The following is a 54,933-nucleotide window of genomic DNA, read 5'->3' as shown; positions in this document are numbered from 1 at the left end:
GGCCAGACCATGCAGCTGATCGTGCTGCCGCAGGCCTTCCGCAACATGCTGCCGGTGCTGATGACGCAGACCATCATCCTGTTCCAGGACACCTCGCTGGTCTACGCCATCGGCGCCTACGACCTGCTCAAGGGTTTTGAAGTGGCGGGCAAGAACTTCAACCGCCCGGTCGAGACCTACCTGGTCGCCGCCGTCGTCTATTTCGTCATCTGCTTCTCGCTGTCGATGCTGGTGCGTCGCCTGCAGAAGAAGATCGCCATCATCCGCTGAAGCCCGGGAGAACCCCACATGATCAACATCCAGAACGTTTCCAAGTGGTACGGCAGCTTCCAGGTGCTGACCGACTGCAGCACCACCATCCAGAAGGGCGAGGTGGTGGTGGTCTGCGGGCCCTCGGGCTCGGGCAAGTCCACCCTCATCAAGACCGTCAACGCGCTCGAACCCTTCCAGAAGGGCGACATCACCGTCGACGGCGTCAGCATCGCCAACACCAAGACCAACCTGCCCAGGCTGCGCAGCCGCGTGGGCATGGTGTTCCAGCACTTCGAGCTGTTCCCCCACCTGTCGGTGACCGAGAACCTGACGATCGCGCAGATCAAGGTGCTGGGGCGCAACCCCGAAGAGGCGAAGACGCGCGGCCTGAAAATGCTCGACCGCGTGGGCCTGATGGCGCACAAAGACAAGTTCCCCGGTCAGCTCTCGGGCGGCCAGCAGCAGCGCGTGGCGATTGCGCGCGCGCTGTCGATGGACCCGATCGTGATGCTGTTCGACGAGCCGACCTCGGCGCTGGACCCCGAGATGGTGGGCGAGGTGCTGGACGTGATGGTGCAGCTGGCCAACGAAGGCATGACCATGATGTGCGTGACGCACGAGATGGGCTTTGCCAAGAAGGTCTCGAACCGGGTGATCTTCATGGACGCCGGCAAGATCGTCGAAGATTGCAAGAAGGACGAGTTCTTCGGCAACCCCGACGCCCGTTCGCCCCGCGCCAAGGACTTCCTCTCCAAAATCCTCCAGCATTGAGCCTGCCCACCGACGCACCCGCCCCGATCACCGGTCCGTCCGGCATCGCGCCCGGCCACGGACCCCTGTCCGGCCGGGCGGGCTGGCTGGTGCGCCGGTTCCTGCTGGTGCTGCTGGGGCTGGCCCTGGTGGCGGGGGCGGGGGCGCTGGTCTACCAGCGCAGCTTTGCCCAGGGGGAACACAGCCTCAAGGCCGCCACCAACGGCCGGCTGGACCTGTTCGCCTCGGTGGTCGAGGCGCGCGTGCGCCGGCTGGAGCCGGTGCCCGCCACCATCCAGCTCAACCCGGCGGTGCTGTCGCTGCTGCGCGCCCCCGACCCGGTGCGCGAGCGCGCCGCCAACGACTACCTCGCGCGCCTGAACGCCCACCTGGGCAGCGTGGCGGTCTACGTGCTCGACGTGCGCGGCATCGTGCTGGCGTCGAGCAACGTGGCCGAACGCGACGACAGCCTGCTGGGCGAGGACGTCTCCTACCGGCCCTACTATCTGGAGGCGCTGGCCGGGCGCTCGACCCGGCACTTCGCCATCGGCAGCGGCGGGCAGGCCGGTTACTTCGCCTCGCACCCGATCTACGACGGCCCCCGCGTGCTGGGCGTGGCGGCGATCAAGATCGGGCTGGACGCGCTGGAACAGACTTGGCCCATGCTGGCGGCCCCGGCCCTGGTGGCCGACGCCAACCAGGTGGTCATCCTCTCGTCGCAGCCGGCCTGGCGCTACACCTCGCTGGAGCCGCTGCCGGCCGAGCGGCGGGTCGACCTGCAGCTGGCGCAGACCTACGGCGCGCTGCGGCTGCCGCTGTTTCCGGTGAAGGTGCTGCTGTCGGTCGACGACGACACGCAGGAGGTGCAGGGCTTCGTCTCGGGCGACGAGGCACGGCACCGCGAGGCGCTCGGGGCCGGCGGCAACCGGGCCGGCCACCTGGTGCTGGGCCGTTCGCTGGACGGCATGGACTGGCGCGTGCTGATCTTCACCAGCCTGTCGGCGGTGCGCCAGCAGGCGCTGATCGACGGCGTGGGCGGCGCGGTGTCGGCGGCCTTCCTGATCCTGCTGGCGCTGTACTGGAGCCAGCGCCGCCGCATCGAGCGCCAGAAGCAGGCGGCCAAGCGGCTGCTGGAACAGGCCAACGCCGATCTGGAACACCAGGTGGGCCTGCGCACGCAGGAACTGACCGACACCAACGAACAGCTGCGCCGCGAGGTGGCCGAACGCCAGCAGACCGAGCAGACGCTGCGCGCCGCGCAGGATGAGCTGGTGCACGCCGGCAAGATGGCCGTGCTGGGCCAGCTGGCCGCCAGCATCACGCACGAGCTGACCCAGCCCCTGGGCGGCATCCGCACGCTGGCGGGCAACGCGGCCGAGTTCATGCGCCGCGGCAACCACGCCGCCGCGCAGGACAACCTGTCCATCGTCGCGCGGCTGGTCGAGCAGATGGCGCGCATCATCGACCCGCTCAAGAGCTTCTCGCGCAAGTCCAGCGCTTCGCCGGGGGCCACCGATGTCGGGCGCGTGGTCGAGCAGGCGCTGTTCCTCTACCAGCTGCGCGTGCGGCACGACCAGGTGCGGGTGGACAACCGCTGTGCACCGGGCCAGTGGACCGGCTGGTGCGACGCCAACCGCCTGGAACAGGTGCTGGTCAACCTGATCGGCAACGCGCTGGACGCGATGCGCGAGGCGGACCCGCGCGTGCTGACCCTGAGCGCCGAGCGCTGCGAGGTGTCGGGCGTGCCCATGGTGGCGCTGACGGTGCACGACAGCGGCAAGGGCCTGAGCGAGACCGACCAGCAGCGCCTGTTCGAACCCTTCTACACCACCAAGCCCAGCGGCGTGGGGCTGGGCCTGGCGATCTGCCGCGACCTTGCCGCAGAATTCGGCGGTGACCTGCAGGCGCACAACCACCCGGACGGCGGGGCCTGCTTCGTCCTGACCGTGCCCGCCGAGCCGCCCGCCGACACCCCGATCCCGAGCCGATGAACCCCTCCCTGACCGTTTTCCTGGTCGAAGACGACGCCGATCTGCAGCTGGGCTGCGTGCAGGCCCTGCAACTGGCCGACATCGCCGTGCGCGCCTTCGACTCGGTCGAAGCCGTGCTGCCGCACCTGAGCCCCGGCATGGCCGGCGTGGTCGTGACCGACATGCGCCTGCCCGGCGCCGATGGCCTGTCGCTGATCGCCGAGGCGCAGGACCTCGACCCCGACCTGCCGGTGATCATGGTCACCGGCCACGGCGACGTGAACCTGGCCGTGCAGGCCATGCGCAGCGGCGCCTACGACTTCATCCCCAAACCGTTTTCACCCGAGCAGCTGGTCGAGGTGGTGCAGCGCGCGCTGGACAAACGCCGCCTGACGCTGGAGGTGGCGAACCTGCGCCGCGCGCTCACGCTCAGCGAGGGGCTGGAGGGCAAGCTGGTCGGTCACGCGCCCGCCATCGCCCGCGTGCGGCAGCTGATCACCGAGATCGCCGACTCACCGGTGGACGTGCTGATCCGCGGCGAGACCGGCACCGGCAAGGAGGTGGTGGCGCGCGCGCTGCACGACCACTCGCGTCGCCGCAACGCACCGTATGTGGCGCTCAACTGCGGCGGCCTGCCCGACAGCCTGCTCGACAGCGAACTCTTCGGCCACGAGCCGGGCGCCTTCACCGGCGCGCAGAAGCGCCGCATCGGCCGCATCGAACACGCCAACGGCGGCACGCTGTTTCTGGACGAACTCGAAAGCATGCCGATGGGCGTGCAGGTCAAGCTGCTGCGCGTGCTGCAGGAACGTTGCATCGAACGCCTGGGCTCGAACCAGAGCATCCCGGTGGACGTGCGCGTGGTCGCCGCCACCAAGGACGACCTGCTGGCGCGCGCGCAGCAGGGGAGCTTTCGCGCCGACCTGGTGTACCGGCTGAACGTGGTCAACATCGAGCTGCCCGCGCTGCGCGAGCGGCGCGAGGACATTCCCATGCTGCTGGAGCACTTCATGCTGCTGGCCGCCAGCCGCTACGGCCGGCCGGCGCCGCGGCTGCCGCCCGCGCAGCTGCGCCAGCTGATGGCGCGCGACTGGCCAGGCAATGTGCGCGAGCTGCGCAACGTGGCCGACGCGCTGGTGCTGGGCGTGGGCCCGCAATGGGTGTCGCCGCACGCGGCGCCGTCCGAGACCGCGGCGGCGGGCGAACCCGGCCTGGCCGAGACGGTCGACCAGTTCGAGCGCAGCCTGATCGCCGACGCGCTGGAACGCCACGCCGGCAACGTGGGTCAGACCGCCAAGGCCCTGAGCCTGCCCAAGACCACCCTGGTCGACAAGATCAAGAAGCACGGTCTGCGCTAGGCGCGGGCTCGGCGGCACTGATGACGTCGGACCAGGAGGCGGACGGCCGTTTCACCGAGACCTTCGACGGGTATGCGCTCGTGGGGCGCTACCGCCATGCGGCTTCTGCCGCGCCCTGCGGTCTGCTGGCCCTGCACGGCGCGCGCTCCGATCACCGGCGGCTGGACCCCTTGCTGCGGCCGCTGCAGGCGGCGGACGTCGCCAGCCTCGGATGCGACCTGTCGGGGCATGGGGACGGTTCGCCCCTGCCCAGCGCGCAGACCTCGCTCGCCCGCAACCTGCAGGAGGCCCTGCGGTTCGCGCAGCGCCTCGGTGCCGGGCCGGACACGGTGTTCGGCCACAGCCTGGGCGGCGCGCTGGCGATGAAGGTGGCCGAGCACTTCGGGCAGACCGTGAGGACGCTGATCCTCAGTGGCCCGGCGCTCTACCCGGAGGCCGCTTTTTCGGTGCCGCACTACGGCCCGGATTTCACCCGGGCGATCTCGACGCCGTTCGGCTTCATGGATTCCCCCTCGCTGCCGTTTCTCAGGCGCTTCCCGGGGCGGGTGATCCTGATCACCGGGCAGCACGACGGCTTGCCCGCCGACCGGCACGGCGGCGTGTGCGGCCGCTCGGCCGGCCTGGTCGAGGTCGCGGACGGCGCCGGGGCGCGCCGCACCGTCTACAGCCCGATTCCGGCGGAGGTGTTCGATGCGATAAGGGATGCTGCCGCTGACCGGCTCAGCGAGATCGTGCTGGACGGCTGCGATCACAAGGTGCTGGCGCACCTCGCCGACCACCCCGAGGTCGCGCATGCACTGACGCAGCGGCTGCTGCACCTGATGGGACGTGGTCCGCAGGCGCCGGGCTGTCGCATCGCCACCGACGGCACCTTGCGGGCCCTGTAGCGGCGGCGTGGTGGTGCCTCAGGCCGTCAGGCAGCGCAGCACCTCTTCGGCCGTGGCCGGCGCGTTCATCGCTTCGGGCCGCCCGCCCGCCTGCGCCACCGCATCGCGCAGCGCCTCGAACACGCTGATCGCCAGCATGAACGGCGGTTCGCCCACGGCCTTGCTGCCGTGCACGTTGTCCTCGCGGTTGGCTTCGGGCCAGAGATCCACCTTGAAATGCGCCGGCACGTCGCCGGTGGTCGGGATCTTGTAGGTGCTGGGCGCGTGGGTCTGCAGCAGTCCCTTGCCATTCCAGACCAATTGCTCGGTCGTGAGCCAGCCCATGCCCTGCACGAAGCCGCCCTCGATCTGGCCGATGTCGATGGCCGGGTTGATGCTGCGGCCCACGTCGTGCAGGATGTCCACCTTCAGCACCCGGCTCTCGCCGGTCAGCGTGTCGATGGCGACCTCGCTCACCGCCGCGCCGTAGGCGAAGTAGTAGAACGGCCGGCCCAGCATGGTGGTCTTGTCGTAATGGATCTTGGGCGTGCGGTAGAAGCCGTCGCTCCAGAGCTGGATGCGGTTGGCGTAGGCCGCGCCGACCACGGCTTCCCAGCGCCGGGTGGTCTTGTCGGTGATGACCTGGCCCGCTTCAAAACGCACCGCTCCCGCGCCCACGCCGTCCAGCCCCGCGACGAAGGCCGCGAGGTTCTGGCGCACCTGGCGCGCGGCGAACTGGGCCGCGCGGCCGTTCAGGTCGGTGCCGCTGCTGGCCGCGGTCGCGCTGGCGTTGGGCACCTTGCTGGTGTCGCTGGCGGTGCTGAGCACTTTGTCAAAGGGCACGCCCAGTTCGTCGGCCACGATGGCCGCGACCTTGGTGTTCAGGCCCTGGCCCATCTCGGTGCCGCCGTGGTTCACCTGCACGCTGCCGTCGGTGTAGACGTGCACCAGCGCGCCGGCCTGGTTGAACAGCGTGGCCGTGAAGCTGATGCCGAACTTGACCGGCGTCAGTGCCAAGCCTTTCTTGATGATGGGGCTCTGCGCGTTGAACGATGCGATCTGCTCGCGCCGTTCGCGGTAGCCGCTGGTGAGCGCCAGCTGCGTCATCAGCGGTTCGAGGATGTTGTCCTCCACCGGCATCTGGTAGTGGGTGACGTTGCGGTCTTCCACGCCGTACAGGTTGCGCAGGCGCACGTCCAGCGGGTCTTTTCCAAGGGCGCGAGCGATGTCGTCCAGGATGCGTTCGATCACGATCACGCCCTGCGGCCCGCCGAAGCCGCGGAAGGCGGTGTGGCTCTGCGTGTGGGTCTTGCAGCGGTAGGAGTGGACCGCGACGTCTTCGAGGAAGTAGGCGTTGTCGGCGTGGAAGATGGCGCGGTCGGCCACCGGGCCCGAGAGGTCGGCGCTGAAACCGCAGTTCGCCAGCATCTCCAGGTCCAGCCCGCACAGCAGGCCCGAGTCGTCGAAGCCGACGCGGTAGTGGTAAGCGAAGGGGTGGCGCTTGCCGGTGAGCATGAAGTCGTCGTCGCGGTCCAGCCGCAGCTTGACGGGGCAGCGCAGCTTGTTGGCCGCGACCGCGGCCCACACCGCCAGGTGACCGGCCTGCGTCTCCTTGCCGCCGAAACCGCCGCCCATGCGCCGGCACTCGACCGTGACCGCGTGGTTGGCCAGGCCCAGCGCGTGTGAGACCCAGTGCTGGACCTCGCCCGGGTGCTGGGTGCTGCTGTGGACCCACCACTGCTGCTGCTCCAGCGGCAGCACGTAGGCGATCTGGCCTTCAAGGTAGAAGTGTTCCTGGCCACCGACCTCGAAAGCGCCTTCCAGCTGGTGCGGCGCGCGTTTCAACGCCGCTTGCGCATCACCGCGGGTCACGTGCACCGGCGGCAGCACATAGCTTTCCAGCGCATGGGCTTCGTGCACCGTCAGCACCGGGTCCAGCGCCTCGATGGCCCACGTCACCAGCCGCGCGGCGCGGCGCGCGGTCAGGGCGTCGTCGGCCACGATCAGGCCGCCGACCTGGCCGAGGAACTGCACCGTGTCCATTGCGAACACCGGCTCGTCGTGCGCGAAGGCCGCCAGCGTGGTGTCACCCGGGATGTCGGTAACACCGATGAAGGCGCGCACACCGGGCAGGGCCAGCGCGGCCGTGGCGTCGATGCCCTTGAGCCGGCCATGCGCCACGGGCGAACACACCGGCGCGGCGTGCAGCGTGCCGCGCACCTCGGGGATGTCGTCGATGTAGGTGGCGGCGCCGGCCACCTGGGCGCGGGCGCTTTCATGGAATCGGGACTGGCCAGCCGCGGCAGCCCCGCCCGTTCGGGCTGAGCCCTTCGACAGGCGCAGGACAGGCACTGCCGAAGCCGTCGTGAGCCCTTCGACAGGCTCAGGGTGAACGGATGTGGTCGGTTGGAGAAGGTCGGGTGCGTTCATGTCAGGGCCTCCACGGTCTTGAGGCTGTCGAGGTTGATGCCCTGCAGGCCCTGGCTTTCGAGCCAGTAGCGCTGCAGCAGGTTGCCCAGCACGGTCTGCCGGTAGGCGGCGCTGGCGCGCATGTCGCTGATGGGTTGAAACTCGGCGCGCAGCGCGGCAGCGCCGGCCATCACCGTGTCGGCGTTCCAGGGCTGGCCGAGCAGGGCGGCTTCGGTCCGGCGGGCGCGGGCCGGGGTGGCGGCCACGCCGCCGGCGCCGATGGAGACCTGTTGCACCACGCCGGCCTTGACCGTCATCTGGATGGCGAGGCAGACGGCGGAGATGTCGTCGTCGAAACGTTTGCTGATCTTGTAGATTTTTTCCAGCGCATGCCCGTTCGGCCGCGGCACCTTGATCCAGCACAGCAGTTCGTCGGGCCGCATCACGTTCGTGCGGTAGCCGGTGTAGAGGTCTTCCAGCCGCAGCTCGCGGTGGGCGATCCCGCCGCCGGCCTTGGTCTTCTTCCATCGCATCAGCACCACGCTGGCGCCCAGGGCGATCAGCAGCGGCATGGAGTCGCCAATGGGCGAGCCGTTGGCCACGTTGCCGCCCAGCGTGCCGGAATTGCGCACCGGCAGGCCGGCAAAGCGCTGGCCGAAGGTCTGCAACTGCGGCCGCTCCTTCACGAGCGCGGCGAAGGCATCGGTCAGCGTGACCGCGGCGCCGATGGCGATGTGCTGCGGGTAGGTCTCGACGCGCTGCAGTTCGCGCGCCGCCGTCACGTCCAGCACCTGCGCAAAGCGCTTGTGCTGCTTGGTGACCCAGAGGCCGACGTCGGTGGTGCCGGCCACCACCTGGGCCTGGGGGTGGGCGGCGCGGGCTTGCAGCAGGGCGTTCAGGCTGCGGGGCCGCAGGTAGGGCGCATCCGCGTCGGCCTTGGGTTTCAGCGCCTTGAGCGCCGCCACCGTGGCCGCTTCGTCCACCGCGCAGCCGGCGGGCAGGGGCAGGGCGCCCATCTGTTGCGCCGCGTCGAGGATGGGCCGGTAGCCGGTGCAGCGGCACAGGTTGCCCGACAGGTCCACCTGGGCCTGTTCTCGGGTGACGCCCTGGCCGCCGCTCGTGTTCTGGTACAGGCCGAACAGGCTCATGACAAAGCCGGGCGTGCAGAAGCCGCATTGCGAACCGTGGCACCGGACCATGGCTTCCTGGCTGGGATGCAGCTCGCCCGAGGGCGCCGCGATGTCCTCGGCGGTGAACACCGCCATGCCGTCCACCGAATGGGCCAGCCGGATGCAGCTGTTGATGGCTTTGTATTGCAGTTTCCCGTCGACCACCTCGCCCAGCACGACGGTGCAGGCGCCACAGTCGCCCTCGCCGCAGCCTTCCTTGGTGGCACTCAGGTGCAGGTCGTCGCGCAGCAGCTCCAGCAGGGTGCGGTCGGGTGCTACATTGCCGACCGCCACGGTCTGGCCTCGGCGCAGGAATCTCAGGGTTTGTCCGGGTATTTCAGGCTTCATGCGCGGCAGCTTAGCGCCAGCCGGCATGGCACGGCATATGCTCTGACGTATGGTCAGAATGCTTCAGGTGCCATTTCCACGCGTCCCCACCGGGTATGAAATACATGTCCATGTTCGACAAGATTGACTTGCACCTGATTCGCGTCCTGCACACGGTCCTGACCGAGCGCAGCGTGTCGCGTGCGGCACTGAAGTTGGGCATGTACCAGCCGGCGGTCAGCGCCGCCCTCAAACGCTTGCGCGAACTGGCCGGCGATCCGCTGCTGGTGCGTTCGGGCTCGGGCATGATGCCCACCGCCGCCGGCCTGCGCATGGTGGAGCCGGCGGCCGAAATCCTGCGCAGTGCAGAAGTGCTCTTTTCCGACGCCCGCAGCTTCGACCCCACCACCGCCCGCCACACCTTCAGCGTCGCCGCCAGCGACTACCTGGACCCGCAGTTCCTGCCGCAGCTGGTGATCCAGCTCAAGGCGCAGGCGCCGAACTGCCCGATCGAGATCCACCCCCTTTCGGCCGACGGCGATTACCGCACCCACCTGGCGCAGGGGCATGTGGACGTGGTGATCGGCAACTGGCCCAAGCCGCCGGGCGACCTGCACCTGGGCCGGCTGTTCGGCGACCAGATCGTCAGCCTGGTCTCGATCCAGCACCCGGCGGTGCGCCGCGGCTGGGACGAAGCCGCCTGGCTGGCGGCCGAACACATCGCCCCCACGCCCATGCACCCCGGCGCGCGCGGCGCGATCGACGACTTCCTCTCCAGCCGCGGCATCTCGCGCAACATCGTGGCGCGCTGTCCGCATTTCGGCCTGATCCCGGCCATGGTGGCCGGCAGCCTGCTGGTGCTGACCACCGGCCGCCATTACGCCGAGCGGTTCGTGGACCAGCTGCCGGTCAAGGTGCTGCCCTGTCCGATCGAGTTTCCGCGGCTGCTGTATTACCAGCTCTGGCACGAGCGCACCCATGCCTCGCTGGCCGGCCGCTGGCTGCGCGAGCAGATCAAGTCGGTGGCGGCCTCGCTGCGCCCGGCCGAAGCCCAGGACGCGGTGGCCTGAATAACCCGACCAGCAGGAGACCGACTTGACGACCCCCCGATTGCAACTGAACGGCATCACCAAACGCTACCCCGGCGTGGTGGCCAACAGCAACGTGTCCCTGTCCGTTGCGCCCGGTGAAATCCACGCCGTGCTGGGCGAAAACGGCGCCGGCAAGTCCACGCTGATGAAGATCATCTACGGCTCGGTCAAGCCCGACGAGGGTTCGGTCATGTTCAACGGCCGGCCGGTCCACATCCGCAACCCGCAGGAGGCGCGGGCGCTGGGCATCAGCATGGTGTTCCAGCACTTCAGCCTGTTCGACACCATCACCGTGGCCGAGAACGTCTGGCTCGGTCTGGACAAGGCGCTCACGCTGGCCGAGGTGATGGCCAGCATCGACGCCACCGCCGCCGAATACGGGCTGGACATCGACCCCAAGCGCCCGGTGCACACGCTGAGCGTGGGCGAGATGCAGCGGGTGGAAATCATCCGCGCGCTGCTGACCAGCCCGCAGCTGCTGATCCTGGACGAGCCGACCTCGGTGTTGACGCCGCAGGCGGTGGAAAAACTCTTCGTGGTGCTCAAGAAGCTGGCGTCCGAGGGCTGCTCCATCCTCTACATCAGCCACAAGCTGCACGAGATCCGCGAACTCTGCACCGCCTGCACCGTGCTGCGCGGTGGCCAGGTCACGGGCGTGTGCGACCCGCGCCAGGAGAGCAACGCGTCCCTGTCGCGCCTGATGATCGGCGCCGAGCCGCCGGCGCTGCAGGCGCGCGCGCTCAACGCCGGCGCCGATGTGCTGCAGGTGCGCGACCTGACGCTGGCCAGCGACGACCCCTTCGGCACGAACCTCGCCCACATCGCGCTGACCGTGCGCGCGGGCGAGGTGGTCGGCATCGCGGGCGTGTCGGGCAACGGCCAGGCCGAGCTCCTGTTTGCGCTCTCGGGCGAGGACACCCACGCGCCCGCCGGCAGCATCCGCGTGGCCGGGCAGGACGCCTCGCGCCTGTCCCCGGGCCGCCGCCGTGCGCTGGGCCTGCACTTCGTGCCCGAAGAGCGGCTGGGCCGTGGCGCGGTGCCCACGCTGTCGCTGGCGCACAACCTGCTGCTCTCGCGCCGCGACGCGGTGGGCGCCGGCGGCTGGCTGCGCCTGGGCGCGCTCAAGGCGCAGGCCGAGGGCATCATCGCCCGCTACAAGGTCAAGGCCAACGGCCCCGACGCGGCCGCCAAGTCGCTCTCGGGCGGCAACCTGCAGAAATTCATCGTCGGCCGCGAGATCGAAGCGAAGCCCAAGCTGCTGATCGTGAGCCAACCGACCTGGGGCGTGGACGTGGGCGCTTCGGCGCAGATCCGCGGCGAAATTCTGGCGCTGCGCGATGCCGGCTGTGCGGTGCTGGTGGTCAGCGAAGAGCTGGACGAACTGTTCGAGATCAGCGACCGCCTGCACGTGATCGCCAAGGGCCGCCTCTCGCCGGCCATCGACCGCGCCGACGCGACGGTGGAGCGCATCGGTGAATGGATGTCGGGCCTGTGGGACGACGCCGCACACCACAACAACAAGAACCAGGAGCACGCCCATGCTGCGGCTTGAAGTCCGTCCCCAGCCCTCGGCGCGCTGGGGCTACGCCTCGCCGCTGCTGGCGCTGGCCATCACCGTGGTGATCGGTGTGATCCTGTTTGCGGTGCTCGGCAAAGACCCGGTGCGCGGCCTGCAGGTGTTCTTCTGGGAACCGATCAAGAGCAGCTACGCGCTGTCGGAACTCATGGTCAAGGCCACGCCGCTGCTGATCATCGCGCTGGGGCTGGCGGTCTGCTTCCGCTCCAACGTCTGGAACATCGGCGCCGAAGGGCAGTACCTGATCGGGGCCGTCTTTGCCGCCGGGGTGGCGCTGATGGCGGACAAGACCACCGGCGGCTGGATCATCCCCGCCATCATCGTGGCCGGGGTGCTGGGCGGCATGCTCTGGGCCGGCATCACGGCGCTGCTGCGCGACCGCTTCAACGCCAACGAGATCCTGGTCAGCCTGATGCTGGTCTATGTGGCGGTGCAGGTGCTCAACTACCTGGTCTACGGCCCGTGGAAAGACCCCCAGGGCTACAACTTCCCGCAGACCAAGACCTTCGAGTCGGTCACGCAGATCCCCAAACTGTTGCAGGGCTCGCGGCTGAACATCGGCCTGCTGCTGGCGCTGGCCGGCGCGGCGGCGGTCTGGGTGTTCCTGTTCCGCACCTATTCGGGCTTCGCCCAGCAGGTGGGCGGTCTGGCGCCGGCGGCGGCGCGCTACGCGGGTTTCTCGTCGCGCAAGGCGCTGTGGATCGCGCTGCTGACCTCGGGCGGCGCCGCCGGCCTGGCCGGCGCGCTGGAGGTGGCTGGCCCCATCGGCCAGCTCACGCCCTATGTGCCGGCGGGCTACGGCTTCGCGGCCATCATCGTGGCCTTCGTCGGCCGGCTGCACCCGGTGGGCATCGTGTTCTCGGCCATCCTCATGAGCATGTTCTACATCGGTGGCGAGCTGGCGCAGTCGCGCCTGGGCCTGCCCAAGTCCATCACCGGCGTGTTCCAGGGCCTGCTGCTGTTTGCGCTGCTGGCCTGCGACACGCTGATCGCCTACCGCGTCGTCTGGAAGAAATGATGACCACCCCCGTCGCTTGCTCGCTGCGCGTAGCCGCATCCCCCCTCAAGGGGGCAACGCTTGTGGCCTGGCCAAGCCAGTTCCACGGCGTTCCCCGGTCAGACACCGTTGCCCACATCCGTTGCTGGAGTCGTTGACATGGAATCCACCGCACTCCTCATCGCCGCCTCGCTCAACGCAGGCACCGTGCTGGCCATCGCCTCGCTGGGCCTGCTCATCAACGAGAAGGCCGGCATCGTCAACCTGGGGGCCGAGGGCATGATGCTTTGCGCCGCCCTGGCCGGCTTTGCCACCGTGGTGCACACCGGCAGCACCGTGGCCGGCTTTGCCGCCGGCATGGCCGTGGGCGCCTTGCTCGCCGCCCTCTTCGGCGGGCTGGTGATCTGGCTCAACACCAACCAGTACGCCACAGGGCTGGCGCTGTCGCTGTTCGGTGGGGGCTTCTCGGCCTTTGCCGGCACGGCCTACGTGCAGGAGAAGCTGCCCGAGCAGAGCCAGTTCGCGATCCCGCTGCTGTCCGACATCCCGTTCCTGGGCAGCGCACTGTTCAAACAGCACCCCATGGTGTACGCCTGCGTGGGGCTGATGGCCGGGCTGGTCTGGTTCCTCTTTCGCACCCGTGCGGGGCTGGTGCTGCGCAGCGTGGGCGAGAGCCCCGAATCGGCCCACGCGCTGGGTTACCCGGTGCGCCGCATCCGCCTGCTGGCGGTGATGGCCGGCGGCGCCCTGTGCGGCCTGGCCGGCGCCTACGTGTCCACCGTCTACACCCCGCTGTGGGTGGAAGGCATGATCGCCGGCAAGGGCTGGATCGCGCTGGCGCTGACGACGTTTGCCACCTGGCGCCCGGCACGTGTCTTGCTGGGGGCCTACCTGTTCGGTGGCGTGACCATGCTGCAGTTTCACCTGCAGGGCATGGGCGTCGACGTGCCCAGCCAGTTCCTGACCATGATGCCCTACCTCGCCACCATCGCCGTGCTGGTCCTGATCTCGCGCAACCCGACCTGGATCCGCATCAACCTGCCCGCCTCGCTCGGCAAGCCGTTCTATCCGGGTTCATGAAGATGGCCCCCTTGCGTCCCATCGCCTGCGGCGCTGTCTCGCGGCTCCACCGCTGCGCGGGTCGCTGCCCCCCAGGGGGGCTGAACCGCCTTGGGGCGGCCCGGCGGCGGTTCGCGGGTTCATAATCTTTTGTTGTTCCGTTTTCTCCACTCCCAACCCACCAAGAGGTTTCCATGACCGACCTGAACAAGCGTTCCCTGATCAAGCTGGCGGCCCTGACGGCCGTGGCCAGCGCGGCCCTGATCGGCTGCGGCAAGAAGGAAGAGCCGGCGCCCGCGCCCGCTCCGGCAGCCGCCCCGGCCGAAGCCCCCAAGGCCGAGCCGCTGAAGGTGGCGTTCGCCTACGTCGGCCCGGTGGGTGACGGCGGCTGGACCTTCGCCCACGACAACGGCCGCAAGGCGCTGGAAGCCGAGTTCGGCGACAAGATCGTCACCAGCTTCGTCGAGAACGTGCCCGAGAGCGCCGACGCCGAGCGCGTGCTGCGCGACCTGGCCGGCCAGGGCAACAAGATCATCTTCGGCACCACCTTCGGCTACATGGAACCCATGCTCAAGGTCGCGCCCGACTTCAAGGACGTGAAGTTCGAGCACGCCACCGGCTACAAGACGGCCGAGAACATGCGCACCTACGACAGCCGCACCTACGAAGGCGCCTACATGGCCGGCGTGATCGCCGGCGCCATGACCAAGACCAATACCCTGGGTGTGGTGGCTTCGATCCCAATCCCCGAAGTGATCCGCAACATCAACAGCTTCACGCTGGGCGCGCAGTCGGTGAACCCCAAGGCCAAGACCAAGGTGGTCTGGGTCAACGGCTGGTTCGACCCACCGAAGGAAACCGAAGCCGCGACCTCGCTGATCAACGGCGGCGCCGACGTGCTGATGCAGAACACCGATTCGTCGGCCGTGCTGCAGACCGCCGAGAAGATGGGCAAGCGCGCCTTCGGCTGGGACAGCGACATGACCGCCTACGGTCCCAAGGCCCACCTGGGTTCGGCCGTCATCAACTGGGGTCCGTACTACAAGAAGGCCGTCAAGGACGCGCTGGAAGGCACCTGGAGCACGGGCGGCGTGTGGTGGGGCCACAAGGAAGGCGCGATCGACATGGTCTCCATCGCCGAAGACGTGCCGGCCGAAACCAAGGCCAAGATCGACACCGTCAAGGCCGGTCTGAAGGACGGTTCCTTCTCGATCTGGACGGGCCCGATCCTGGGTCAGGACGGCAAGGAAGTGCTGGCCAAGGACGCCGTGGCGGACGACAAGTTCCTGGGCGGCATCAAGTTCTTCGTCAAGGGCGTGGAAGGCAAAGTGCCAAACTGATGGACTCCCCCCTGCGCCGCTTCGCTCGCCTTGCAGGCCGCAGCATGGGGCAGAGCCCATGCTTCTTCGGGCTGTCCAAACCTGCGCAGGCAGGTTCGGAGCCGCGGCCCTCAGCCCCCCGGTGGGGGGACCACACCAGTGGCCCGGCAAAGCCGGTTCCACGGTGTGTGCTGGCCTGAAGACACGCACGCCGGACCGACCCGCCGCTGCCTTGTGCAGCGGCGTTTTTCTTTGGAGAGCACATGATCGAATCACAACTCTGGCACCCGGTCATCGCGGGCATGCACCTGCGGGAGGCACCGGTTTCGATGTCGCTGCTGGGGCAGAACGTCGTCCTGTGGCGCGAGCATGGGCATGAGGGGCTGCCCGGTGCCGTGCACGCCTGGGCCGACCGCTGCCCGCACCGGGGCGCGAAGCTGTCGCTGGGGCGGGTGCTCACGCACCTGCACGGTGCGCGGCTGGAGTGCCCTTACCACGGCTGGCAGTTCGCGGGCGACGGCGCGGCGGCGCAGGGCCACCACGGCGCTCCGGTGGCCGTGGGGCGCTGCGTGCACGTGCCGGCGGCCCCCACCTTCGAGCCGCCCGCCGCGCATTGCGCCCAGGTGTTCGAGGCGCAAGAACGCCACGGCCTGGTCTGGGTGCGGCTGGAGCGGCCGGACCTCTCGCGTGTGCCGGCCGCGCTGGCGCAGCCACCGGCCTTCGAGCCCTGGGACGATCCGCTCTGGCGCCAGGTCGTTTGCGGCCCCTACACCGTGGAGACCAGCGCGCCGCGGCTGGTGGAGAACTTCCTGGACCTGAGCCACTTTGGCTTTGTGCACGAAGGCTGGCTGGGCGCGCGCAGCCACGCGCAGGTCGACACCGGCCGGGTGGAAGAGGGCGCCGACGGCGTGCACGCGCGCGAGTGCAAGGCCTGGCAACCCCAGGGTTATGCCGGCGCCGAGGCCGGCGGCTGGGTGGCCTACCGCTACGAAGTGCCGCACCCCTTCGCCGCCGTCCTGCGCAAGGACGCGGCCGATGCCGACCCGGTCAGCAACGCGATCGCGCTGTTCATCCGCCCCGACGGCCCCGAGGCCTGCACCGCCTGGTTCGCCATGGCCACGCTGGGCGACCTGAGCGACGACGAAGAACTGCGCGCCTTCCAGGACACGGTCTTCGGCCAGGACAAGCCCATCGTCGAATCACAAAGCCCCAAACGCCTGCCCATCGGGCGGGATGGCGCCATCCCGGAGGTGCACGGCCCGGCCGACCGCATGTCCAGCGCCTACCGCCGCTACCTGGCCCGCACCGGCATTGCTCTCGGTGTCTGCTGAAAGGAAAACCATGAACGCCATCGAACTCGCCCGCGCCATCCCCAAGGCCGAGCTGCACATCCACATCGAAGGTTCGCTCGAACCCGAACTGATCTTCCAGCTCGCGCAGCGCAACGGCGTGGCACTGGCCTACCCGAGTGTCGAGGCGCTGCGCGCGGCCTACGCCTTCACCGACCTGCAGAGCTTCCTGGACATCTACTACGCCGGTGCCAGCGTGCTGCTGCAGCCGCAGGACTTCCACGACATGGCCTGGGCCTACTTCCTGCGCGCCCAGGCCGACAACGTGATCCACACCGAGCTGTTTTTCGACCCCCAGACCCACACCGCGCGCGGCGTGCCCGTGGCCACGGTGATCGAAGGCCTGTCGGGCGCCTGCCAGCAGGCCGAAGCCGAGCTGGGCATCAGCTCGGCGCTGATCCTGTGCTTCCTGCGCCACCTGAGCGAAGAAGACGCCTTCGCCACGCTCGAAGCCGCGTTGCCGTACCGCGAACACTTCATCGGCGTGGGGCTTGATTCGAGCGAGCTGGGCCACCCGCCCGAGAAGTTCGAACGCGTGTTCGCGCGCTGCCGCGAACTGGGCCTGAAGCTGGTCGCCCACGCGGGCGAGGAAGGGCCGGCCGAGTACATGTGGCAGGCCATCGACCTGCTCAAGGTTCAGCGCATCGACCACGGCGTGGCCGCGCTGCAGGACCCGCTGCTCATGGCCGAGCTGGCCCACACCCGGCTGCCGCTGACGGTGTGCCCGCTGTCCAACCTCAAGCTCTGCGTGGTCAAAGACCTGCGCGACCATGGCCTGAAAACCCTGCTCGACGCCGGCCTGTGCGTGACCATCAACTCCGACGACCCGGCCTATTTCGGTGGCTACCTGAACACCAACTTCGAGCAGACCGTGGCGGCATTGAACCTCAGCCGCGACGACGTGGTCCAGCTCGCGCGCAACAGCTTCGAAGCCAGCTTCATCGGCGCCGAACGGCTCGCGGACTGCCTGGCCCAGGTGCGGGCGGTGGCCAGCGCCTGAGGTCTCCCCCGCCGCGCAGGCGACTGCGGGGGCCGCGTCGATGCCGGACAATCCGGGGTCGGATATCCGCTCCACGATCACGTTCCGAGGTCCTGTTTTGCCATTGCCCGCGCCCCAGCCCCGCCAGCCCATGCACACCCGCCGCGTCGAGTACCGCGGCTTCCAGCGCGACGACGGTCTGTGGGACATCGAAGGCGAGCTGCACGACAGCAAGCCGCACGCCTTCGAGATCGAAGGCGAAGGCGAATGGGCGCCGCACGAGGCCATCCACCACATGAGCATCCGCGTCACGGTGGACGAGGCCATGGTCATCCGCGAGGTGCAGGTGGCCATGGACGCGCACCCGCACGACCCCTGCCCGCAGGCCATGCCGCCCATGCAGGGCCTGGTGGGCGAGACCCTGGGCAAGGGCTGGCGCAAGACCATCGAACGCCACCTGGGCGGTACCGTGGGCTGCACCCACCTGCGCGAACTGCTGTTCAACCTGGCCACGGCCGCGTTCCAGACCCGTTCGGCCTCGTTCGCCCCGCCGCCCGACGGCCGCCCGCCCATGCACCTGGGCCAGTGCAAGGCCTGGGCCTTTGACGGCCCGGTGGTCGAGAAGGTCTACCCCATGTTCTTCCGCTGGCAACCGCCGGCGAAGGCCTGACCTCGGGCGCGCACCACCATGGCCATCGACATCAACAACGAGGTGGTGCTCACGGCGCCCGTGCCCTCGGCCACGGTCATCCTGCTGCGCGACGCGCCCGAGGGCCTGCAGGTGCTGCTGATGCGGCGCCACGTGGCGTCGGGCGTGCTGGGCGGTGTGCACGTGTTCCCTGGCGGCAAGCTGGACCCGGTCGACCGCGACCACCCATCGACCGGGGTGAGCCAGGCGCACGTGGCGGCCCTGGCCGAGCCGGCGCTGGACGCTGCCACCGCCGCCGCCCTCTACCTGGCCGCCGTGCGCGAAACCTGGGAAGAGTGCGGCCTGCGCCTGGACGTGGCCAGCCTCTGGCCCTGGTCGCGCTGGATCACGCCGCGCCAGCCCTCGGTGACCAACAAGCGCTTTGACACACGCTTCTTCGTCGCCGCCGCGCCCGCGGGGCAGGAGGCCCGGCACGACAACCACGAAGCGACCGAGGCCGTGTGGCTGACCCCGCGCGAGGGCCTGCAGCGCTACTGGGACGGCGCCATCGACCTGGCGCCGCCGCAGATCATGAGCCTGGCCCAGCTGGCGAAACTGAACGGCGTGGCGCAGGCGCTGGCGATGGCCCGCAACCGCCCGCCCGCGCTGATCGAGCCCGAACCCTTCGACGAAGACGGCCGCCGCGTCATCTGCTACCCCGGCGACCCGCGCCACAGCATCGCCCAGCCGGTGTGGGACGGCCCCACGCGCCTGACACACCGCAACCGCCGCTTCGAGCCCGAGGGCGGGCTGCTGGCGCTGCTGGGCTGACGCCCGGCGGGGCACCCATGAATGAAAAAAACGCGCCGGTCTGGCGCGTTTTTTTGTGGGGTGCAGGGTCGGCCGTCAGACCCGTTTCAGCACCCCGCGATCGGCCCTGTCATTGACAGACGAAGCTGCTCGCCACTTCCAGGCTGCCGCTGCCCTTGTAGCGCGCGACCTGGGGGTACGGGCACAGTGGGCGGGTGCGGTTGGCGGCCCAGGTGGCGGGCACATCGCTGTTCGCACCGCCCGCATTGCCGGCGCCGCGCGCGGTGGCCACCACCTCGGCCGGTGCCACGCCTCGCTCCACCCAGGCGACCAGCGAGGTCAGCAGGTCGAACTGGTCGGTGGCCGGGCCGCCCGAGCAGTGGCCCATGCCGGGCACGCGGTAGAAGCGTGCAAAGTCGGTGCCCGTGTCTTGCTCCACGCCCTTGTACCAGGCCTCGCTGTCGTTGACCGAGAAGATGGCGTCGCTGACACCGTGGTAGACCATGATCTTGCCGCCGCGCTCGCGCAGGCCTTGCATCCGGGTGGGCGTGGGTGGGGTCATGAAGGACATGGCCGACTCGGTGTAGGTCGCGTTGGTGGCGGTGATGCCGGCGTACAACGCGTCCAGATCGGTGGTGAGGGCAAAGTTCAAGGCGTCGAACGTGGCAGGGTCTTCCGGTGGGACCTTGAAGATGATCCCGGTGGCGCCCGCATCGAGGTTGAGCGAGGCAAAGAATTCCCAGAACGCAATACCCGATCCCACTGGGCTGCCGCCGCTGGCCACGCCCGCCTTGCCGGCGCCGAAGCCAGCGTCAAACGGAAAGCTGGAATAGATCAGGCTGCCGTTGCTGGTGGTGGTGCCGCTGAAGATCTTGGCGAGCACGGTTTTCTGATCTGCACTCAGGCAGGTACTGCCGTCGCGCGCGCCACTGCAGGTGGGAATGTCGGTGGCGGCATCGAAGGCGGTCTGGCAGGCCGCCACATCCTGCACGATGCCGTCGCTGGCGAGGTCCAGCGCATCGCACTTGGCCAGCACCTTGGTGGCCACCAGCTGGCGCTCGCTGTCGGTGAAGGCGGTGGCGAGGTCGATCTGGTTGGCGACAGGCGTTGTGGTGGCCAGCGTCTCGTACAGGCGCGCGCCGGCGAGGTTGGCGACTGCGGCCTTGGGTAGGTTGTAGCCGGGGGCTCCGGCCAGGATGCCGTCGTAGTCTGCAAAGTAGCGCGCGGCGGCCACCATGGCGTGGCGTCCGCCGTTGGAACAACCGGCAAAGTACGAGCGGTCCGGCGCTTTGCCGTAGGTGAGTGCAATGGCCTGTTTGGCCATGGGCGTGAGTTTGCCCACCGCCTGGTAGCCGTAGTCCAGACGGGCCTGTGGGTCGACACCGAAATTGGGGCCCAGGGCGCCGGCGTGACCGGCGTCAGAGCTCAGCACCGCAAAACCCTGCTGCAGTGCGTGGGTCAGCGGGCCACCACCGGTGGATCCAGTGGCCGTGAGCACCGAACCGTCGATCCCGCCATTGCCCTGGTGCAGGAAACGACCGTTCCAGTTCTTCGGCAGGCGGATCTCAAAACCGATGGCGTAGGTGTTGTTGTCCACCGCGCTGACGCGCTCGTGCATCTTGCCGGTCACGCGGCAGTGCTCGGCCACGGGCTGACCACCCACGGTCAGGGCGCCGGCCGCCACAGTTTCCGCCGCCGTGATCTGGGTGCTGGCCAGTCCGGCGAAGGTGGTGGTCAGGCTGGCGCAGTCGCCGCTGAACGGCGCGGCGGTTGCTGCGGCCAGCTGGGGGATGGGCTTGGCGGCGGCGGGCGTGTTCTCGCCGCCTCCGCAGGCCACCAACAGGGTGGCGACCGCCATGGCGGCGCTGCTGTGCGCCGGGTGTCGGGAACGTCGGGGCATGGTGTCTCCTCGGGAGGACAGGGGTTTCGTGGCCGCTGTTGGGCGGTGCTCTGATGGCAAAAGTAGTTTATTAAATTAACTAAATTGTGCGATCAGGGTAAATCCGAATGCTCTGCGGACCGCCCGCGCTCCAGAACTGGTGGTGGCACCGGTTTCATAATGGCCCGATGAAACACGTTGAGCCGACCACCACCAGCAAAGACAGCCAGACGCCCAGAGCACGACTGGACGAAGGAGCGCTGCGCCAGTTGCTGGGCTACCAGCTGGCGCAGGCCAGCATCGTGACGAACAGTGCGTTCAGCCACGAAACGGGCAAGCCGCTGGCTTTGGGGCAGGTGGAGTTCACTTTGCTTTATCTGATTAAGCAAAACACGTCGGTGACCGCGTCCCGTCTGGCGCGCGCCCTGGCGGTCAGCATGCCGGCGATCACGGTGTGGATGGCCAAGCTGGAACAGCGTGGCCTGGTGTCCCGTCAACGCAGTGCGACGGACAAACGCTCACAGCACTTCGGGGTCACCGACGAGGGGGCGGCACTGGTCACGCGCGCGATGACGGCGCTGCTGGAGGCCGATGCCCGCTTGCTGGCCCACCTGTCCCAGGCGGAGCGCGCCATGCTGCTGGAGTTGCTGCACAAGGTGGCCTTGCACCGTCCCTGAGCAGGGGCGAACCAACGGATGCTGCAAACCCGTTCGTGGCGCGCGGGGCTCAAGGGGTGCCCGGTTCCCCACAGGCAAACCGGTATTCGGTGCGCGCCCGGTACGGCTGCCCGACCGCGACCCGGTTGAGCGCAAACGCCGGGCAGTGCATCGCGTTGGGGTACTGCTGCGGTTCTAGGCACAGGCCGGCGCGCGGGCGGTGCTCCACGCCGCCCTTGCCGATGTCCGGCGTGGCGCCCGTGCCCAACGCGCCGGCGGTGTAGACCTGCAACACCGGTTCGGTGGTCCAGACGGCCAGCGTTCGGCCGCTGCCCGGGCTGTGGGTCTGGGCCACGTGGCGCAGGGCGCCGGCACTGTCGCTGCCGGGTTCGTAGGCGTGGTCGATGTCGAGCAGATCGCCCAGCCGGCGGCCCTGGCGCAGGTCCAGCGCATGGCCGTCCAGCGCCGTGCGTTCGCCGGTGGCCACGTTGTCGTCGTCGGCGGCGAGCAGTTGGTCGGCGAACACCTGCAGGTGGTGGTCGTCGATGGGGATGTGGCCCGGTCCGTCGAGGTTGAAGAAGATGTGCGGCGTGAAGCTGGCGGGCGAGGGCGGGCTGACGTTGCAGACCGCGACGGCTTCGTGCTCAACCACCAGGGTGTGGCCGTCGGTGAGGCGGTAGCTGAGGGTCAGGTCGATGGTGCCGGGGTGACCGTCCACCGAAGGCTCGAAACGCAGGCGCAGCGTGAGCGCATCGGGTGTGCTCTGGTGGGCCGAGAACACGCGGTGGCGCGAACCGTTCGGGCCGCCGTGGATGGTGTGAGGCCCCGCGTTCGCGTCGAGCAGGTAGTCCGTGCCGTCCAGCGTGTAGCGCGCCTGCCCGATGCGCCCGGCGTAGCGTCCGATGAAGGCGCCCATGGACGGCGCGCCGGCCTGCAGCGCGGCCAGGCTGTGATAGCCCAGGGCCACATCGCCCAGGGCGCCGTCGCGGTCGGGCACCAGGATCTGCAGGACTTTTGCGCCGAGGTTGCAGACGGCCACCTCCATGCCGCAGGCGTGGCGCAGGCGGAACAGGGCGACGGGTTCGCCGCCGACTTCGCCGAAGAAGCGCGCGGGGTCGAGGCGCGTGACCATCGCTGCTCGAACCTCAGACCCGCTGGCCGACTTCAGTGCGCGCGCGCGTCCACGCCCGCGCCTGCTCGCTCAGCGACAGGCCCAGGCCCGGTCGCGTGGGCACCTGCATGCGGCCGTTGGCGATTGCTATGCGCTCGTTGAACAGCGGCTCCAGCCACTCGAAGTGTTCGACCCAGGGCTCGGTCGGGTAGGCCGCGGCCAGGTGCACGTGCAGTTCCATCGCGAAGTGCGGCGCCAGCATCAGGCCGGCGTGGTGCGCCAGGCCCGTGATCTTGAGGAAGGGCGTGATGCCGCCCACGCGCGGGCCGTCGGGCATCAGGTAGTCGGCCGCGCGGTGGCGGATCAGGTCCCCGTGTTCACCCGCGCTGGTCAACATCTCGCCGGTGGCGATCGGGGTGTCGAACTGCAGCGCCAGCGCCGCGTGGCCTTCGTGGTCGTAGGCGTCCAGCGGTTCCTCGATCCACACCAGGTTGAAGCCTTCGAGCGCGCGGCACATGCGCTGCGCGGTGGGGCGGTCCCACTGCTGGTTGGCGTCCACCATCAGCGGCACGCCGTCGCCCAGGTGCTCGCGCACCGCCTGCACGCGCTGCATGTCGATGCGGCCGTCGGGCTGGCCCACCTTGAGCTTGATGCCGCCGATGCCGCGCGCCACCGAGGCCGCGGCGTTCACCTTGAGCTGGTCGATCGGCGTATGCAGGAAACCCCCCGAGGTGTTGTAGCAGCGCACCGACTCGCGGTGCGCGCCCAGCAGCTTGGCCAGCGACAGGTTGGCGCGCCGCGCCTTCACATCCCACAGCGCCACGTCAAACGCGCCGATGGCCTGGGTGGCCAGGCCACTGCGCCCGGCCGAGGCGCCGGCCCAGCACAGCTTGTCCCACAGGCGCGCAATGTCGTTCGGGTCTTCGCCGATCAGGGCAGGCGCGATCTCCTGCGCGTGCGCGAACTGGCCCGGCCCGCCGGCGCGCTTGCTGTAGCTCAGGCCCAGACCCTCATGGCCTTGTTCGGTCTGCAGTTCGACGAACAGCATCGCGATTTCGGTCATGGGCTTCTGGCGCCCGGTCAGCACCTTGGCGTCGCTGATGGGGGTGGCCAGCGGCAGGGTGCACGAAGAGATGCGCATCCAGGCGATGCGGTCGGCGGGCGTGCTCATGTGCGGCGGTGCTCCGGGCTCACTGGGGCTTGATGCCGGCGGTCTTGATCACCTTGACCCATCGCTGCAGTTCGCTGGCCACGAAGTCCGTATAGGGCTTGTAGCCCTGCACCGGCACCACGAAACCGTTGCCCTCCATCTTCTGCTTGATGGCGGGCGAGGACATCACTTCTTTGAACGCCGCTTCGAGCTTGGCCACGATGGGCGCTGGCGTGCCCTTGGGCACCGACATGCCCGACCAGCTCAGCGCCTCAAAACCCGGGTAGCCGGACTCGGCGACGGTGGGTACGTCGGGGTAGAGGCTGTTGCGCTGCAGGCTGGAGACCGCCAGCGGGCGCAGCTTGCCGGCCTTGATGTGGGGCAGGGCCACGTCCTGGTTGATGAACATCATCGGGATCTCGTTGCCCAGCAACGCGGTCATCATGGGGCCGCCGCCGCGGTAGGGGATGCCGGTCATGAAGATGCCGGCGGTCTGTTTGAACAGCTCCATCGCCATGTGGCCCGAGGCCGCGTGGGTGTAGCCGTAGTCGAGCTTGCCCGGGTTGGCCTTGGCGGCCTTCACCAGATCGGCCAGGGTCTTGTAGGGCTGGCTGGCGTTGACCACCAGCACGTTGGGGCCGCTGTGCACGTGGCTGATGTGGATGAAGTCCTTGATCGAGTCGTACTTGAGGTTGGGGTCCAGGCCGTGGGCCACAGCGTTCTGGCCCACACCGGTCTGGATGATGGTGTAGCCGTCGGGCGCGGCCTTGGACCCGCGCTCGGTGCCGATCACGCCACCGGCGCCGCCCACGTTCTCGATCACCACCGGCTGGCCCAGGATCTTGGCCAGCGGATCGGCCACCATGCGGCCCATCACGTCGGAGGTGCCACCGGGCGGGAAGGCCACGATGATCTTGATCGGCTTGCTGGGGTAGTCGCTCTGCGCGAAGGCGCCCAACGGCAGGGCAGCGAGGGCGGACGAGGCGATCAGGTGTCGGCGTTGGATCATGGTGATGTCTCCGGGGTGGATGGAAAGGAACCGGTCGAAGGGCCGGCTTTGGGGAACGCGGTACTTTTTTCAGGTGGTCGAAGCGCGAGGTTTCAGCGCGAAGTGGCCCCAGTCAGGGACACCGAGGAACCGGCTTTGCCGGGCCTCTGGTGTCGTCCCCCTCCCGCCGCAGGCGAGAGAGGGGGAAGCCGCGAAGCGGCGCAGGGGGTGCTTCATGTGATCGGCGCGGGGTTGAAGAGGACGAGGTCGTTGTGCAGGCCCCACTTTTCGGCCCAGGTCTTCTCACCGCTGGCCACGGCCAGCATGCGGTGGAACAGTTCCCAGCCCAGTTCGTCGATGGTGGCCTCGCCGCTGGCGATGCGGCCGGCGTTGACGTCCATCAGGTCGTGCCAGCGGCGTGCCAGGTCGTTGCGCGTGGCCACCTTGATCACCGGGCATTCGGCCAGGCCATACGGCGTGCCGCGGCCGGTGGTGAAGACGTGCAGGGTCATGCCGGCGGCCAGCTGCAGCGTGCCGCAGATGAAGTCGCTGGCGGGCGTGGCCGCGAAGATCAGGCCCTTGCGGTTCACCTTCTCGCCGGGCCCGATCACGCCGTGGATCGGGCCGTTGCCGCTTTTGACGATGGAGCCCATGGCCTTTTCGGCGATGTTGGACAGGCCGCCCTTCTTGTTGCCGGGCGTGGTGTTGGCGCTGCGGTCGGCCTGGCCGCGCGCGAGGTAGGCGTCGTACCAGCCCAGTTCGCGCACGATGGCGTCGGCCACGGCCTGCGTCGCGGCGCGGCGGGTGAGCTGGTCCACCGCGTCGCGCACCTCGGTGTTCTCGCTGAACATGACCGTTGCACCCGCGCGCACCAGCAGGTCGGTCGCAAAGCCCACGGCCGGATTGGCGGTCACGCCCGAGAAGGCGTCGCTGCCGCCGCACTGCACACCCACCACCAGTTCGCTCACCGGGCAGGTGGTGCGCTGGCGGCGGTTCAGGCGCTCCAGATGGGTCTTGGCCTGCGTGAGGATCGAATCGATCATCGACATGAAGCCCACATGCTTCTCGTCCTGCAGCACGACCACGTCCGGACCCTGGCGCTGATCCGAGATCGGGATCGAGCCCGGTGGCAGCAGCCGCTCGGGTTGCAGCTTCTCGCAGCCCAGGCTGAGCACCATCACCTCGCCGCCGAAGTTGGGGTTGCTCGCGAGGTTGCGCACCGTGCGGATGGGGATGATGGCGTCGGGCGCGTCGATGGCCACGCCGCAGCCGTAGCTGTGCGTCAGGCCCACCACACCGTCCACGTTGGGGTAGTGCGGCAGCAGGTCCTTTTTGATGCGCTCGACGGCGAATTCGAGCACCCCGGCCACGCACTGCACTGTGGTCGTCACGGCCAGCAGGTTGCGCGTGCCCACGCTGCCGTCGGCGTTGCGGTAGCCCTGGAAGCTGTGGCCTTCCAGCGGTGGCAGATCGGCCGGCGGTTGCGGCGCGGGCAGGCCCTGCAGCGAGCGCGCCTCGGGCATCACCAGCCGCTGTTCGTTGACCCAGCCGCCGGCGGGAATGTCCACCGCCGTGTGGCCGATGACCACGTTGTAGCGCCGCACAACGGTGCCGGCGGGCAGGTCGGCGAGCGCGACCTTGTGGCCCTGCGGCACGGTCTGCACCAGCGTGGGGCCGCCGGGCAGGGCGGTGCCGGCGGGCAGGCCGCCGTCGTTGACCACCACCGCCACGTTGTCGTCGGGGTGGATGCGGATGGTGCGGGGGGTGTCGGGGGCGTTCATCGGGGAAGTGCCTTGTCGAAAACGATAGGGTTCAGACCGCGCGGGCGGGCAGGGGTTCACCCGCCAGACCGGCGTGCAGGTTGGCCAGCACCAGGTCGGCCATGGCCTGGCGCGTGTCGTGGGTGCCGCTGGCCATGTGCGGCGCCAGCACCACGTTGTCCATGGCCAGCAGCGCGGCGGGCACGCGCGGTTCGTCGTCGAACACGTCCAGCGCCGCGCCACCCAGCGCGCCGCTGTGCAGGCAGGCAATCAGCGCGGCTTCGTCCACCACGCTGCCGCGCGCCACGTTGACCAGCAGGCCCTGGGGGCCGAGCGCGCGCAGCACCTCGGCGTTGACCAGGTGCCGCGTGCCGGCGCCGCCGGCCACGGTGAGCACCAGGAAGTCGGCCCACTGTGCGAGAGCCAGCAGCGACGGTTCGTGGCGCAAAGCCACGCCGTCCACCGCGCGGCGGTTGTTGTAGGCGATGTCCATGTCGAAACCGGCCGCGCGCCGCGCCACGGCCTGGCCGATGCGGCCCAGGCCGACGATGCCCATCCGCTTGCCGCTCACACGCGTGGTCACGGGGTAGCGGCCCTTGAGCCAGTCGCCGCGCCGCACGAAGCGGTCGGCCGCGGCGATGCGGCGCGCGCCGTCGAGCAGCAGGCCCATGGCCAGGTCGGCCACGCAGTCGTTCAGTACATCGGGCGTGTGGCCCACGGGCAGATCCTGGGCGCGGCAGGCGTCCAGCGGCAGCTGGTCCAGGCCGACGCCGAAGGACGAGACCACCTTCAAGGCGGGCAGCTGGGGCAACCAGGCCGCCGGCACACCGGCCGGCGCCGAGGTCACCACCGCCATGATGCGCGCCGCAGCGGCCATGTCGGCCAGTGGGGCGGCGGCGGTGGTCGCCTGGGCGGTCAGCACCTCGTGCTGCTCGCGCAGCGTGGCTTCCAGCGCCGGCATCAGCGGACCGATCTGCAGCAGGGTGGTTCTTTTCATCACTTCAGTCGTTCATGCCGTTGACGCCACCTGCCCCGCGAGACATTCCCAGCCAAGGATGCCGCCGATCGGGCTCCGCCCGTCGGCAGGCATCGCCCCCTGGGGGGTGACGCGAAGCGGCGTGGGGGGGATCGTCATCGGACCAGACACGGTCGCTTGTTGTCGAAGGTCCAGCCCGGGATCAGGTACTGCATGGCCATCGCGTCGTCGCGCGCGCCCAGGCCGTGCTGCAGGTACAGCTGGTGGGCCTTCTCGACCTCGGCCAGGTCGATCTCGATGCCCAGGCCGGGCTTCTTCGGCACCTGCACGTAGCCGCCTTCTATCTTCAGCGGGTCTTTGGTCAGGCGCTGACCGTCCTGCCAGATCCAGTGCGTGTCGATGGCGGTGACCTTGCCCGGCGCGGCCGCGCCCACGTGGGTGAACATGGCCAGCGAGATGTCGAAGTGGTTGTTGGAGTGCGAACCCCAGGTCAGGCCCCAGTCGCGGCAGGTCTGCGCCACGCGCACGCTGCCGGCCATGGTCCAGAAGTGCGGGTCGGCCAGCGGAATGTCCACGCTTTGCAGCGCCAGCGAATGCGCCAGCTGCCGCCAGTCGGTGGCGACCATGTTGGTCGCGGTGGGCAGGCCGGTGGCGCGGCGGAACTCGGCCATCACCTCGCGGCCGCTGAAGCCCTCTTCGGCGCCGCACGGGTCTTCGGCGTAGGCCACGATGCCGCGCATTTTTTCGCCCAGGCGGATCGCGTCTTTCAAGAGCCAGCCGCCGTTCGGGTCCAGCGTCACGCGGGCCTCGGGGAAGCGCTGGTGCAGCGCGGTCACGGCCTCGACTTCGGCGTCACCGGCGAGCACGCCGCCCTTGAGCTTGAAGTCCTGGAAGCCGTAGCGCTTTTGAGCCGCCTCGGCCAGGCGCACCACGGCCTCGGGCGTCATGGCCGCCTCGTGGCGCAGGCGGCACCAGTCGTCGGCGTTGTCCGGCTCGCTCGCGTAGGGCAGGTCGGTCTTGTTGCGGTCGCCGACGAAGAACAAATAGCCCAGCATCTGCACCGCGTCGCGCTGCTGGCCTTCGCCCAGCAGGGCCGCGACCGGCACGCCCAGGTGTTGTCCCTGCAGGTCCAGCAGGGCCGATTCGACGGCGGTGACGGCGTGGATGGTGGTGCGCAGGTCGAAGGTCTGCAGGCCACGCCCGCCGCTGTCGCGGTCGGCGAACTGCGTGCGCATGGCGTTCAGGATCGCCTGCAGGTTGCCGACGGTCTGGCCTTCGACCAGCGGCCGTGCGTCTTCCAGCGTCTGGCGGATCTTCTCGCCGCCGGGCACCTCGCCCAGGCCGGTGTGGCCCGCGCTGTCGGTGACGATGACGATGTTGCGCGTGAAAAAGGGCGCGTGCGCGCCCGAGAGGTTGAGCAGCATGCCGTCGCGCCCCGCCACGGGAACGACACGCATGGACGAAACGACAGGGGCAGAGGAAGCGGTCATGTCAAGAGAGCAAAACGGTGGAGCGAGGGGGATCTTTCCAGCGGCTGCCGTGGAACCGGCTTTGCCGGGCCACAGGCAGCGCCCCCTTGAGGGGGGCACGGCCCCTTAGGGCCGTGGCGGGGGTGGGCCAATCAATCCGCTTTGATGCCGCGGCTGGTGATCAGCTTCTGCCAGCGGGCGAACTCGCTGGCCTGGAAGGCCGCGAACTGCTCGGGCGTGTTGAGCACCACCTCGAAGCCCACTTCCAGCAGCTTGGACGAGACGGTCGGGTCGCTGATGGACGCGACGATGGCGTCGTGCACGCGCTTCTTGATGTCGGCCGGCAGGCCCTTGGGCGCGGCCACGGCCTGCCAGGACTGCACACCCGCGTTCTTCACACCGGCTTCTTCCAGTGTGGGCACATCGGCCAGCAGGGGCGAGCGCTTGCCGCTGGTGATGGCCAGCGCGCGCAGCTTGCCGGCCTTGAGCTGCGGCATGGCGGTGTTGATGTTCATGAACGAGGCATCGACCTGGTTGCCCAGCAGGTCGTTCATCACCGGGCCGCCGCCCTTGTAGGGCACGTGCACGCCGCTGGTGCCGGTCTGCTGCCAGAACAGCTCGGCCGTGAGGTGGTCGGAGCTGCCGTTGCCCGACGAGGCGAAGGTCATCTTGCCGGGGTTGGCTTTCTCGTAGGCGATCACGTCGGCCAGCGACTTGTGGGCCGACACGGCGGGCACCACCAGCACGTTGGGCGCCTGCACCACCACGGTGATCGGGTCGAAGTCCTTGAGCGCGTCGTACTGCACCTTGAAGAGGTGCGGCGCGATCACGAAGGGGCCGAGCGAGGACACGAACAGCGTGTGGCCATCGGCGGGCGCGCGGGCCACGAAGGTGGCGCCGATGGTGCCGGTGGCGCCGGCCTTGTTCTCCACCAGGATGTTGGCTCCGCCCAGCTTTTCACCCATCTTGCTGGACAGGATGCGCGCGATCTGGTCGGTGGAGCCGCCGGGCGGGAAGGGCACGACCAGGGTGATGGGCTTGTCGGGCCAGGCGAAGGCGCTGAGGCTGGTGGTCGCGGCGACGAGCAGGGTGATCAGGGATTTGTTCATGGCGTGGGTCTCCGGGGGGTTATTGCAGGGTGATCTTTTCTTCGCGCACGATCTGCGCCATTTCGGGCAGTTCGGCCTTGATCCAGGCGGCGAATTCAGCGCTGCTCATCTTGGAAGGCTCCAGGCCCAGCGACTGCAGCTTTTCTTTCACATCGGGCAGGGCGGTGATGCGCTGCACCTCGGCGTGCACCAGGTCCACCACGGCCTTGGGCGTGCCGGCCGGCGCCAGCAGGCCCTGCCAGCTGCCGGTCAGGAAGTTGGGCGAAGTCTCGGCCACGGCGGGGGTGTCGGGCAGCTCGCTCCAGCGCTTGGCCGAGGACACGGCCAGCAGCTTGAGCTTGCCGGCCTTGACGTGCGGGTAGGTGGCGACCATGCCGTTGAAGGTCACGTCCATGTGGCCACCCACCAGGTCGGTCATGGCCTGGGCGCCGCCCTTGTAGGGCACCACGTTCCACTGGATGCCGTTGCGGCGCGCGAACTGCACACCCGCCATGTGGGTGGCGCTGCCCATGCCGGCGGCGGCCGCGAAGTTCAGCTTGCCGGGGTTGGCCTTGGCGTACTGGATGAACTCACCGATGGTGTTGGCCGGCACCTTGCTGCTGACCACCAGCAGGTGGGGCGAGTAGCCGACCATGGCCACCGGCACGAAGTCTTTCTGCACGTCGAACGGCAGCTTGTACAGCGCCGGGCTGATGGTGAGGTTGCCCACGTCCATCAGGACAAAGGTGTAGCCATCGGCGGGCGACTTGGCCACGAAGTCGGCGCCGATGTTGCCGGCGTTGCCGGCCTTGTTCTCGACCACCACCGACTGGCCCAGTTTCTCGCTCATCTTCTGGCCCACCAGGCGGGCCAGCACGTCGGAGGTGCCGCTGGCCGGGAAGGGCACGACGATGCGGATGGGTTTGCTGGGGTAGGCCTGGGCCTGGGCCTGGGTGCTGCCCAGGGCGAGGGTGGCGGCCGCAGCGGCGGCCAGCACGAAAGTGCGTTTTTGCATGGTGTTTCTCAACTTTGTGGGTGGTGTGGGGGGATTCAGCTCAGGGCGCCGTGGAACCGGCTCTGCCGGGCCACCAGCGCCGCCCCCTGGGGGGTGACGCCGCAGGCTGCGCGGGGGGAGCTCGTTACTGCGGGCCCAGCGCGTCGATCAGCGCCTTGAGTTCTTCCAGCTCACCCGGCTTGAGGTCCGACAGCGGCGCGCGCACCGGGCCGGCGCCATGGCCGACCAGCGTGGCACCGGCTTTGATGATGCTCACGCCGTAGCCTTCGACGCGGTTGCGGATCTTCAGGTAGGGCATGAAGAACTGCTTGAGCAGCTTGTGCTGCGTGGCCATGTCGTCGGTGCGCACGGCTTCGTAGAAAGCCATCGCGGTCTTCGGGATGAAGTTGAAGACGGCGGACGAATACACGGGGGTGCCCAGCGCCTTGTAGGCGGCGGCATACACCTCGGCCGTGGGCAGGCCGCCCAGGTAGGCGAAGCGGTCGCCCATCTTCATGTAGATGGAGGACATGACCTCGATGTTGCCCAGGCCGTCCTTGAAGCCGATCAGGTTGGGGCAGCGCTCGGCCAGGATGGCCAGCGACTCGGGCGTGAGCTTGGTGCGGTCGCGGTTGTAGACGATGACGCCGAACTGAACGCTCTTGCAGACCTGCTCCACGTGGGCGATCAGGCCGTCCTGGCCGGCTTCGGTCAGGTAGTGCGGCAGCAGCAGGATGCCGTGGGCGCCCAGGCGTTCGGCTTCCTGGGCGTGGGCGATGGCGGTGCGGGTGGGGCCGCCGGCGCCGGCAATGATGGGCACCTTGCCGCGGCAGGTGTCCACCGCGGTCTTGATGATCTGGCCATATTCGTCGCCGGACAGCGAGAAGTACTCGCCCGTGCCACCCGCAGCGAACAGCGCGGTCGCACCGTAGGGCGCCAGCCATTCCAGGCGGGCGGCGTACGACGCGGCGTTGAAATTGCCCTGGGCATCGAAGTCCGTCACGGGGAAGGACAGCAGGCCGGAGGACATGACTTGCTTGAGATCTTGGGGGGTGTATTGCATGGAGGTTCTGCCTGGGTGGGTGGAGAAGGTGGATATGGCTGGTCTAGCTGGTCTAGTTATAGGATGTCAGACAACTGATGTGATTGTCGGGAAGAGAGGCGGAGGGCGTCAAGGGCTTCCATGCACATATGTGGAAACCCCTTATCCCTAGGGCCTGTTCACACTGCTTTTCCAAGTGCGAATGGGTTGAAAACAGCGCCAATCGAGGCGCGCGACGACGGCCAGACTGGGTGTCTGGCCTAGGAGTGCAACGACGAGTGGCGCTGTTTTCAACCCATTCCCTTCGGGTTGCGGCCAAAAAGCCCATGCGCGGCGTTGCGAAGCCTTGCCGGGGGCATACCCCGGCCGCGTTTCGCGCCTTGCGCATGGCCTTTTTGATCCGCAACGCATCTTGGAAAATCAGTGTGAACAGGCCCTAATCAGAAGCGTGGCTGGTGACCGGTGAACGACGGGTCGTACTTGCGCATCTGCCCCAGATCGTCGCGGTTGCGGATGGGGGTGTTCAGGTAGTTGTCATGCAGGCGGGCCAGGGCCTCGCGGTCGATCTGCACGCCCAGTCCGGGCGTGGTCGGCACGCGCAGGCTGCCGTCCTCAAACTTCAGGCGACCGCCCTGCACCACCTCGTCGTCCTGCCAGGGGTAGTGGGTGTCGCAGGCATAGGAAAGATGCGGCACCGACGCGGCCAGGTGGGTCATGGCTGTGAGGCTGATGCCCAGGTGCGAATTCGAGTGCATCGACAGGCCCAGGCCGAAGGTCTCGCACATCAGCGCCAGGCGCTGCGTGGCGCGCAGGCCGCCCCAGTAATGGTGGTCGCTCAGCACGATCTTGACCGGGCAACCCATCTCGGCGTTGCGGCGGAATTCCTTCAGGTCGGTCACCACCATGTTGGTGGCCAGCGGCACGTCGCAGGCCGCGGCCACGGCGGCCATGCCGTCCAGGCCTGGGGCCGGGTCTTCGTAGTACTCCAGCACACCGCGCAGCTGCTCCACCACCTTGAGGCTGGTGGGCACGGTCCAGTTGCCGTTGGGGTCGATGCGCAGCGGCGCGCCCGGGAAGGCCTGGGCCAGGGCCAGCAGGCCGGCCACTTCCTGATCCGGCGGCAGCGCGCCGGCCTTGAGCTTGATGCTCTTGAAGCCGTATTGATCGATCATGCGGCGCGCCTGCGCCACCATCTGTTCCGGCGTGATGCCCTCGCCGAACGGGTCGGGCGCGTAAGGCTTGTCGATGTGCTCGGCGTACTTGAAGAACAGGTAGGCCGAGAACGGCACGGCGGGCCGCGCGGCGCCGCCCAGCAGGTCCACCACCGGCGCGTTCGCCAGCTGGCCCTGCAAGTCCATCATCGCCACCTCGAACGCGCTGATCACCTTGGCCACGGTCTTGGACACGTGCGTGCCCGGCGCCAGGGAAATCTGCGTGCCCAGGAACTCCGACGCCGTGCTCTGCTTCGGGGCCACCAGGGTGGCCACGCGGGCCTCCATCTCGTTCAAGGCCCAGGGCGATAGCCCCGTCAGCACGGGCGCGGCCTTGGCCATGGCGTCGAGCATGGACTGGTCGCCGTAGCTTTCGTTGATGCCGACCAGACCCGAGTCGGTCTCGATCTCGATGATCGAGCGCAGGGCCCAGGGCTCGTGGATGCCCGCCGCGTTGAGCAGCGGCGGGTCGCGGAACGCGATGGGCGTGATCCGGACGTGGCGGATGGCGTGCGAGGTCATGGGGTGATCCGACTCACTTCGCCAGCAGCAGGCCGGGCAGCCACAGCGACAGCGCAGGGATGTAGGTGACCGCGATCAGCACCAGCAGCAGGGCGCCGAAGAAGGGCATGAGGGCCTTGACCACCTGCTCCATCGGCAGCTTGGCCACCGCGGCGCCGACGAACAGCACACCACCGACCGGGGGGGTCAGCAGGCCGATGCCCAGGTTGACCATCATGATCATGCCGAAGTGCACCGGGTCCACGCCGATGCTGGTGATCACCGGCAGCAGGATGGGCGTGAGGATCAGGATCAGCGGCGCCATGTCCATCAGCGTGCCCAGCACCAGCAGCAGACCGTTGATCAGCGCCAGGATCACGTAGCGGTTGTCCGACATGGAGGTCAGCGCCGCGGTGATCTTCATCGGGATCTGCATCAGGGTCATGATGTAGCCGAAGCTCGCAGCGAAGGCGATCAGGATCATCACGATGGACAGCGTCTTGACCGTGCGGTGCACCAGCTTGGGCAGCTCGTTCCACTGGTAGTCGCGGTAGATGAACATCGTGACGAAGAAGGCCCAGACCACCGCAATGGAGGCCGACTCGGTGGCCGTGAACACACCGGAGAGGATGCCGCCCAGGATGATCACCATGGTCATCAGGCCCCACAGGGCGTCGGCGCAGGTTCTCAGCGCCTGGCGCAGCGGAATCACCTCGCCCTTGGGGTAGTTGCGCTTGCGGGCCATGTAGAGGCACATGATGGCCAGCGTCAGCCCCAGCAGCAGGCCCGGCAGCACACCGGCGATGAACAGCGCCGCGATGGACACCGTGCCGCCGGCGGCCAGCGAGTAGATGACCGCGTTGTGGCTTGGCGGGATCAGGATGGCCTGCACCGAACCGCTGACGGTGACGGCGGTGGCGAAGTCGCGCGGGTAGCCCTTTTTCTCCATCTCGGGAATCAGCACCGTGCCGACCGAGGCCGTGTCGGCCATGGACGAACCGGAGATGGCGCCGAAGAAGGTGGAAGCCAGGATGTTCACCAGCGACAGGCCGCCCTGGATGAAGCCGACCAGCACGTTGGCGAACGCCACCAGGCGCCGCGCCATGCCGCCTTCGGCCATGATGGCACCGGCCAGCACGAAGAAGGGAATGGCCAGCAGCGAGAACTTGTTGACGCCGTTGGCGATGGCGATCATCACCGCGTCCAGCGGGATGTCGATGTACCAGGCGCCGATCATGGCGGCCATGCCCATGGCGTAGGCCACGGGGGTGCCGATCAGGATCAGCACGAAGAAACTGCCGAGCAGGATGTAGGCGTCCATCACAGGGCTCCTTCTGCGTCGGCGGCCACCGATTCGTGGTCGAAGGTGACGACCGCGCGATGGCGCTGGTCACCGAGGAACAGGTGCTCCAGCACGAACAGCGCGGTCACGGCGCCGCCGATGGGCACGGGCAGGTAGGTGAAACCCACCGGCATCCAGGGCAGTTCGGGAATCGACTGCCCCCAGGTGCCGATGCACAGCTGGATGCCGTACCAGAGCATGAACAGGCTGACCAGCAGCATCAGCCCATGCACCACCACGCGCAGCGGGCGCTGCACCGAAGACGGCAGGCGCTGCGTGATCATCTCGACGGCGATGTGGCCCCCGGCGCGGTAGCTGCACGCGGCGCCCAGGAAGGTGAACACCACCATCAGCAAAATGGAAATCGGTTCGGGCCACTGCGAACCCGTGCCCAGCACGTAGCGCGAAAAAATGCCCCAGGGAATGAAGATCGACATGCAGAAGATGCAGGCCCCTGCGACCCAGATGCAGGCCAGGTAGACCGAGTCGAGAAGGCGCGAGACAGGGTGTCCGCTGACGGGTGGGTGACTCATGAGAGCCTCGAAAAGAGAAATGAAAAAAGGCAGGCGCAAGGGGGCGGGCGCGTCCAGCACACACCGAGGAACCGGCTTCGCCGGGCCTCTGGTGTGGTCCCCCCTCCGGGGGGAAGCCGCGAAGCGGCGCAGGGGGGAGTTACTTCACAGCCGCGATGCGCTGCATCAGGTCCTGGAACTTGGCGCCGTACTTGGCGCGCACCGGGGCGGTGGCGTCGAAGAAGGGCTTGTTGTCGATGTTGATGAACTCGACGCCAGCGGCCTTGAGCTTGGCGCTGTACTCGGCCACGCTCTTGTCCCACAGTTGGCGCTGCTCCAGCTGCGCTTCGCGCGCCAGCTTCTTGACCAGGGTCTGGTCGGCGGGCGTGAGCTTGTCCCAGGCCACCTTGGACATCACCAGGATCTCGGGAATGATCAGGTGGTTGGTCTGGCTGTAGTACTTGGCCGGGGTGTTGTAGTGGTTGGCGGTGAAGTAGCTCGGCGGGTTGTTTTCAGCACCGTCGATCACACCGGTCTGCAGCGAGGTGAAGACCTCGCCGTAGGCCATGGCGATGCCGTTGCCACCCATGGCGTTCATGGTGTCCACGAACACCGGGTTGCCCATCATGCGGACCTTCTGGCCTTTCAGGTCGGCGGGCGTGCGCACCGGCTTCTTGGTGTAGAGGCTGCGCGAACCGCCGTCCATCCAGCCCAGGCCGATCAGGCGCGCCGGGCTGGCGCTCACCTTGGCCAGCAGCTCGTCACCCACCGGGCCGTCGATCACGGCGCGCATGTGAGCGATGTCGCGGAACACGAAGGGCATGTTGAACACGTCCACTTCGGGCACCACCGGGCCGATCACGCCCAGGGAGATGCGGGCCATCTGGATGGCGCCCAGCTGCACCTGTTCCACGGCTTCCTTCTCCTGGCCCAGCACGGCGCCCGGGAAGGTCTGGATCTTGATGCGGCCTTGCGTGGCGGCGTCGAGCTTCTTGCCCATGCTCTCGACCGCGGCCACAGTGGGGTAGCCGGCCGGGTGGGTGTCGTGCGACTTCAGCACGGTCTGTGCCTGGGCGCTCAGGGGCAGCAGGGCGGCCAGGGCCATGCTGGCGATCAGTCGGCGTTGCAGTTTCATCAGAGTCTCCGTTGTGGTGGTTGGGTTGGGGTGAGAAATACCGTGCCGGCGCATCAGGCGATGCAGCGCGGCTCGTCCAGGCCTCTCACGCCGGGACGCAGTGCAAAAACGCCACCGGCCAGCGGCTGATCACTGAGATCGCCACCGGGCCGGATGGAGGTGACGAACAGGGTGTCGAGCCCGGCGCCGCCGAAGGCGCACATGGCGGGTTTCTTGACGGGCAGGGGCAGCGAGCGGTCGAGCCGACCGTCGGGCGTGAAGCGGTGCACCAGGCCGGCGTCGTTGCCGCAGATCCAGTAGCACCCGTCTTCGTCCACCGCGGCGCCGTCGGGCCGGCCGGGCAGGGGTTTGAAGTCGATCAGCACGCGGCGGTGGTGGGGTGTGCCGGTGTCGATGTCGTAGTCGAAGGCCCAGACGGTCTGCACGTTGGGGTGCGAGTCCGAGAGGTACATCGTGCGGCCGTCGGGGCTGAAGGCCATGCCGTTGGGGGTGATGAAGCCGGCCTCCAGGCGGCGCAGCGCGGGGCCGTCGAGCGCGTAGAGGCCGCCCGCGGGTGCGGCCAGCGACATGTCGGCCACCATGGTGCCGGCGCGCAGCCGGCCCTGGCGGTCGCAGCGGCCGTCGTTGAAGCGCATGCCGACCTGCGGGTGTTCGATGCGCGTGATCCAGGCGCAGTCCAGCGTGCCATCGGCCTGCGGTGTCAGGCGTGCGATGCCGCTTTCCATGGCCGCGATCCACTGGCCGTGGGGCAGGGCGTCGCTGCCCGCGGCCAGGGCGATGCAGCCGGTCTGCTCGGGCGTGGGCCAGTGGCGGGCCTGGCCGGTGCGGCTGTTCCAGCACCACAGCGCTTTGCCGGGGATGTCGACCCACCACAGGCACTGGCGCGCGCTGTCCCAGACGGGGCTCTCGCCCACGCCGTTGCGCGCGTCCAGCAGCAGTTCGGCCTGCATCGTCATGGCGGGTTCAGGCTTTCTTGTGGGGGTCGGCTTTCACGAAGCCGCCGCCCTGGTAAATGGCCGCCGGGTCGTTCAGATCGGGGGCCGAGGTGCGCGCGAACACCGCGTCGCGGAACACGTCCGAGCTGTCCTGCGGCACGTAGCCGATGTGTTTGGCCCGGCTGTTGTCCCACCAGGTCACGGCGTTGTCCGACATGCCGAACACGATGCTGTGGCCCAGCACCGGGGTCGAGAGGCAGGCGCCGATGAGGCGGTGCAGGTCGTCGAAGCTCAGCCAGGTGGCCAGCATGCGGCGGTCGCGCGGCTCTGGGAAGGACGAGCCGATGCGCACGCAGGCGGTCTCGATGCCGTAGCGGTCGAAATAGAAGCGCGAGAGGTCTTCGCCGTAGGCCTTGCTCAGGCCATAGAAGCTGTCGGGCCGGGCCGGGTGGTCGGCGGTGATGGTGTCGCTCTGCTTGTAGAAACCGGTCACGTGGTTGGAGCTGGCGAACACCACGCGCTTGACGCCGTGCCGGCGCGCCGCTTCGTACAGGTGGTAGACGCCCAGGATGTTGGCCTGCAGGATGGCCTCGAACGGCGCTTCGACCGAAATGCCGCCCAGGTGCACGATGGCGTCGCAGCCGGCCACGGCCGCGTCCACCGCGGCGGCGTCGGCCAGATCGGCCAGGGCGATTTCTTCGCCGGGCAGGGCTTCGCCGAAGGCGTTCTTGTCCGACAGGCGCAGCACCGTGCAGTTGGCTTTCAGGCGCTCGCGCAGGGCGGTGCCCAGGCCGCCGGCGGCGCCGGTCAGCAGGATGCGTTGGTGGGTCTTCAGGGCTTGGGTCATGGTGGTCGGTGGATGGCGAAAACGCTTGGACTTCGTCCGGGGCTTTGCTACAGTTCGCTCAATTCGGGATGTCTGTCATACGTTGTCTGACAACTGGGACGCGATTGTGTGAACCCCACACCCGAGGTGTCAAGGAAAAACCGATGCTCTCCGTGAAAACCCTAGGTGGTGCCGTGGCCACCCAGGCCCGGCGCCCCCGTGGCCTGGTGCCCGAAATCGTGACCGCGCTCGAAGCCGACATGCAGGGCGGCCGCCTGCTGCCGGGCGACAAGCTGCCCACCGAGTCGGCGCTGATGGCGCGTTTCGAGGTCAGCCGCACCGTCGTGCGCGAGGCCATTTCGCGCCTGCAGGCCGCCGGCCGGGTGGAGACGCGGCACGGCATCGGCACCTTCGTCATGGCGCCGCGCGTGGCCGAGCCCACCTTCCGCATCGCCCCCGAAGACTTCGCCACCGTGGCCGACGTGATCTCGCTGCTGGAGTTGCGCATCAGCCTGGAAAGCGAGGCCGCCAGCCTGGCCGCACAGCGCCGTGACGAGGCCAGTCTGGCCAGCATGGGCGCGGCGCTGGCCGCTTTTGAGGCGGCCATCCACGCCGACTCCGACGCCGTGCCCTCGGACTTCCAGTTCCACATGGAAGTGGCGCGCGCCACCGGCAACCGCCACTTCGCCGACCTCATGACCTACCTGGGCACCATGATCATTCCGCGCACCCGGCTGAAGACCGCGGGCGACGCGCCCGAGGGCCGGCTGGCCTACCTGGAGCGGGTGCACCACGAGCACGAGAGCATCTACCGCGCGGTGCGCGACCGCGACGCCGAAGCCGCCCGCGCCGCCATGCGCACCCACCTGGCCAACAGCCGCGAACGCCTGCGCCGCGCCCAGACCAGCGAGAACAGTGCGGCCCATTGAATGCCCCACCGAACAGCGGGCTGAGCGGCCCGTGGCGCGGCCGGGCGGTCTGCGGATCGCCCGCCGCCAGTCGGTTTTTTGCCCCTGCACCGGCACCGTTTTTTCCTTTGCTTTATCGTTTGAAGTTGTCAGACAACTGTTGACTACCCCTGCCTATATCCGTATCTGTATCCCTTCCATCGAAAGCGTTTCATGAGCACCCTGCAATCCATCAACGCCCGCACCGGCGAAGTCCATGGCCAGCCCCTGGTCAGTTCCACCTCTGAACAGATCCACGCCGCCGTGCAGGCCGCGCACGACGCCGCCGCCCTGTGGGGCGCCAGCAGCGGCGCCCAGCGCGCCGCCCTGCTGCAGGGCCTGGCCACGGCGCTGGAAGGCGAGCGCGACAAGCTCGTCGCCTGGGCCGACCTGGAAACCGCGCTCGGCCCGGTGCGCCTGAACGGCGAACTCGACCGCACCGCCTACCAGCTGCGCCGCTTCGCCGACATCGCCGCGCGCGGCGTGCCGTTTGAACAGGTGGACGACCCGGCCGTGGCCGGTGCACCCCCGGTGGGTCACCCGGCCATGCGGCTGCAGCGCGTGCCGCTGGGGCCGGTGGCCATGTTCGCGGCCAGCAACTTCCCGTTCGCCTTCTCGGTGCTGGGCGGTGACACCGCCTCGGCCCTGGCCGCCGGCTGCCCGGTGGTGGTCAAGGCCCACCCGGGCCACCCGGGCCTGTCGCAGCTGGTGTTCGGGCTGATCCAGCGCGTGCTGAACGAACAGAACCTGCCCGCCGGCCTGATCGGCCTGGTGCAGGGCGCGGCGGTGGAGGTGGGCGTGCAGCTCATCCGCCACCCGCTGATCGCGGCCGGCGCCTTCACCGGCTCCACCCGCGGCGGCCTGGCCCTGCAGGCCGAGGCCAACGCCCGCCCGCGCCCCATCCCCTTCTACGGCGAACTCGGCGCCATCAACCCGCTGGTGGCCCTGCCCGCCGCGCTGGCCGCCAAGGGGGCCGAGCTGGCCACCACGCTGGCCGGTTCCATCACCCTGGGTTGCGGCCAGTTCTGCACCAACCCCGGCCTGCTGGTGCTGGTGGACGGCCCCGAGACCGACGCCTTTGTGCCGCAGCTGGTCGAAGCGCTGGGCCAGCAGAAGCCCCACCCCATGCTGACCGCCGGCATGAAGAGCGCCTTTGACGCCGGCATCAAACACTTCCTGGACGCGGGCGCGCTGTCGCTGCTGCAAGGCCAGGGCGCCGCCCCCGCACCCGGCCCGCAGTTGCTGCAGGTCAGCGCGCAGCGCTTCATCGAACGCGCCGAACTGCGCGAAGAGGTGTTCGGCCCGTCCAGCCTGATCGTGCGCTGCGCCAACCTGGCCGAGGTGCAGGCCGTGCTGGCCGCCGTGGCCGGCAGCCTGACGGTCACCCTCTGGGGCGCCGACGACGACACGGCCGAGAACCGCGCCCTGGTGCGCGGCGCCACCGCCATCGCCGGCCGTGTGCTGTTCGCCGGTGTGCCCACGGGCGTGGCCGTCACGGCCGCACAGCAGCACGGCGGCCCCTGGCCCGCCAGCACCGCGCCCATGACCACCTCGGTCGGCGATGCGGCGTTGCAGCGCTTCCTGCGCCCGGTCTGCCTGCAGGACGCCCCGGCCTGGCTGGTGGCGCGCGCCGGCGTGCCGTGCTGAGCGGCCGCGACACAGCCCCCAGCACAGCCCCCAGCGCCACCGCCGTCAGCGTCTTCAGCCGCCAGCGCCAGCTGGTGCTGCTGGCCACGCTGTGCTGCCTGCTCTGGGGCAGCGCCTACCCGGCCATCAAGGGCGGTTACGCGCTGCTGGGCATTGCGCGCGACGACACGGCGGCGCAACTCGTGTTCGCGGGCTGGCGCTTCCTGCTCGCGGGCGGCCTGCTGCTGCTCATCGCGCGGCTGATGGGCAAACGCGTGGGGGCCCTGGCCCCGGCGCAATGGGGCCAGCTGGCCTTGCTGGGGCTGACGCAGACGGCGCTGCAGTACGTGTTCTTCTACGTCGGCCTGGCGCACACCACGGGCGTCAAGGGCTCCATCCTTAACGCCACCGGCACTTTCTTTTCGGTGCTGCTGGCGCACTTGTTCCACGCCAACGACCGGCTCAGCCGCCGCAGGGCGCTGGGCTGCGCGGTCGGCTTCGCGGGCGTGATGGTGGTCAACCTGCGCGGCGCGCAGGGGCTGGACGCCAGCTTCACCCTGCTGGGCGAAGGCTTCATCGTCATCGCCGCCTTCGTGCTCTCGGCCGCCAGCCTCTACGGCAAGCGCGTGTCGCAGCGCATCGACCCCATGGTCATGACCGGCTGGCAGCTCGGCCTGGGTGGGCTGGTGCTGCTGCTCGGCGGGCTCGCCGGCGGCGGCGCCATCACGGGCTGGGGCGCGGTTTCGCTGGCCTTGCTGGGCTACATGGCGGTGCTCTCGGCGGTGGCGTTAGCGCTCTGGGCCGCCCTGCTCAAGCACCACCGCGTGGGCCAGGTCACGGTGTTCAACTTCCTCATCCCGGTGTTCGGCGCGCTGCTCTCGGCCCTGTTCCTGGGCGAGGCGGTGCTGGAATGGCGCAACGCCGTGGCCCTGGTGCTGGTGTGCGCGGGCATCTGGTTCGTGACCACGGAAGCCGCCGCAGCGCCGCGCGCGGGCTGACGCGGCGCTGCGTCCGGCAGCGCACAGACCGGCCGCCACCGCGCCCCTGAGGTTCCTCCATTGCATTGACGGAAGGCCCCCAAGCTCAACAAACCGGTGGTGCTCGTCACGGGTGCCGCCTCGGACATCGGGCGGGCCATGGCCCTCCCGGCCGCCCGCGAGGACCCGACAGCCACCGCGGCATGGTCCACCGTCCGCCACCTCGGCGACCAGGACGCCAGCACCAGCGACCTGCTCTAGCAGTTCCTGGCGGTGGAAGAGGAACACGCGGACGAACTGGCCGATCTGTTCGAAGGCCTGCCGGTGGACGGGGGCTGAACCGATTCAGTCCTCGGATGGCGTCTTTTCCTTCAATGCGTCGTACGCCCGCTTCATCAGGTGCAGCCCTGTTCAATGCCGGTGGTGGTCACGCGCAGGCGCTTGATCTGCCAGTGGGCGGGCGGGCAATGGCGAGAGCGCGGTGTTGGAGACAGAGCGGTCGTCGGGAGACACCGGGCAATTCACGCGCCAATCCCCTTGCCCTTCTTGGCCACTGCTTCCAGCGCCTTCAGGTCTTCCGCATCGGCGGCCAGGGCCTCGGCCTGGCGGCGTTGTGCGTCGAAGCTGTCGTAGCGCTCGTGGGCGATCTGCTTGGCGCGTTCGGTGCTGAGCTTGCCGCTGCCTTGCAGGATGGGTTTGTCGTTGAAGGCGAGCAGCCGGTTCACGTTCTGGCGCCAGTAGTCCAGCGTGAGGGGTTGGCGGCCTTTGGCGCGCAGCTCGGCCTGTTCCAGGAAGATGACCACCAGCCGGTTGAGGGTGTCCACCTCGTCGGCGCTCAAGTAGTTCTTGGCCACGATCACATCGGCCTTGCGCACGCGGCTGCCCTCCCAGGTGGTCAGGCCCATGTTGGGCGCGCTGGCGTCGGCACGGTCGCGGATGAGTTCGGCCGCGGTGTGGTCACGGCGTAGAGCAGCTTGTTTTGCACCTCGGCAAAAAAGAGCTGGGCGGTCTGTTGATTGGCCTGGTAGTCGCTGCTGAGGGCGAAGAGGTCGCGTACCTTCTGGTAGAAGCGTTTTTCCGACGCGCGGATCTCGCGGATGCGCGCCAGCAACTCATCGAAATAGTCCCAGCCGCCGGGGTTCTTGAGGCGTTCGTCGTCCATGACGAAGCCTTTGACCAGGTATTCGGTCAGGTGGGCGGTGGCCCACTGGCGGAACTGGGTGCCGCGCACCGAACGCACGCGGTAGCCCACGGCCAGCACCATGTCCAGCCGGTACAGCTTGGTTGGGTAGCGCTTGCCGTCGGCGGCAGGTATTAAGTCTTGCTTAATAACTGAATCGGCGGCCAGTTCACCCTCTCGCACGATCTTGCGCAGGTGGATGTTGATGTTCGCCACGGTCACGCCGTACAGCTCGGCCAGCTGCAGCTGGGTCAGCCACAGGCTGCCGTCCATGGGGCGGAACTGCACCCGGGCCTGGCCATCGTCGCTCTGATAAATGATCAGCTCGCTCATGCCGTGACATCCTTGAGCAGGGCGACGATGTCGCGTTCCAGGACGGCAATGTCGTGCTCGATGGTGGCCAGCGGGCGCGGGGGCTTGTGTTCGTAGACGTGGCGGTTGAAGGGGATTTCGTCACCGACCTTGGTTTTCTGGTGGTCGATCCAGGCATTCGGCCGGTAGGGACCTCGCAGCAGGTTGGCGGTGTTCCAGATGACATCGCCTGGTTGTTTGGGGGCTTCTTGGTTTTCCATGGACTGAACGCTCCCCGGGAATCGAACGGTTTGGGTCGGTATCCGAACGATTCTAGGTGGGGGGTGTCGACAACGGCTGGTGGTCGCGGTGGTGGGGAGCCAAGGCCGATAGGGCGGCACCAATGCCTTGACTGGAGTCCCTCATGCAACAACCCGCTGTGTTCATGCTGATGTCGGCCTTGCTTGGGACAACTCCCTTCGCCAACGCCCAGACCCCGCCGCCCCTGCGCGCCGAGCTGGTGGTTCGCGGGCTGGAAAACCCCTGGGGCATGGCCTTCATCGACGGTGGGCGCCTGCTGGTGACCGAACGCCCCGGGCGCCTGCGCGTGGTGCAGCCCGACGGCCGGCTGGGCGCGCCGGTGGCCGGTGTGCCAGCGGTGGACGCGGTGGAGCAGGGCGGCCTGCTCGACGTGGCGGCCGACCGCGACTTTGCGCGCAACCGCCAGGTCTTCCTGTGTTTTTCGGAGCCCGGCCCCGGTGGCAACAGCACCGCGCTGGCGCGGGCGCGCCTGTCGGCCGATGCCACGAAGCTGGAAGACGTGAAGCTCATCTTCAGCCAGCGGCCCAAGGTGGTCAGCCGCCTGCACTTCGGCTGCCGCATCGCCGAGGCGCCGGACGGCACGCTCTTCCTCACGCTGGGCGACCGTTTCCACCGCATGGCCGACGCGCAGACCCTGGACAACCACCACGGCAAGGTGGTGCGCGTGCGCAAGGACGGCACGGTGCCGCCCGACAACCCCTTTGTGAACCGGGCTGGCGCCCTGCCCGAGATATGGAGTTACGGCCACCGCAACGTGCAGGGCGCCGCCATCGGCCCCGACGGCCGGCTGTGGACCGGCGAACACGGCCCGCAGGGCGGCGACGAGATCAACCGCCCCGGTGCCGGCCAGAACCACGGCTGGCCCGTCATCACCTACGGTGAAAACTACGGCGGCGGCGCCATCGGCGAAGGCCTCACCGCCCGCGCCGGCATGGAGCAACCCCTGCACCACTGGACGCCGTCCATCGCCCCGTCGGGCATGGCCTTTGTGACCACCGACCGCTACGGCCCCGGCTTCAAGGGAAGCCTGCTGGTGGCCTCGCTCAAGTTCCGTTACCTCGCGCGCCTGGTGCTCGACGGCACGCGCGTCGTGCGCGAAGAGCGGCTGTTGCCCGACATCGGCGAGCGCCTGCGCGACGTGGCCGAGGCGCCGGACGGCACGCTCTGGCTGCTGACCGACGACCGCGACGGCCAGTTGTTGCGCCTGCGACCGCGTTGAACGGCGCCGGTTCGGCCGCGCGCGCCCAAGCCCTCAGCCGGCGTCTGAGGACGCCCCGTGGGCCGCCGGGGTGGCCTGGGCGTCACCGCCGGTGAACGTCACCCGGCCGATCCAGTTGCGCTGGCGCCGCGCCAGGCGGGCCGCCGGGTCTTCACCGTCGAAGCTCACCGACGACGGCCTCAGCAGCGCGGGGTCGATGCCGTCGAAGGCGTTGACGTTGACGACCGCATAGGTGCGGCCCTCGATCTGGCTGGTCACCACCGGCACCGCGCCACACCGGGTGCAGACGTGAAAGTCCGCCGTTCCCGTGCCGAAGGTGTAGCGCGCGTGGTGGGCCGGGTCCTGGAACGAGACGGCCAGCTCGCCGCCCGGGCAAGCCGTCCAGACCCCGCCGTGTTTGCGGCAGAAGCTGCAGGTGCAGGCGCGGGCCGGAATCTCGGCAGGCTCGGGTAGCCAGAGCAACTGGAAACGGATGTTTCCGCAATGACAACTTCCGTGGATATGCATGCATCGCTCCTGCAACGGTCTGCGGCGCCCGACGATGGTGCCAAAGGAGGGGCGCCGCTGCCCTTGGCGGGCGCTGTGGCCGGCCTACCGCGCCGGGACCAGCGCCGTGGCGGTGGCATGGACCGCGAGCCGGCCGTCTGCGCCCCACAGCCGGGCCTCCAGAAACACGAGCTGGTGGCCGGCTTTGACGACCACGGCTTCACCGACGCATTCGCCGAGCGTCATGGGCGCGACGAAGCTGCTCTTGATCTCCACGGTGGGCAGCCAGGCGCGCGTCCTGGCAAAGGCGGCGACGGACACCAGCACGTCGACCATGGCGACCGCGAAGCCGCCCTGCACATGACCGAAATGGTTGGCGAACGCGGGCTGGGGGGCAAACCGCAGGCGGACGCGCCCGGCCTCGAAGTCGGCGTCTTCCACCCGGCACGGCGTGAGCCGGGCACACACGGGCTGGGGCTGGCTGTCGAGCAGCTGCTGGAGTTCGGCGGCGGCGGACATGGCAAACGGGGTGTTTTGACGCGGGCCTGATGAGAGCCAACGAGCCGCAGGATACCCAGAACCGCAGCCGTTTGCACCAGGTCGCACTGGCCCGGGAAGGGTTGCTGGCCGAGGTCGGCGGCATTGCAACAGGCGGGGCCCGCGGGCCGTTCGCGCGCCGGCGCGCTCAGCGCGTCATCCAGCGCCGTGCGCCCAGGCTGGCGGCGTCGACGAAGGCCACCAGCAGCAGCATCGCGCCCAGCACAGTGGCGGTCTTGGGCATGTGGAACAGCCCCATGTGGAAGGCCAGCAGCTGGCCCAGGCCGCCCGCGCCCACCACGCCCAGCACGGCGGCGGCGCGGATGTTGTTTTCCCAGCGGTAGAGCGCGTAGCTCAGCAACTGCGGCAGCACCTGCGGCAGCGTGGCGTAGAGGAACACGCGGCCGCTGCCCACGCCCTGCGCGCGCAACGCGTCGCCCGGGCCGGACGGGGCGTTCTCGATCGCTTCGGCGAACAGCCGGCCCAGCACGCCCGCCGTGTGCAGCGCCAGCGCCAGCGTGCCGGCGAACGGCCCCAGCCCGGCCGAGATCAGCAGCAGCGCGGCCCAGACCAGTTCGGGGATGCTGCGCAACGCGTTGAGCAGCAGGCGCGTGGGCGCGCGGCCCCAGGCCGCGTCGTGCACGTGCAGGCGGCTGGCCGGCAGGGCCAGGGCCAGCGCGGCGATGGCGGCCAGCAGCGTGCCCAGGGCCGACATGGCCAGCGTTTCCCAGGCGGCCGCCGCCACTTTCGCGAGAAAGGCGGGCGAGGTGTCTGGCGGGAAAAACTCACCGACGAAGCGGCCCATGCTGGCCGCCGCGTCGGCCGAAAAGAACTGCGCCCACTGCAGATCGAGCGACCAGAAACTGGCGACGACCAGCGCGATCAGACCCGCCACGAACCAGCAGGCCTTGCATCGCGCGTCGAACAGCGGCGGCGGCAGTTTGTAGGGCGGGTTAGCGGCGCGGGGCTTGTTCATCCGAGTGCCTTTCGCAGCCAGGCGCTGAGGCGGTCAGCGAGGGCCACCAGCGCCATGAACACCAGCAGCATGGTGGCCACCTCGCCGCCGTTGAACATCTTCATTGCGTTGTCCATCTGCTGGCCCAGGCCGCCCGCGCCCACAAAGCCCAGCACCACGGACGAGCGGATCGCGCACTCCCAGCGGTAGACGGTGTAGCTGGTCAGCTCGGCCGCGCTGGCCGGCAGCAGGCCGTAGAAGAAGGCCTGGATGCGCCCGGCGCCGTTGCGCAGCAGGGCTTCGGTGGCGTGGGTTTCGCCGCTCTCCAGGATCTCGGCGTACACCTTGCCCAGCATGCCGCCGTAGGTGAGCGCGATGGCCAGCACGCCGGCCGTGGGCCCCAGGCCGACCACGCGCACGAAGACCAGCGCCCACACCAGTTCGGGGATGCTGCGCAGCACGATCAGCGCCCAACGCACCACCTGGCGCAGCCAGAACGGCCCGCGCGCCATGCGGCCCGACAGCGCGGAAATGGACAGCACGCGGGTGGCCAGCAGCGCCATCGGGACCGCGATGCCCAGCGCCAGCGTGACACCGGCGGTGGCCATGGCCACGGTGCGCCAGGTGTCCTGCGCCACCATGCGCAGGAAGTCGGCGCTGTGCGCCAGCGGCCAGAAGCTGGCGACGAAGCGCCCGCTGACCTGCAGGCTTTCGGCCTCCAGCAACCGCCAGGGCTTGAATTCGGTCGCCACCAGCAGCGGCCACAGCAGCACCAGCAACGCACCGCTCCAGAACAGGCGCGGCAACCAGGCCGGGTCGCGGGTGGGGGCGGTGCGCGGGCTCAGGTCAGCCACGGCGAGGTGCCTTTGTCCAGCAGCAGCCGCCGAACCGGCTTCGCCGGGCGGCTGGCTGCGCCCCCCGGGTGGGGGGTGACGCGAAGCGGCGCGGGGGGTGTTGCTTCATCTGCAATGCATCACCACCGGCTGCGGCTGAGACGGTGGTGCGGCGTCCTGTGGGGCGGGGCCGGTCAGCTCGTCTTCGTGCTGCGCGTACAGCGCGTTCAGGCGTTCGTTCGTCACCTCGGCGGCGGGCAGGTCGAACGCCAGCGCGCCGTCGCGCAGGCCCACGATGCGCGGGAAATGTTCCAGCGCCACCTCCACCTGGTGCAGCGTGGTCACCAGCGTGGCGCTGCGCTCGTGCGCGGCCGACAGCAAGGTGGCGATGGCCTGGCGTGCGCGCGTCGGGTCCAGGGCCGAGAGCGGTTCGTCCACCAGCCAGAGCGTGGCCGGCGACAGCAGCGTGCGCGCCAGGCCCACGCGCTGGCGTTCGCCGCCCGAGAGGCGGTCCACCCGCTCGAACAGCTTGTCGGCCAGGTCGAAGCGGTCCAGCGCGTCGAACGCGGCCGGGATGTCCACCGGATAGAACAGCGAACGCAGGCTCTGCCAGGTGCCCATGGCCGGCAGGCGACCCGCCAGCACCGCCGTGACCACGCGCTGACGCGGCGGCAGCGGCGGCACCTGCGGCGCCAAAAACAGGCGCCCGCGCAGGCGCTGCAGCTCGGCGCGCGGCAGCTGCCAGGGCGAACGCCCGTCGACCTGCAGCACGCCGCTGCCGGGCGGCAGGGCGCAGGCCAGCAACTGCAGCAGCGTGGTCTTGCCGGCGCCGCTGGGGCCGATCACGGCCACCTGCTCACCCGGCGCGACCCGCAGGTCCAGCGCCTTCAGGGCCGGGGCCGCGCCCGGCCGCGCCGCCGGGTGGCGGGCACTGGCGGCGTTCAGTTCGATCTTCAAGGATCAACCCCGGGCGGTCACAGCAGTTCGGCGCTGCGGGCGGCGGCTTCGATGCCTTTGTAGTTCTCGGCCTTGGTGGGCACGAACTTCGTGGCGCGCTGCAGTTCGAGGATTTCTTTGCCCTCGGGCGTGGCCTTGGACAGCGAGAGCAGCGCGTCGGCCAGCTTCTGGCGCGTGGCGGCGGGCATGTCGGCGTGCACCGACCAGTTGTAGTCGTAGTAGGGCGGGGTGGTGAAGATCACACGGACCTTGGCGGGGTCGACCTTTTTGTCGGCCACGAACTTTTCCCAGACCGAGATGTTGAGCGCGCCGCCCTGCACCTTGCCCGAGGCCACGGCGGCGATGGTCGCGTCGTGCGCGCCGCTGAAGGCCACACGTTTGAAATCCTTTTCGGGGTTGATGCCCTGCTGCAGCAGGTAGCTGCGCGGCATCAGATGGCCCGAGGTGCTGCTCTGCGACCCGAAGCTCACGTCCTTGCCCTTGAGGTCGGCCAGGCCCTTGATGGCCGGGTCGCTGGTGATGAAGACCGACTTGAACTGTTCGTCTTCCACGCGCTGCACCAGCGGGACGATCTTGCCGCCCGAGCGCACGTGGGCCTGCACGAAGGTGAAGCCGCCGAACCAGGCCAGGTCCACCTTTTTGTTGACCAGGGCTTCGACCGACGCGGCGTAGTCGGTCACCGGGGTGAACTCGACCGGCATGCCCAGCTTGGCTTCGAGGTACTTCATCAGCGGCGCGGCCTTGCGCGCCAGCTCGGTGGGCGACTCGTCGGGGATGGCGGTGACGCGAAAGACCTGCTGGGCCTGGGCCAGCGAGGCGATGCCGGTGGTGGCGAGCACGGCGCAGGTCAAGAGTGCGCGTTTGGTGCGGGAAATGTTCTGTGCGTTCATGGGGGTATCCGATCAAGAGGGATAGGGAGCGCGTATTAAAACCCGATCGCGCGCGCCAGCGGCGCCGTGTGGGCATGGGGCGCGGTTGCTACAGTGGGGCGGCCGCGCCGTCCGGAGAACCCATGTCCCCCACGCCTTCCACGCCCGAGTTTGTCCAGCTGCACCAGACCGATGCCCATGCCCTGCGCGCCGAACTGGCCGCCGGTCTGCGGGCCCCGGCCGCGCACATCGCGCCCAAGTACTTCTACGACGCGCTGGGCTCTCGCCTGTTCGACGCCATCACCGAACTGAGCGAGTACTACCCCACGCGCACCGAGGCCGCCATCTTCAGCGCCCAGGGCGCGGCCCTGGCGCAGCGGGTGCCACCCGGTGCGGTGCTGATCGACCTGGGCGCGGGCAGCTGCGCCAAGGCCGCTGGCCTGTTCCCCGTGCTGCAACCGGCCGGCTACGTGGCGGTGGACATTTCGGTGGACTACCTGCGGGGCGCCCTGGGCCCGCTGCAGCAGCGCCACCCGCAGCGGCCCATGCTGGGCCTGGGGCTGGACTTTTCCAGCGCGCTGGCGCTGCCCGCGCAGGCCGCTGGCTGGCTGGCCGCGCACGGCCTGGCCACGGCGCCGCGCTGCGTGTTCTACCCGGGGTCGAGCATCGGCAACTTCACGCCCGCCGAGGCCCTGGCCCTGCTGCGCCAGGTGCGGGCGGTGTGCGCGCAAGGGGGCCCCGGTGGGGGCCTGCTCATCGGCGTGGACCGCGTGAAAGACCTGGCCGTGCTGGAGCCCGCCTACGACGACCCGCTGGGCGTGACGGCCGCCTTCAACCGCAACCTGCTGCTGCACGTCAACCGCCTGCTGGGCACCGACTTCGCGCCCGCACGCTGGCGCCACGTGGCCTTTTTCAACACCGCCGAATCGCGCATCGAAATGCACCTGCAGGCCGAGGGTGCACAGGCCGTGCGCTGGCCCGGTGGCGAGCGCCGTTTTGCCGATGGCGAGCGCCTGCACACCGAAAACTCCTACAAATGGACGCCCGAGGCGTTCGAGGCGCTGCTGCACGAAGCCGGCTTTGGCCCCGCCACGCACTGGACGGACGAACGCGGCTGGTTCAGCGTGTTCTGGGCGCCCGCGGTCTGACCCAGAGGGCCGGCTCGGGACTCAGCGCCCCAGCGTGGGCGAGGCCCATTGCTTCTGCTGGCGTTCGTCGCTGGCGGCCTCGGCTTCGATGGAATCGGGCGGCAGCTGTTTGAGGCATTCGGCGTAGGCGGCCGGGTCCAGCCGCTGGGCCACCGCCTGCTGCGCCACCACCTGCGGCGAACGGCCGTCCCACACGAAGCGGTTGCCGTGGGCCGGCGGGTCGGGCTCGCAGTCGTTCTTGTAGAGCGGCGGCGCGTCGGCGGTCCAGGGGTCGAAGACGATGGTTTTCTCGAACACCAGGGGCTGGCCGGTGGGCGTGGGCGGCAGGGGCGGCATCTGCCGCACGGCGGCGCGGGCGCGCTGCTCGACGGCGGGCGAGGTGCTCCAGAGCGTGTCGAGCCGGGCCAGGGCGCCGCTGGGTGCGATCTCGATGCGAAAGCGCACCGCGCCCTGTTCGGGCCCCTCGTGGGCGGTGCCCATGAGGCTGCGCAGGTGCTGGCCCCAGTTGTGGCGGTAGCGTTTGCTGTTCTTGAGGGTGTAGCCGCCCGCCTGGGCCCATTCCTGGGCCGACGGGGCGGGGGGCGCGTCCATGAAGGCTTTCACCGGCTGCGGGGCAGCGGCCACGGACGCCGCCGCAGGGGCCTGGCGCGCCACAGGGTGCTGGGGCGGGGCCACCGGGGGTGGCGGCGGTGGCGCAATGGGGGGCGGCGGCACCACCACCACCGTGGTCATGACGATGGCCGGGTCGGGCGCCGTCGGCGGCCGCGCGGTGAACGTGCTCGGCAACACCCCCAGGCCCACCAGGTGCAGCGCCAGCGAACCGGCCACCGCCCAGCGCATGCCCCAGGCGGTGTGTGTGACCCCAGGCGACGGATGCATGGGCAGTGAAGGTGGTCCGATGGTCGGGTGGCTACAATCCAACAATCATTGGATTGTAATCATGGACGAACGCAGCCTGAAAACCACGTTGTACGAGCAGGTGGCCCGCATCGGCCAGGCGCTGGCCAGCCCCAAGCGGCTGGAGCTGCTGGAGCTGCTGGCGCAGGGCGAGAAGACGGTGGACGCGCTGGCGCGGCAGCTGGGCATCGACCTGCGGCTGACCAGCGCCCACCTCAAGGCCCTGCGCGAGGCGCGGCTGGTGGTGGGGCGGCGCGAGGGCAAGTTCATGGTCTACCGGCTCACCGGGGCCGACGTGGCGGTGCTGGGCGTGCAGCTGCGCGCCGTGGCCGAGACCCACCTGCTGGAATTCCAGAACGCCTTTGCCCAGCTGGTGGCGTCGCCCGGCCAGCTGGCGCCGCGCGACCGCAAGACCCTGATGGCCCAGGCCCAGCGCGGCGAGGTGGTGGTGATCGACGTGCGCCCGGCCAGCGAATACGCCAGCGCCCACCTGCCGCACGCGCGCAGCCTGCCGCTGGACGAACTGCGCCAGCGCCTGGCCGCGCTGCCCCGCGACCGTGAGATCGTCGCCTACTGCCGCGGGCCGTTCTGCCTGATGTCGGATGAGGCGGTGGCGATCCTGCAGGCCGAAGGTTTCCAGGCCCGCAAGATCCTGGACGGCGTGAGCGAGTGGCAGGCCGCCGGCTTGGCCGTGGCGGCGGCCTGACGGACCGGGTCGCGCCGGCTCAGAGCGCCACGCTGCGCAGGCCCGCAAAGATGTCGTTGCGCTCGGGCGGGAAGTAGTTGCGGTACTGCGGGTGGCGCAGGCGCGGGTGGGTGGCGGCGCTGGCGCCTTTGAGCACCGGCCGGCCGTCGAACCAGGGCTGCGAATAGTCGCGGTAGGGGTGCGGTTCAAAACCGGGGAAGGGTGCGAAGGGGCTGGCCGTCCATTCCCAGACCTGGCCCCAGACAAAGCCGGCCTGCGCGCTGGCGGCGACCCATTCGGCCTCGGTGGGCAGGCGCCGCCCGGCCCAGGCGCACCAGGCCTGGGCCTCGAAATGCGTCAGGTGGCAGGCCGGTGCGCGCAGGTCCAGCGGCTGCCACCGGCCCCAGCGCCGCTGTTCCCAGTGGCCGTCCGGGTGCTGGCGCAGATCGCGCGGTGCCTGGGCGGCATGGGCCAGGCGCCAGGCCCAGCCGGCGTCGCTCCAGAAGCGGTGTTGCGCGTAGCTGCCGCTTTCCACAAAGGGCAGGAACTGCGCCCAGCTCAGCGCCTGCGCGTCGATGCGGAAGGCCGGCAGCTCCACCGTCTGCGCGCCCAGCTCGTTGTCGAAGGCAAAACCCGGGCCGCTGTGGCCGAGCGTGAGGCGCGTGGCCGGCACGGCCAGTTCGGTGGGCAGGGCGTGCACAGCGGCGGTGGCCGCGGCGGCGGTGATGGCGTCGCACGGGTCGAAACCCAGGCGCTGCGCCATGTAGACCGCGGCTTCGGCGTGCATGTCTTCGTGCAGCAGCGCCAGGCGGAACAGGTACAGGCCGGTGTCGTCGTCGGCCGCGTCCTGCAGCAGCGCGAGCGTCTGGTCCAGGCTGGCGGCCAGGTCGGCGCGCGTGGCCGACGCATCGGGCAGGGGCAGGTGCCAGCGCGTGTCGTGCGGCACCCGGCTGGAGTCGTAGAGCGCGTCGGCGTCCACCCCGCGGGCCGACTGGCGCGCGGGCAGGCGCGGGGCGTCGGGGTCGGCGGCCAGGCCGTGGGCGCGCTGCGGGTGGCGGGCGATCCACCAGTCGGCGAACCAGCCGATGTGGCCCAGCTCCCACAGCGGCGGGTTCAGTTCGGGGGCGCTGGGCACGGTCAGCGCCGGGCCGAGCGCCGCTGCACAGGTGTCGGACAGGGCCAGGGTGCGGGCCCGGCTCTGGCGCAGCGCCGCCGCCAGTGCGGTCTTGTCCAGGCGCCGGGCGGCTGTTCCCGTGTTGTGCTCGACAATGTCCGTGACCTTCACACCCATGGAAAAGCCCTCTCTTTGCATCGTCACGCCGGCCCTGGCGGACGCCAACAACGGCAACTGGCAGACCGCGCGCCGCTGGGCGCGGCTGCTGGCGGGCCATTATGGTGTGCGCCTGGCCGCGCAGTGGCCCGATGGCCCCACGGCGGACGGCGGTACCCACATCCTGCTGGCGCTGCACGCGCGCCGCTCGGCGGCCAGCATCGACGCCTGGGCGCAGGCCCACCCGCAGCGGCCGCTGGTGGTGGCGCTGACGGGCACCGACCTGTACCGCGACATTGCGCACGACGCGCTGGCGCAGCGGTCGCTGCAGCAGGCCACGCGCCTGATCGTGCTGCAGGACCAGGGGCCACTGGCGCTGCCCGAAGCCCTGCGCGCCAAGTGCCATGTGGTGCTGCAGTCCAGCACGCGGCGCCAGACCCTGCCCAAGACGGTGGCGCAGCTGCGCGCCATCGTCGTCGGCCACCTGCGGGACGAGAAGTGGCCGCAGACCATCTTTGAGGCCGTGCGCCTGATCGGCCCGCACGAGGGCATCACCATCACCCACATCGGCCGCGACCTGGACCCCGCGCTGGCCGACGCTGCGCGCGCCACACAGGCGGCCTGCCCGCACTACCGCTGGCTGGGCGGCTTGCCGCACGGCGCCACGCGCAGCCGCATCCAGCGCGCGCATGTGCTGATCCACCCCAGCCGCATGGAAGGCGGCGCCCACGTCATCATGGAAGCCGCGCTCAGCGGCACGCCGGTGCTGGCCTCGCGCATTGCGGGCAACGTGGGCATGCTGGGCGCCGACTACGGCGGCTACTACCCACCCGGCGACGCCGCGGCGCTGGTGGACCTGCTGCGCCGCTGCCGCGCCGGCCAGCAAAACCCCGACGGCGGCCCGCTCGCGGCCCTGCAAGCACAATGCACGGTCAGAGCACCGCTGTTCGAGCCCGCGGCCGAACGCGCCGCCTTGTGGCAGGCCCTGCAGGGCCTGCTGTGACACGACCCACGGAGAACCCCCCCATGAACGCCCCCACCACGCCCACCCCGAGCCAGCCCCGCCTGACCAGCCTCTCGCACGGCGGCGGCTGCGGCTGCAAGATCGCGCCCGGCGTGCTCAGCGAGATCCTGAAGGGCACCAGCGCCATGCCCATCCCGAAAGAGCTGCTGGTCGGCATCGAGACCGCGGACGACGCCGCCGTCTACCAGCTCAACGACGAGCAGGCGCTGATCGCCACCACCGACTTC

The 54,933-nt window shown here is 69.3% G+C and carries 49 protein-coding genes and 2 pseudogenes; 23 read left to right on the top strand and 28 right to left on the bottom strand.

Going from position 1 to position 54,933, the window contains the following annotated elements:
* From RMP09_RS19775 to RMP09_RS19755, 5 genes are all read left to right on the top strand, one after another.
* Positions 1-270: ABC transporter permease subunit (locus tag RMP09_RS19775; protein ID WP_310567678.1), on the top strand; the 270-nt coding region annotated here is incomplete at its 5' end.
* Between the two features lie 18 nt (positions 271-288).
* Positions 289-1,023 carry an amino acid ABC transporter ATP-binding protein gene (locus RMP09_RS19770; protein ID WP_310567677.1) on the top strand — a complete coding sequence of 245 codons (735 nt, stop codon included), beginning with the start codon at positions 289-291 and terminating at the stop codon, positions 1,021-1,023.
* Positions 1,020-2,993 (top strand): ATP-binding protein, encoded by a 1,974-nt coding sequence (locus RMP09_RS19765; RefSeq protein WP_310567676.1) that lies wholly within the window; start codon positions 1,020-1,022, stop codon positions 2,991-2,993. Before RMP09_RS19770 ends, RMP09_RS19765 begins: the two co-directional genes overlap by 4 nt.
* Positions 2,990-4,330, top strand: a complete 1,341-nt coding sequence (locus tag RMP09_RS19760; RefSeq protein WP_310567675.1) for a sigma-54 dependent transcriptional regulator — start codon at positions 2,990-2,992, stop codon at positions 4,328-4,330. Before RMP09_RS19765 ends, RMP09_RS19760 begins: the two co-directional genes overlap by 4 nt.
* Before the next feature lie 20 nt (positions 4,331-4,350).
* A complete protein-coding gene (locus RMP09_RS19755) occupies positions 4,351-5,217 on the top strand; it encodes an alpha/beta hydrolase (protein WP_310567674.1) in 867 nt (288 codons plus the stop codon).
* Between the two features lie 18 nt (positions 5,218-5,235).
* Here RMP09_RS19755 and xdhB read toward each other — a convergent pair whose 3' ends face one another.
* Together xdhB and xdhA are read right to left on the bottom strand one after the other, a co-directional pair.
* Entirely contained in the window at positions 5,236-7,626 is a 2,391-nt protein-coding gene (gene xdhB / locus RMP09_RS19750) for a xanthine dehydrogenase molybdopterin binding subunit (protein WP_409559763.1), read from the bottom strand.
* The gene (gene xdhA, locus RMP09_RS19745; protein ID WP_310567673.1) at positions 7,623-9,122 is read right to left on the bottom strand and encodes a xanthine dehydrogenase small subunit; all 1,500 of its coding nucleotides are present in this window, start codon (positions 9,120-9,122) and stop codon (positions 7,623-7,625) included. The genes xdhB and xdhA overlap by 4 nt, the downstream gene beginning before the upstream one ends.
* 95 nt (positions 9,123-9,217) lie before the next feature.
* Between xdhA and RMP09_RS19740 the strand changes: the two genes are divergently transcribed.
* From RMP09_RS19740 to RMP09_RS19700, 9 genes are all read left to right on the top strand, one after another.
* Complete coding sequence (locus RMP09_RS19740) at positions 9,218-10,171, top strand: LysR family transcriptional regulator (protein WP_310567672.1); 954 nt, start codon at positions 9,218-9,220, stop codon at positions 10,169-10,171.
* Positions 10,172-10,196: 25 nt separating this feature from the next.
* The gene (locus RMP09_RS19735) at positions 10,197-11,744 is read left to right on the top strand and encodes an ABC transporter ATP-binding protein (protein ID WP_310567671.1); all 1,548 of its coding nucleotides are present in this window, start codon (positions 10,197-10,199) and stop codon (positions 11,742-11,744) included.
* Positions 11,731-12,786 (top strand): ABC transporter permease, encoded by a 1,056-nt coding sequence (locus RMP09_RS19730; protein ID WP_310567670.1) that lies wholly within the window; start codon positions 11,731-11,733, stop codon positions 12,784-12,786. The genes RMP09_RS19735 and RMP09_RS19730 overlap by 14 nt, the downstream gene beginning before the upstream one ends.
* A gap of 138 nt (positions 12,787-12,924) precedes the next feature.
* Positions 12,925-13,845 carry an ABC transporter permease gene (locus tag RMP09_RS19725; protein WP_310567669.1) on the top strand — a complete coding sequence of 307 codons (921 nt, stop codon included), beginning with the start codon at positions 12,925-12,927 and terminating at the stop codon, positions 13,843-13,845.
* A 173-nt stretch (positions 13,846-14,018) separates the two neighbouring features.
* Complete coding sequence (locus RMP09_RS19720; protein WP_310567668.1) at positions 14,019-15,164, top strand: BMP family ABC transporter substrate-binding protein; 1,146 nt, start codon at positions 14,019-14,021, stop codon at positions 15,162-15,164.
* A 242-nt stretch (positions 15,165-15,406) separates the two neighbouring features.
* Positions 15,407-16,474 (top strand): aromatic ring-hydroxylating dioxygenase subunit alpha, encoded by a 1,068-nt coding sequence (locus tag RMP09_RS19715; protein ID WP_310567667.1) that lies wholly within the window; start codon positions 15,407-15,409, stop codon positions 16,472-16,474.
* A gap of 10 nt (positions 16,475-16,484) precedes the next feature.
* Complete coding sequence (locus RMP09_RS19710) at positions 16,485-17,492, top strand: adenosine deaminase (RefSeq protein ID WP_310567666.1); 1,008 nt, start codon at positions 16,485-16,487, stop codon at positions 17,490-17,492.
* A 130-nt stretch (positions 17,493-17,622) separates the two neighbouring features.
* Entirely contained in the window at positions 17,623-18,141 is a 519-nt protein-coding gene (locus tag RMP09_RS19705; RefSeq protein ID WP_310567665.1) for a DUF2889 domain-containing protein, read from the top strand.
* An 18-nt stretch (positions 18,142-18,159) separates the two neighbouring features.
* Complete coding sequence (locus RMP09_RS19700) at positions 18,160-18,930, top strand: NUDIX hydrolase (RefSeq protein WP_310567664.1); 771 nt, start codon at positions 18,160-18,162, stop codon at positions 18,928-18,930.
* 109 nt (positions 18,931-19,039) lie between these two features.
* On the opposite strand, the gene RMP09_RS19695 is transcribed toward RMP09_RS19700, so the two are convergent.
* Positions 19,040-20,809 carry a tannase/feruloyl esterase family alpha/beta hydrolase gene (locus RMP09_RS19695; RefSeq protein WP_310567663.1) on the bottom strand — a complete coding sequence of 590 codons (1,770 nt, stop codon included), beginning with the start codon at positions 20,807-20,809 and terminating at the stop codon, positions 19,040-19,042.
* 167 nt (positions 20,810-20,976) lie between these two features.
* Here RMP09_RS19695 and RMP09_RS19690 point away from each other — a divergent pair, with 167 nt between their 5' ends.
* Complete coding sequence (locus RMP09_RS19690; protein ID WP_310567662.1) at positions 20,977-21,465, top strand: MarR family transcriptional regulator; 489 nt, start codon at positions 20,977-20,979, stop codon at positions 21,463-21,465.
* A 49-nt stretch (positions 21,466-21,514) separates the two neighbouring features.
* Here the strand turns inward: RMP09_RS19690 and RMP09_RS19685 are convergent, their stop codons facing one another.
* The 15 genes from RMP09_RS19685 to RMP09_RS19615 all read right to left on the bottom strand — a co-directional run bounded on the left by RMP09_RS19685 (position 21,515) and on the right by RMP09_RS19615 (position 38,505).
* Positions 21,515-22,576, bottom strand: coding sequence for an aldose epimerase family protein (locus tag RMP09_RS19685; protein WP_310567661.1), 1,062 nt, complete (start codon positions 22,574-22,576; stop codon positions 21,515-21,517).
* Positions 22,577-22,589: 13 nt separating this feature from the next.
* Entirely contained in the window at positions 22,590-23,726 is a 1,137-nt protein-coding gene (locus tag RMP09_RS19680) for an L-talarate/galactarate dehydratase (protein ID WP_310567660.1), read from the bottom strand.
* A 19-nt stretch (positions 23,727-23,745) separates the two neighbouring features.
* Entirely contained in the window at positions 23,746-24,714 is a 969-nt protein-coding gene (locus tag RMP09_RS19675) for a tripartite tricarboxylate transporter substrate binding protein (RefSeq protein WP_310567659.1), read from the bottom strand.
* Between the two features lie 212 nt (positions 24,715-24,926).
* The gene (gene garD, locus RMP09_RS19670; RefSeq protein WP_310567658.1) at positions 24,927-26,474 is read right to left on the bottom strand and encodes a galactarate dehydratase; all 1,548 of its coding nucleotides are present in this window, start codon (positions 26,472-26,474) and stop codon (positions 24,927-24,929) included.
* Positions 26,475-26,505: 31 nt separating this feature from the next.
* A complete protein-coding gene (locus RMP09_RS19665) occupies positions 26,506-27,450 on the bottom strand; it encodes a 2-hydroxyacid dehydrogenase (RefSeq protein WP_310567657.1) in 945 nt (314 codons plus the stop codon).
* Positions 27,451-27,584: 134 nt separating this feature from the next.
* Positions 27,585-28,919, bottom strand: a complete 1,335-nt coding sequence (gene gudD / locus RMP09_RS19660; protein ID WP_310567656.1) for a glucarate dehydratase — start codon at positions 28,917-28,919, stop codon at positions 27,585-27,587.
* Between the two features lie 131 nt (positions 28,920-29,050).
* Positions 29,051-30,007, bottom strand: a complete 957-nt coding sequence (locus RMP09_RS19655) for a tripartite tricarboxylate transporter substrate binding protein (RefSeq protein WP_310567655.1) — start codon at positions 30,005-30,007, stop codon at positions 29,051-29,053.
* Positions 30,008-30,026: 19 nt separating this feature from the next.
* Complete coding sequence (locus RMP09_RS19650) at positions 30,027-31,001, bottom strand: tripartite tricarboxylate transporter substrate binding protein (protein ID WP_310567654.1); 975 nt, start codon at positions 30,999-31,001, stop codon at positions 30,027-30,029.
* A gap of 124 nt (positions 31,002-31,125) precedes the next feature.
* Positions 31,126-32,043, bottom strand: a complete 918-nt coding sequence (gene kdgD, locus RMP09_RS19645; RefSeq protein WP_310567653.1) for a 5-dehydro-4-deoxyglucarate dehydratase — start codon at positions 32,041-32,043, stop codon at positions 31,126-31,128.
* A 419-nt stretch (positions 32,044-32,462) separates the two neighbouring features.
* Positions 32,463-33,755, bottom strand: coding sequence for a glucarate dehydratase family protein (locus RMP09_RS19640; protein WP_310567652.1), 1,293 nt, complete (start codon positions 33,753-33,755; stop codon positions 32,463-32,465).
* A gap of 13 nt (positions 33,756-33,768) precedes the next feature.
* Positions 33,769-35,055 carry a TRAP transporter large permease gene (locus RMP09_RS19635; RefSeq protein WP_310567651.1) on the bottom strand — a complete coding sequence of 429 codons (1,287 nt, stop codon included), beginning with the start codon at positions 35,053-35,055 and terminating at the stop codon, positions 33,769-33,771.
* Positions 35,055-35,609, bottom strand: a complete 555-nt coding sequence (locus RMP09_RS19630) for a TRAP transporter small permease (RefSeq protein WP_310567650.1) — start codon at positions 35,607-35,609, stop codon at positions 35,055-35,057. Before RMP09_RS19630 ends, RMP09_RS19635 begins: the two co-directional genes overlap by 1 nt.
* Positions 35,610-35,748: 139 nt before the next feature.
* Positions 35,749-36,723 carry a TRAP transporter substrate-binding protein gene (locus tag RMP09_RS19625; protein ID WP_310567649.1) on the bottom strand — a complete coding sequence of 325 codons (975 nt, stop codon included), beginning with the start codon at positions 36,721-36,723 and terminating at the stop codon, positions 35,749-35,751.
* Between the two features lie 53 nt (positions 36,724-36,776).
* Entirely contained in the window at positions 36,777-37,673 is an 897-nt protein-coding gene (locus tag RMP09_RS19620) for an SMP-30/gluconolactonase/LRE family protein (RefSeq protein WP_310567680.1), read from the bottom strand.
* A gap of 13 nt (positions 37,674-37,686) precedes the next feature.
* Positions 37,687-38,505: an NAD(P)-dependent oxidoreductase gene (locus RMP09_RS19615; RefSeq protein ID WP_310567648.1), complete on the bottom strand. Its 819-nt coding sequence runs from the start codon at positions 38,503-38,505 to the stop codon at positions 37,687-37,689.
* Positions 38,506-38,648: 143 nt separating this feature from the next.
* Here RMP09_RS19615 and RMP09_RS19610 point away from each other — a divergent pair, with 143 nt between their 5' ends.
* The 3 genes from RMP09_RS19610 (at position 38,649) to RMP09_RS19600 (ending at position 42,055) form a co-directional block, all read left to right on the top strand.
* Complete coding sequence (locus tag RMP09_RS19610; RefSeq protein WP_310567647.1) at positions 38,649-39,413, top strand: FadR/GntR family transcriptional regulator; 765 nt, start codon at positions 38,649-38,651, stop codon at positions 39,411-39,413.
* A gap of 192 nt (positions 39,414-39,605) precedes the next feature.
* Entirely contained in the window at positions 39,606-41,078 is a 1,473-nt protein-coding gene (locus tag RMP09_RS19605) for an aldehyde dehydrogenase (NADP(+)) (RefSeq protein ID WP_310567646.1), read from the top strand.
* Positions 41,072-42,055, top strand: coding sequence for a DMT family transporter (locus RMP09_RS19600; RefSeq protein ID WP_310567645.1), 984 nt, complete (start codon positions 41,072-41,074; stop codon positions 42,053-42,055). The genes RMP09_RS19605 and RMP09_RS19600 overlap by 7 nt, the downstream gene beginning before the upstream one ends.
* Positions 42,056-42,555: 500 nt before the next feature.
* Here the strand turns inward: RMP09_RS19600 and RMP09_RS19595 are convergent.
* Positions 42,556-43,487: pseudogene (locus RMP09_RS19595) on the bottom strand (virulence RhuM family protein).
* A 56-nt stretch (positions 43,488-43,543) separates the two neighbouring features.
* A complete protein-coding gene (locus RMP09_RS19590) occupies positions 43,544-43,786 on the bottom strand; it encodes a hypothetical protein (RefSeq protein WP_310567644.1) in 243 nt (80 codons plus the stop codon).
* Positions 43,787-43,929: 143 nt separating this feature from the next.
* On the opposite strand from RMP09_RS19590, the gene RMP09_RS19585 reads away from it, so the two are divergent.
* The gene (locus RMP09_RS19585) at positions 43,930-45,045 is read left to right on the top strand and encodes a PQQ-dependent sugar dehydrogenase (protein WP_409559762.1); all 1,116 of its coding nucleotides are present in this window, start codon (positions 43,930-43,932) and stop codon (positions 45,043-45,045) included.
* 33 nt (positions 45,046-45,078) lie between these two features.
* On the opposite strand, the gene RMP09_RS19580 is transcribed toward RMP09_RS19585, so the two are convergent.
* The 6 genes from RMP09_RS19580 to RMP09_RS19555 all read right to left on the bottom strand — a co-directional run bounded on the left by RMP09_RS19580 (position 45,079) and on the right by RMP09_RS19555 (position 49,703).
* Positions 45,079-45,552, bottom strand: a complete 474-nt coding sequence (locus tag RMP09_RS19580) for a hypothetical protein (protein WP_310567643.1) — start codon at positions 45,550-45,552, stop codon at positions 45,079-45,081.
* Between the two features lie 84 nt (positions 45,553-45,636).
* The gene (locus RMP09_RS19575; protein WP_310567642.1) at positions 45,637-46,050 is read right to left on the bottom strand and encodes a PaaI family thioesterase; all 414 of its coding nucleotides are present in this window, start codon (positions 46,048-46,050) and stop codon (positions 45,637-45,639) included.
* 166 nt (positions 46,051-46,216) lie between these two features.
* On the bottom strand, positions 46,217-47,044 hold the full coding sequence (gene phnE, locus RMP09_RS19570) for a phosphonate ABC transporter, permease protein PhnE (RefSeq protein ID WP_310567641.1): 828 nt from the start codon (positions 47,042-47,044) through the stop codon (positions 46,217-46,219).
* The gene (locus RMP09_RS19565) at positions 47,041-47,877 is read right to left on the bottom strand and encodes a PhnE/PtxC family ABC transporter permease (RefSeq protein ID WP_310567640.1); all 837 of its coding nucleotides are present in this window, start codon (positions 47,875-47,877) and stop codon (positions 47,041-47,043) included. Before RMP09_RS19565 ends, phnE begins: the two co-directional genes overlap by 4 nt.
* A 105-nt stretch (positions 47,878-47,982) precedes the next feature.
* On the bottom strand, positions 47,983-48,813 hold the full coding sequence (locus RMP09_RS19560; protein WP_310567638.1) for a phosphonate ABC transporter ATP-binding protein: 831 nt from the start codon (positions 48,811-48,813) through the stop codon (positions 47,983-47,985).
* 17 nt (positions 48,814-48,830) lie between these two features.
* Positions 48,831-49,703, bottom strand: a complete 873-nt coding sequence (locus tag RMP09_RS19555; protein ID WP_310567637.1) for a putative selenate ABC transporter substrate-binding protein — start codon at positions 49,701-49,703, stop codon at positions 48,831-48,833.
* A 122-nt stretch (positions 49,704-49,825) separates the two neighbouring features.
* On the opposite strand from RMP09_RS19555, the gene egtD reads away from it, so the two are divergent.
* Positions 49,826-50,830, top strand: a complete 1,005-nt coding sequence (gene egtD, locus RMP09_RS19550) for an L-histidine N(alpha)-methyltransferase (RefSeq protein ID WP_310567636.1) — start codon at positions 49,826-49,828, stop codon at positions 50,828-50,830.
* A 21-nt stretch (positions 50,831-50,851) separates the two neighbouring features.
* Here egtD and RMP09_RS19545 read toward each other — a convergent pair whose 3' ends face one another.
* Positions 50,852-51,709: an energy transducer TonB gene (locus RMP09_RS19545; RefSeq protein ID WP_310567635.1), complete on the bottom strand. Its 858-nt coding sequence runs from the start codon at positions 51,707-51,709 to the stop codon at positions 50,852-50,854.
* Positions 51,710-51,770: 61 nt separating this feature from the next.
* Between RMP09_RS19545 and RMP09_RS19540 the strand changes: the two genes are divergently transcribed.
* Entirely contained in the window at positions 51,771-52,433 is a 663-nt protein-coding gene (locus RMP09_RS19540; RefSeq protein ID WP_310567634.1) for a metalloregulator ArsR/SmtB family transcription factor, read from the top strand.
* 19 nt (positions 52,434-52,452) lie between these two features.
* Here the strand turns inward: RMP09_RS19540 and senA are convergent, their stop codons facing one another.
* Positions 52,453-53,703 carry a selenoneine synthase SenA gene (senA, locus tag RMP09_RS19535; RefSeq protein WP_310567633.1) on the bottom strand — a complete coding sequence of 417 codons (1,251 nt, stop codon included), beginning with the start codon at positions 53,701-53,703 and terminating at the stop codon, positions 52,453-52,455.
* On the opposite strand from senA, the gene senB reads away from it, so the two are divergent.
* The gene (gene senB, locus RMP09_RS19530; protein ID WP_409559761.1) at positions 53,687-54,685 is read left to right on the top strand and encodes a selenoneine biosynthesis selenosugar synthase SenB; all 999 of its coding nucleotides are present in this window, start codon (positions 53,687-53,689) and stop codon (positions 54,683-54,685) included. The two genes, senA and senB, sit on opposite strands and share 17 nt — an antisense overlap.
* A 23-nt stretch (positions 54,686-54,708) precedes the next feature.
* Positions 54,709-54,933: pseudogene (locus RMP09_RS19525) on the top strand (selenide, water dikinase SelD); the annotation flags it as partial.

Source organism: Hydrogenophaga sp. (assembly GCF_031426985.1).
Classification (GTDB): Bacteria; Pseudomonadota; Gammaproteobacteria; order Burkholderiales; family Burkholderiaceae_C; genus Hydrogenophaga.
Note: the sequence above shows the minus strand (reverse complement) of the source record. Positions and strands in the feature narration are given on the sequence as shown.

Coding starts and splice junctions, on each gene's coding strand:
- RMP09_RS19770 (WP_310567677.1), top strand. CDS start 289: ATGATCAACATCCAGAACGTTTCCAAGTGGTACGGCAGCTTCCAGGTG.
- RMP09_RS19760 (WP_310567675.1), top strand. CDS start 2,990: ATGAACCCCTCCCTGACCGTTTTCCTGGTCGAAGACGACGCCGATCTG.
- RMP09_RS19755 (WP_310567674.1), top strand. CDS start 4,351: ATGACGTCGGACCAGGAGGCGGACGGCCGTTTCACCGAGACCTTCGAC.
- xdhB (WP_409559763.1), bottom strand. CDS start 7,626: ATGAACGCACCCGACCTTCTCCAACCGACCACATCCGTTCACCCTGAG.
- xdhA (WP_310567673.1), bottom strand. CDS start 9,122: ATGAAGCCTGAAATACCCGGACAAACCCTGAGATTCCTGCGCCGAGGC.
- RMP09_RS19740 (WP_310567672.1), top strand. CDS start 9,218: ATGAAATACATGTCCATGTTCGACAAGATTGACTTGCACCTGATTCGC.
- RMP09_RS19730 (WP_310567670.1), top strand. CDS start 11,731: ATGCTGCGGCTTGAAGTCCGTCCCCAGCCCTCGGCGCGCTGGGGCTAC.
- RMP09_RS19725 (WP_310567669.1), top strand. CDS start 12,925: ATGGAATCCACCGCACTCCTCATCGCCGCCTCGCTCAACGCAGGCACC.
- RMP09_RS19720 (WP_310567668.1), top strand. CDS start 14,019: ATGACCGACCTGAACAAGCGTTCCCTGATCAAGCTGGCGGCCCTGACG.
- RMP09_RS19715 (WP_310567667.1), top strand. CDS start 15,407: ATGATCGAATCACAACTCTGGCACCCGGTCATCGCGGGCATGCACCTG.
- RMP09_RS19710 (WP_310567666.1), top strand. CDS start 16,485: ATGAACGCCATCGAACTCGCCCGCGCCATCCCCAAGGCCGAGCTGCAC.
- RMP09_RS19705 (WP_310567665.1), top strand. CDS start 17,623: ATGCACACCCGCCGCGTCGAGTACCGCGGCTTCCAGCGCGACGACGGT.
- RMP09_RS19700 (WP_310567664.1), top strand. CDS start 18,160: ATGGCCATCGACATCAACAACGAGGTGGTGCTCACGGCGCCCGTGCCC.
- RMP09_RS19695 (WP_310567663.1), bottom strand. CDS start 20,809: ATGCCCCGACGTTCCCGACACCCGGCGCACAGCAGCGCCGCCATGGCG.
- RMP09_RS19690 (WP_310567662.1), top strand. CDS start 20,977: ATGAAACACGTTGAGCCGACCACCACCAGCAAAGACAGCCAGACGCCC.
- RMP09_RS19685 (WP_310567661.1), bottom strand. CDS start 22,576: ATGGTCACGCGCCTCGACCCCGCGCGCTTCTTCGGCGAAGTCGGCGGC.
- RMP09_RS19680 (WP_310567660.1), bottom strand. CDS start 23,726: ATGAGCACGCCCGCCGACCGCATCGCCTGGATGCGCATCTCTTCGTGC.
- RMP09_RS19675 (WP_310567659.1), bottom strand. CDS start 24,714: ATGATCCAACGCCGACACCTGATCGCCTCGTCCGCCCTCGCTGCCCTG.
- garD (WP_310567658.1), bottom strand. CDS start 26,474: ATGAACGCCCCCGACACCCCCCGCACCATCCGCATCCACCCCGACGAC.
- RMP09_RS19665 (WP_310567657.1), bottom strand. CDS start 27,450: ATGAAAAGAACCACCCTGCTGCAGATCGGTCCGCTGATGCCGGCGCTG.
- gudD (WP_310567656.1), bottom strand. CDS start 28,919: ATGACCGCTTCCTCTGCCCCTGTCGTTTCGTCCATGCGTGTCGTTCCC.
- RMP09_RS19655 (WP_310567655.1), bottom strand. CDS start 30,007: ATGAACAAATCCCTGATCACCCTGCTCGTCGCCGCGACCACCAGCCTC.
- RMP09_RS19650 (WP_310567654.1), bottom strand. CDS start 31,001: ATGCAAAAACGCACTTTCGTGCTGGCCGCCGCTGCGGCCGCCACCCTC.
- kdgD (WP_310567653.1), bottom strand. CDS start 32,043: ATGCAATACACCCCCCAAGATCTCAAGCAAGTCATGTCCTCCGGCCTG.
- RMP09_RS19640 (WP_310567652.1), bottom strand. CDS start 33,755: ATGACCTCGCACGCCATCCGCCACGTCCGGATCACGCCCATCGCGTTC.
- RMP09_RS19635 (WP_310567651.1), bottom strand. CDS start 35,055: ATGGACGCCTACATCCTGCTCGGCAGTTTCTTCGTGCTGATCCTGATC.
- RMP09_RS19630 (WP_310567650.1), bottom strand. CDS start 35,609: ATGAGTCACCCACCCGTCAGCGGACACCCTGTCTCGCGCCTTCTCGAC.
- RMP09_RS19625 (WP_310567649.1), bottom strand. CDS start 36,723: ATGAAACTGCAACGCCGACTGATCGCCAGCATGGCCCTGGCCGCCCTG.
- RMP09_RS19620 (WP_310567680.1), bottom strand. CDS start 37,673: ATGCAGGCCGAACTGCTGCTGGACGCGCGCAACGGCGTGGGCGAGAGC.
- RMP09_RS19615 (WP_310567648.1), bottom strand. CDS start 38,505: ATGACCCAAGCCCTGAAGACCCACCAACGCATCCTGCTGACCGGCGCC.
- RMP09_RS19610 (WP_310567647.1), top strand. CDS start 38,649: ATGCTCTCCGTGAAAACCCTAGGTGGTGCCGTGGCCACCCAGGCCCGG.
- RMP09_RS19605 (WP_310567646.1), top strand. CDS start 39,606: ATGAGCACCCTGCAATCCATCAACGCCCGCACCGGCGAAGTCCATGGC.
- RMP09_RS19590 (WP_310567644.1), bottom strand. CDS start 43,786: ATGGAAAACCAAGAAGCCCCCAAACAACCAGGCGATGTCATCTGGAAC.
- RMP09_RS19585 (WP_409559762.1), top strand. CDS start 43,930: ATGCAACAACCCGCTGTGTTCATGCTGATGTCGGCCTTGCTTGGGACA.
- RMP09_RS19580 (WP_310567643.1), bottom strand. CDS start 45,552: ATGCATATCCACGGAAGTTGTCATTGCGGAAACATCCGTTTCCAGTTG.
- RMP09_RS19575 (WP_310567642.1), bottom strand. CDS start 46,050: ATGTCCGCCGCCGCCGAACTCCAGCAGCTGCTCGACAGCCAGCCCCAG.
- phnE (WP_310567641.1), bottom strand. CDS start 47,044: ATGAACAAGCCCCGCGCCGCTAACCCGCCCTACAAACTGCCGCCGCCG.
- RMP09_RS19555 (WP_310567637.1), bottom strand. CDS start 49,703: ATGAACGCACAGAACATTTCCCGCACCAAACGCGCACTCTTGACCTGC.
- egtD (WP_310567636.1), top strand. CDS start 49,826: ATGTCCCCCACGCCTTCCACGCCCGAGTTTGTCCAGCTGCACCAGACC.
- RMP09_RS19545 (WP_310567635.1), bottom strand. CDS start 51,709: ATGCATCCGTCGCCTGGGGTCACACACACCGCCTGGGGCATGCGCTGG.
- RMP09_RS19540 (WP_310567634.1), top strand. CDS start 51,771: ATGGACGAACGCAGCCTGAAAACCACGTTGTACGAGCAGGTGGCCCGC.
- senA (WP_310567633.1), bottom strand. CDS start 53,703: ATGGGTGTGAAGGTCACGGACATTGTCGAGCACAACACGGGAACAGCC.